44 protein-coding genes are annotated in these 42,130 nt (G+C 68.3%); 34 read left to right on the top strand and 10 right to left on the bottom strand.

From position 1 onward, the window contains the following. The 6 genes from infB to A5694_RS09450 form a co-directional block, all read left to right on the top strand. Positions 1 to 1,909, top strand: a 1,909-nt coding sequence (gene infB, locus A5694_RS09475; protein WP_234787907.1) for a translation initiation factor IF-2, incomplete at its 5' end; no start/stop codon positions are given. Continuing rightward, a complete protein-coding gene (gene rbfA / locus A5694_RS09470) occupies positions 1,909 to 2,388 on the top strand; it encodes a 30S ribosome-binding factor RbfA (protein WP_064921582.1) in 480 nt (159 codons plus the stop codon). The genes infB and rbfA, both read left to right, overlap by 1 nt. Beyond that, positions 2,369 to 3,373 (top strand): DHH family phosphoesterase, encoded by a 1,005-nt coding sequence (locus A5694_RS09465; protein ID WP_109535650.1) that lies wholly within the window; start codon positions 2,369 to 2,371, stop codon positions 3,371 to 3,373. Before rbfA ends, A5694_RS09465 begins: the two co-directional genes overlap by 20 nt. Further along, on the top strand, positions 3,366 to 4,685 hold the full coding sequence (locus A5694_RS09460) for an MATE family efflux transporter (protein ID WP_064921580.1): 1,320 nt from the start codon (positions 3,366 to 3,368) through the stop codon (positions 4,683 to 4,685). Before A5694_RS09465 ends, A5694_RS09460 begins: the two co-directional genes overlap by 8 nt. An 11-nt stretch (positions 4,686 to 4,696) precedes the next feature. Then, positions 4,697 to 5,257 carry a sugar O-acetyltransferase gene (locus A5694_RS09455; protein ID WP_109535649.1) on the top strand — a complete coding sequence of 187 codons (561 nt, stop codon included), beginning with the start codon at positions 4,697 to 4,699 and terminating at the stop codon, positions 5,255 to 5,257. 197 nt (positions 5,258 to 5,454) lie between these two features. Further along, positions 5,455 to 7,191, top strand: a complete 1,737-nt coding sequence (locus A5694_RS09450; RefSeq protein ID WP_064921578.1) for a hypothetical protein — start codon at positions 5,455 to 5,457, stop codon at positions 7,189 to 7,191. A gap of 61 nt (positions 7,192 to 7,252) precedes the next feature. On the opposite strand, the gene A5694_RS09445 is transcribed toward A5694_RS09450, so the two are convergent. Next, complete coding sequence (locus A5694_RS09445; protein ID WP_064921577.1) at positions 7,253 to 8,008, bottom strand: enoyl-CoA hydratase; 756 nt, start codon at positions 8,006 to 8,008, stop codon at positions 7,253 to 7,255. A gap of 37 nt (positions 8,009 to 8,045) precedes the next feature. Next, positions 8,046 to 8,273 (bottom strand): hypothetical protein, encoded by a 228-nt coding sequence (locus tag A5694_RS09440; RefSeq protein ID WP_419179752.1) that lies wholly within the window; start codon positions 8,271 to 8,273, stop codon positions 8,046 to 8,048. 434 nt (positions 8,274 to 8,707) lie between these two features. Here A5694_RS09440 and A5694_RS23650 point away from each other — a divergent pair, with 434 nt between their 5' ends. Both A5694_RS23650 and A5694_RS09435 read left to right on the top strand, forming a co-directional pair. Then, positions 8,708 to 9,013, top strand: coding sequence for a hypothetical protein (locus tag A5694_RS23650; RefSeq protein ID WP_125225636.1), 306 nt, complete (start codon positions 8,708 to 8,710; stop codon positions 9,011 to 9,013). Next, the gene (locus tag A5694_RS09435; RefSeq protein WP_234787906.1) at positions 9,010 to 9,765 is read left to right on the top strand and encodes a DUF5642 family protein; all 756 of its coding nucleotides are present in this window, start codon (positions 9,010 to 9,012) and stop codon (positions 9,763 to 9,765) included. Before A5694_RS23650 ends, A5694_RS09435 begins: the two co-directional genes overlap by 4 nt. On the opposite strand, the gene A5694_RS09430 is transcribed toward A5694_RS09435, so the two are convergent. Together A5694_RS09430 and A5694_RS09425 are read right to left on the bottom strand one after the other, a co-directional pair. Beyond that, positions 9,718 to 11,367, bottom strand: a complete 1,650-nt coding sequence (locus A5694_RS09430; RefSeq protein WP_064921586.1) for a CocE/NonD family hydrolase — start codon at positions 11,365 to 11,367, stop codon at positions 9,718 to 9,720. The two genes, A5694_RS09435 and A5694_RS09430, sit on opposite strands and share 48 nt — an antisense overlap. Positions 11,368 to 11,374: 7 nt before the next feature. Further along, entirely contained in the window at positions 11,375 to 11,965 is a 591-nt protein-coding gene (locus A5694_RS09425) for a DUF3558 family protein (RefSeq protein ID WP_064921576.1), read from the bottom strand. A gap of 135 nt (positions 11,966 to 12,100) precedes the next feature. On the opposite strand from A5694_RS09425, the gene A5694_RS09420 reads away from it, so the two are divergent. Genes A5694_RS09420 through truB form a run of 3 tightly spaced genes read left to right on the top strand, consistent with a single transcriptional unit; the run spans position 12,101 to position 14,597 of the window. After that, positions 12,101 to 13,066, top strand: a complete 966-nt coding sequence (locus A5694_RS09420) for a metallophosphoesterase family protein (RefSeq protein ID WP_064921575.1) — start codon at positions 12,101 to 12,103, stop codon at positions 13,064 to 13,066. After that, positions 13,063 to 13,716: a 4'-phosphopantetheinyl transferase PptT gene (gene pptT / locus A5694_RS09415; protein ID WP_064921574.1), complete on the top strand. Its 654-nt coding sequence runs from the start codon at positions 13,063 to 13,065 to the stop codon at positions 13,714 to 13,716. Before A5694_RS09420 ends, pptT begins: the two co-directional genes overlap by 4 nt. Further along, positions 13,713 to 14,597 (top strand): tRNA pseudouridine(55) synthase TruB, encoded by an 885-nt coding sequence (gene truB, locus A5694_RS09410; protein WP_064921573.1) that lies wholly within the window; start codon positions 13,713 to 13,715, stop codon positions 14,595 to 14,597. The genes pptT and truB overlap by 4 nt, the downstream gene beginning before the upstream one ends. Here truB and A5694_RS09405 read toward each other — a convergent pair. Continuing rightward, positions 14,594 to 15,475: an alpha/beta hydrolase gene (locus A5694_RS09405; RefSeq protein ID WP_165604359.1), complete on the bottom strand. Its 882-nt coding sequence runs from the start codon at positions 15,473 to 15,475 to the stop codon at positions 14,594 to 14,596. The genes truB and A5694_RS09405 overlap by 4 nt on opposite strands. Before the next feature lie 76 nt (positions 15,476 to 15,551). On the opposite strand from A5694_RS09405, the gene A5694_RS09400 reads away from it, so the two are divergent. The 10 genes from A5694_RS09400 (at position 15,552) to A5694_RS09355 (ending at position 26,522) form a co-directional block, all read left to right on the top strand. After that, positions 15,552 to 16,856: an ATP-grasp domain-containing protein gene (locus tag A5694_RS09400; protein ID WP_064921571.1), complete on the top strand. Its 1,305-nt coding sequence runs from the start codon at positions 15,552 to 15,554 to the stop codon at positions 16,854 to 16,856. Positions 16,857 to 16,871: 15 nt separating this feature from the next. Then, positions 16,872 to 18,911 (top strand): CocE/NonD family hydrolase, encoded by a 2,040-nt coding sequence (locus A5694_RS09395; RefSeq protein WP_064921570.1) that lies wholly within the window; start codon positions 16,872 to 16,874, stop codon positions 18,909 to 18,911. 147 nt (positions 18,912 to 19,058) lie between these two features. Then, on the top strand, positions 19,059 to 19,694 hold the full coding sequence (locus A5694_RS09390; protein ID WP_064921569.1) for a TetR/AcrR family transcriptional regulator: 636 nt from the start codon (positions 19,059 to 19,061) through the stop codon (positions 19,692 to 19,694). Positions 19,695 to 19,805: 111 nt separating this feature from the next. Next, positions 19,806 to 21,011 carry a lipid-transfer protein gene (locus A5694_RS09385; protein ID WP_064921568.1) on the top strand — a complete coding sequence of 402 codons (1,206 nt, stop codon included), beginning with the start codon at positions 19,806 to 19,808 and terminating at the stop codon, positions 21,009 to 21,011. A 27-nt stretch (positions 21,012 to 21,038) separates the two neighbouring features. Further along, complete coding sequence (locus A5694_RS09380) at positions 21,039 to 21,488, top strand: type II toxin-antitoxin system Rv0910 family toxin (RefSeq protein WP_064921567.1); 450 nt, start codon at positions 21,039 to 21,041, stop codon at positions 21,486 to 21,488. 1 nt (position 21,489) lies between these two features. Continuing rightward, complete coding sequence (locus A5694_RS09375) at positions 21,490 to 22,356, top strand: MaoC/PaaZ C-terminal domain-containing protein (RefSeq protein ID WP_064921566.1); 867 nt, start codon at positions 21,490 to 21,492, stop codon at positions 22,354 to 22,356. 20 nt (positions 22,357 to 22,376) lie between these two features. After that, positions 22,377 to 23,246, top strand: coding sequence for an SDR family oxidoreductase (locus A5694_RS09370; protein ID WP_064921565.1), 870 nt, complete (start codon positions 22,377 to 22,379; stop codon positions 23,244 to 23,246). A 16-nt stretch (positions 23,247 to 23,262) separates the two neighbouring features. After that, a complete protein-coding gene (locus tag A5694_RS09365; protein WP_064921564.1) occupies positions 23,263 to 24,513 on the top strand; it encodes an acyl-CoA dehydrogenase family protein in 1,251 nt (416 codons plus the stop codon). A 19-nt stretch (positions 24,514 to 24,532) separates the two neighbouring features. After that, a complete protein-coding gene (locus tag A5694_RS09360; protein ID WP_065019347.1) occupies positions 24,533 to 25,609 on the top strand; it encodes an AraC family transcriptional regulator in 1,077 nt (358 codons plus the stop codon). 28 nt (positions 25,610 to 25,637) lie between these two features. Beyond that, entirely contained in the window at positions 25,638 to 26,522 is an 885-nt protein-coding gene (locus A5694_RS09355; protein WP_064921563.1) for a metal-dependent hydrolase, read from the top strand. A 3-nt stretch (positions 26,523 to 26,525) separates the two neighbouring features. On the opposite strand, the gene mntR is transcribed toward A5694_RS09355, so the two are convergent. Next, positions 26,526 to 27,224 (bottom strand): manganese-binding transcriptional regulator MntR, encoded by a 699-nt coding sequence (gene mntR, locus A5694_RS09350; RefSeq protein ID WP_064921562.1) that lies wholly within the window; start codon positions 27,222 to 27,224, stop codon positions 26,526 to 26,528. A 24-nt stretch (positions 27,225 to 27,248) separates the two neighbouring features. Between mntR and A5694_RS09345 the strand changes: the two genes are divergently transcribed. The 5 genes from A5694_RS09345 (at position 27,249) to A5694_RS09325 (ending at position 33,504) form a co-directional block, all read left to right on the top strand. Next, complete coding sequence (locus A5694_RS09345; protein WP_064921561.1) at positions 27,249 to 28,232, top strand: bifunctional riboflavin kinase/FAD synthetase; 984 nt, start codon at positions 27,249 to 27,251, stop codon at positions 28,230 to 28,232. Positions 28,233 to 28,351: 119 nt separating this feature from the next. Next, positions 28,352 to 28,621: a 30S ribosomal protein S15 gene (gene rpsO, locus A5694_RS09340; protein WP_064921560.1), complete on the top strand. Its 270-nt coding sequence runs from the start codon at positions 28,352 to 28,354 to the stop codon at positions 28,619 to 28,621. A gap of 289 nt (positions 28,622 to 28,910) precedes the next feature. Continuing rightward, entirely contained in the window at positions 28,911 to 31,172 is a 2,262-nt protein-coding gene (locus A5694_RS09335; RefSeq protein ID WP_064921559.1) for a polyribonucleotide nucleotidyltransferase, read from the top strand. After that, positions 31,150 to 32,463, top strand: a complete 1,314-nt coding sequence (locus A5694_RS09330; protein WP_064921558.1) for a M16 family metallopeptidase — start codon at positions 31,150 to 31,152, stop codon at positions 32,461 to 32,463. Before A5694_RS09335 ends, A5694_RS09330 begins: the two co-directional genes overlap by 23 nt. 15 nt (positions 32,464 to 32,478) lie before the next feature. Next, on the top strand, positions 32,479 to 33,504 hold the full coding sequence (locus A5694_RS09325; protein WP_064921557.1) for a nitronate monooxygenase: 1,026 nt from the start codon (positions 32,479 to 32,481) through the stop codon (positions 33,502 to 33,504). A 5-nt stretch (positions 33,505 to 33,509) separates the two neighbouring features. Here A5694_RS09325 and A5694_RS25060 read toward each other — a convergent pair whose 3' ends face one another. Together A5694_RS25060 and A5694_RS09315 are read right to left on the bottom strand one after the other, a co-directional pair. Beyond that, on the bottom strand, positions 33,510 to 34,721 hold the full coding sequence (locus A5694_RS25060; RefSeq protein WP_065019346.1) for a PPE family protein: 1,212 nt from the start codon (positions 34,719 to 34,721) through the stop codon (positions 33,510 to 33,512). A 16-nt stretch (positions 34,722 to 34,737) separates the two neighbouring features. Further along, positions 34,738 to 35,037, bottom strand: coding sequence for a PE family protein (locus A5694_RS09315; RefSeq protein ID WP_064921555.1), 300 nt, complete (start codon positions 35,035 to 35,037; stop codon positions 34,738 to 34,740). Positions 35,038 to 35,354: 317 nt separating this feature from the next. Between A5694_RS09315 and A5694_RS09310 the strand changes: the two genes are divergently transcribed. The 7 genes from A5694_RS09310 to A5694_RS09280 all read left to right on the top strand — a co-directional run bounded on the left by A5694_RS09310 (position 35,355) and on the right by A5694_RS09280 (position 41,096). After that, positions 35,355 to 36,263 carry a metal-dependent hydrolase gene (locus A5694_RS09310; RefSeq protein WP_064921554.1) on the top strand — a complete coding sequence of 303 codons (909 nt, stop codon included), beginning with the start codon at positions 35,355 to 35,357 and terminating at the stop codon, positions 36,261 to 36,263. 20 nt (positions 36,264 to 36,283) lie between these two features. Continuing rightward, positions 36,284 to 37,198 carry an alpha/beta fold hydrolase gene (locus tag A5694_RS09305; protein ID WP_064921553.1) on the top strand — a complete coding sequence of 305 codons (915 nt, stop codon included), beginning with the start codon at positions 36,284 to 36,286 and terminating at the stop codon, positions 37,196 to 37,198. A gap of 1 nt (position 37,199) precedes the next feature. Next, positions 37,200 to 38,273 carry a PDR/VanB family oxidoreductase gene (locus A5694_RS09300; protein ID WP_064921552.1) on the top strand — a complete coding sequence of 358 codons (1,074 nt, stop codon included), beginning with the start codon at positions 37,200 to 37,202 and terminating at the stop codon, positions 38,271 to 38,273. A gap of 74 nt (positions 38,274 to 38,347) precedes the next feature. Next, on the top strand, positions 38,348 to 39,364 hold the full coding sequence (locus A5694_RS09295) for an alpha/beta hydrolase (RefSeq protein WP_064921551.1): 1,017 nt from the start codon (positions 38,348 to 38,350) through the stop codon (positions 39,362 to 39,364). A gap of 76 nt (positions 39,365 to 39,440) precedes the next feature. Continuing rightward, complete coding sequence (gene dapB, locus A5694_RS09290; protein WP_064921550.1) at positions 39,441 to 40,178, top strand: 4-hydroxy-tetrahydrodipicolinate reductase; 738 nt, start codon at positions 39,441 to 39,443, stop codon at positions 40,176 to 40,178. A 10-nt stretch (positions 40,179 to 40,188) separates the two neighbouring features. Continuing rightward, entirely contained in the window at positions 40,189 to 40,644 is a 456-nt protein-coding gene (locus A5694_RS09285; protein WP_064921549.1) for a hypothetical protein, read from the top strand. Beyond that, positions 40,641 to 41,096: a flavodoxin family protein gene (locus A5694_RS09280; RefSeq protein WP_064921548.1), complete on the top strand. Its 456-nt coding sequence runs from the start codon at positions 40,641 to 40,643 to the stop codon at positions 41,094 to 41,096. The genes A5694_RS09285 and A5694_RS09280 overlap by 4 nt, the downstream gene beginning before the upstream one ends. Before the next feature lie 6 nt (positions 41,097 to 41,102). Here the strand turns inward: A5694_RS09280 and A5694_RS09275 are convergent, their stop codons facing one another. Beyond that, the gene (locus A5694_RS09275) at positions 41,103 to 41,411 is read right to left on the bottom strand and encodes a CDGP domain-containing protein (protein WP_064921547.1); all 309 of its coding nucleotides are present in this window, start codon (positions 41,409 to 41,411) and stop codon (positions 41,103 to 41,105) included. A gap of 125 nt (positions 41,412 to 41,536) precedes the next feature. On the opposite strand from A5694_RS09275, the gene A5694_RS09270 reads away from it, so the two are divergent. Continuing rightward, positions 41,537 to 41,746: a hypothetical protein gene (locus A5694_RS09270; protein ID WP_234786516.1), complete on the top strand. Its 210-nt coding sequence runs from the start codon at positions 41,537 to 41,539 to the stop codon at positions 41,744 to 41,746. 15 nt (positions 41,747 to 41,761) lie between these two features. On the opposite strand, the gene A5694_RS24280 is transcribed toward A5694_RS09270, so the two are convergent. After that, positions 41,762 to 42,130 (bottom strand): HNH endonuclease signature motif containing protein (locus A5694_RS24280; protein ID WP_131809553.1); only part of this gene is annotated, 369 nt, incomplete at its 5' end.

The raw sequence follows: 42,130 nt of genomic DNA, 5'->3' as shown, positions 1-42,130 counted from the left end.
GGGCCCGCCGATGTCGGGCAGGTGGTCGGTGCGGGTGCGCTCCGGCTTGCCGGGCGGATGCAGCGAATACGAGAACATGCAGGCACCGGTCGTCGGTGGCGTGCGGTTGCCGCACGGCAACGGCGAGACCATCCGGCTGGCGCGCGGCGCGTCGCTGAGTGACTTCGCCGAGAAGATCGACGCCAACCCGGCAGCGCTGGTGCAGGCGCTGTTCAACCTCGGTGAGATGGTCACCGCCACCCAGTCGGTCGGTGACGAGACGCTGGAGCTGCTCGGCAGCGAGATGAACTTCGTCGTGCAGGTGGTCTCGCCCGAGGACGAGGACCGCGAGCTGCTGGAGTCCTTCGACCTGTCTTACGGCGAAGACGCCGGCGACGAGGCCGACCTGCAGAGCCGCCCGCCGGTGGTGACGGTGATGGGTCACGTCGACCACGGCAAGACCCGCCTGCTGGACACCATCCGCAAGGCCAACGTGCGCGAGGGCGAAGCCGGCGGCATCACCCAGCACATCGGCGCCTACCAGGTGGCCGTCGACTTCGACGGCTCGCAGCGGCTGATCACCTTCATCGACACCCCCGGTCACGAGGCGTTCACCGCCATGCGTGCCCGCGGCGCCAAGGCCACCGACATCGCAATCCTGGTGGTCGCCGCCGACGACGGCGTGATGCCGCAGACGGTGGAGGCGATCAACCACGCCCAGGCCGCCGACGTGCCGATCGTGGTGGCGGTCAACAAGATTGACAAGGAAGGCGCTGACCCGCAGAAGATTCGCGGTCAGCTCACCGAATACGGCTTGGTGCCTGAGGAATTCGGTGGCGACACCATGTTCGTCGACATCTCGGCCAAGCAGGGCACCAACATCGCGGCCCTGGAGGAGGCGGTGCTGCTGACCGCCGACGCCGCCCTGGACCTGCGGGCCAACCCCGACATGGAGGCCCAGGGTGTGGCGATCGAGGCGCACCTGGACCGCGGCCGCGGCCCGGTGGCCACCGTGCTGATCCAGCGCGGCACGCTGCGGGTCGGCGACTCGATCGTCGCCGGCGACGCCTACGGGCGGGTGCGGCGCATGGTCGACGAGCACGGCGACGACGTCGAAGAGGCGCTGCCGTCGCGGCCGGTGCAGGTCATCGGCTTCACCTCGGTGCCCGGCGCCGGCGACAACCTGCTCGTCGTCGACGAGGACCGGATCGCCCGCCAGATCGCCGACCGGCGCAACGCGCGCAAACGCAACGCCCTGGCGGCGCGCTCGCGCAAGCGGATCTCGCTGGAGGACCTGGACTCGGCGCTGAAGGAAACCAGCCAGCTGAACCTGATCCTCAAGGGCGACAACGCCGGTACCGTCGAGGCGCTGGAAGAGGCCCTGATGGGCATCCAGGTCGACGACGAGGTGGCGCTGCGGGTGATCGACCGCGGAGTCGGTGGTATCACCGAGACCAACGTCAACCTGGCATCGGCCTCGGATGCGATCATCATCGGCTTCAACGTGCGCGCCGAGGGCAAGGCCACCGAGCTGGCCAACCGCGACGGGGTGGAGATCCGCTACTACTCGGTGATCTACCAGGCCATCGATGAGATCGAGAGCGCGCTCAAGGGCATGCTCAAACCGATCTTCGAGGAGAAGGAGCTGGGCCGGGCAGAGATCCGGGCCATCTTCCGGTCTTCGAAGGTGGGCAACATCGCCGGCTGCCTGGTCACCTCCGGCGTCATGCGCCGCAACGCCAAGGCGCGGCTGCTGCGCGATTCGGTGGTGGTCGCCGACAACCTCACCGTCTCCTCGCTGCGGCGGGAGAAGGACGACGTCACCGAGGTCCGCGACGGCTACGAATGCGGTCTGACGCTGACCTACAGTGACATCAAGGAAGGCGACGTCATCGAGACCTACGAGCTCGTCGAGAAGGCGCGGACGTAGTGGCGGATCCGGCTCGGGCGCGGCGGCTGGCCAAGCGGATCTCGACGATCGTCGCCTCGGCAATCGAGTACGAGATCAAGGATCCGCGGCTGGCCGGGGTGACGATCACCGACGCCAAGGTGACCGCCGACCTGCACGACGCGACCCTGTACTACACGGTGCTGGGCCGTTCCCTGGACGACGACCCCGACTATGGCGGTGCTGCCGCCGCCTTGGATGGGGCCAAAGGAGTGTTGCGGTCCAAGGTCGGCGCCGGAACCGGGGTGCGGTTCACCCCGACCCTGACGTTCGTGCGGGACACCGTGCCCGACACCGCCCACCGCATGTCGGAACTGCTGGCGGCCGCACAGGCGGCCGACGCCGACCTGGCCCGCATCCGGGAGGGTAAACAGCCGGTCGGGGACCCCAACCCGTACCGGGAGGCCCCGGGACGGGCGGGTGCCGAAGACAGCGGTGACGGTGAGCGATCGGGCGGGTGACCCGCTGCTTCCGGGCCGGCGCGTCGACGCCGCCGGAGCCGTGGAGCTGCTGGCGGGCGCAGGCACGCTGGCAGTGATCTGCCATGTGCATCCCGATGCCGACACCATCGGTGCCGGGCTGGCGCTTGCCCTGGTCCTGCGCCGGTGCGGCAAGTCGGTCGGTGTCAGTTTCGCCCGCCCGGCCTGTCCCGCCGAGCTGCCGCAGTCCCTGCGGTCGCTGCCGGGCGGCGAATTGCTGGTCAGGCCCGAGGCGCTAAGCCGCGACGCCGATCTGGTGGTCACGGTCGATGTCTCGAGCGCTGATCGGCTCGGGGCGCTGCAGGAGCTGGCGGGCGCCGGTACTGAGTTGCTGGTGATCGATCACCATGCGTCTAATCAGCTGTTCGGGACGGCGAATTTCGTTGATCCGTCCGCGGATTCGACGACGATGATGGTGGCGGAGCTGATCGACGCGTGGGGGCAATCGATCGACGCGGACGTGGCGCACTGCCTGTATGCCGGGCTGGCCACGGATACCGGGTCGTTTCGGTGGGCCAGTGCCCGCGCCTACCGGCTGGCGGCGCGGCTGGTCGGCGCCGGCGTGGACAGCGCGGCGATCACCCGCACCGTGATGGACACCCATCCGTTCGGCTGGCTGACGATGCTCTCCCGGGTGCTGGCTGCAGCACAGTTGCTGCCCGACGCGGTGCACGGGCGCGGGCTGGTCTATGCCGTGGTCGATCACGCCGAGTGGACCGCCGCGCGGCCCGAAGAGGTGGAGAGCATCGTCGACATCGTGCGCACCACCGAGCAGGCCGAGGTGGCGGCGGTGTTCAAGGAGGTCGAGCCGGGCTGCTGGGCGGTGTCGATGCGGGCCAAGTCGTCGGTGGATCTGAGCGCAGTCGCGGTGTCGTTCGGCGGTGGGGGACACCGGCTGGCCGCCGGTTACACGGTCAGCGGCGGAGCGCACGACGTCGTCGCCGGCCTGGTCGCCGCCCTTGGCTGAGGAGTCCGGCGCCGCTACCGGCAGAAGGATTGCGGCGCTGGCGCTTCCGGCGCTGGTGGTGCTGGCCGCCGAACCGCTGTACCTGCTGTTCGACACCGCCGTCGTCGGCCGGCTCGGGGCGCTGGGCCTGGCCGGCCTGGCGATCGGCGGGCTGGTGCTGGGGTTGGTCGGCTCGCAGGCCACGTTCCTGTCCTACGGAACGACGGCGCGTTCGGCGCGCCACTTCGGTGCCGGCGACCGCGCCGCCGCGGTCGCCGAGGGGGTGCAGGCGACCTGGCTGGCGCTGGGCCTGGGCGCGCTGATCGTCATCGCGGTGCAGGCGGTGGGGGCGCCGCTGGTGTCGGCGGTCGCCGGTCGTGACGACATCGCGCAGGCCGGGTGGGCGTGGCTGCGGATCGCGATCCTCGGCGCTCCGGCGATCCTGGTGTCTTTGGCCGGCAACGGCTGGCTGCGCGGCGTGCAGGACACGGCTCGCCCACCGCGGTATGTGGTTGCCGGCTTTGCGGTTTCGGCGTTGCTGTGCCCGGTGCTGGTGTTCGGAGCGCTGGGTATGCCGCGCTGGGGCCTGCCGGGCTCGGCGGTGGCCAACTGCGTAGGTCAGTGGCTTGCCGCGCTGTTGTTCGTGCGCGCACTGCACTGCGAGCGGGTCCCGCTGCGGCTCGACGGCGCGGTGCTGCGGGCGCAACTGGTGATGGGCCGTGACCTGATCGTGCGCTCGCTGGCCTTTCAGGCCTGCTTCGCCTCGGCGGCCGCGGTCGCAGCGCGATTCGGGGCCGCGGCGCTGGGTGCCCACCAGATCGTGCTGCAGCTGTGGACATTTTTTGCGTTGGTGCTCGATTCGCTGGCTATCGCCGCGCAGGCCCTGGTCGGAGCGGCCCTGGGCGCCGGCGACGCCGGCCACGCCAAGGCGGTGGCCATCCGGGTCACGGTGTTCTCGGCGGCCGCTGCCGCGGTACTGGCCGCATTGCTCGCGGCCGGTTCGCCGGTGTTACCGGGACTGTTCACCGGTGATGCCGCGGTGCTGGCGGCGATCGGGGTGCCGTGGTGGTTCCTCGTCGCCCAATTACCGTCTGCCGGAATCGTTTTCGCCCTCGACGGCGTCCTGCTGGGAGCCGGCGATGCCGCGTTCATGCGCACCGCCACCATGCTGAGCGCCCTGGTCGGCTTCCTGCCGCTGACCTGGCTGTCGCTGATGCTGGACTGGGGGCTGGCCGGCCTCTGGTCGGGGCTGACCACCTTCATCGTGCTGAGGTTGGTGTTCGTCGGGTGGCGGGCGCTCTCCGGGCGGTGGGCGCAGGGCGGACGCCCGTAGGATCGGCTGCCGTGGCGACTCACCGCGATCGGATGCTCAGCGGGGCGCTGTATCGCCCCGAGGACCCCGATCTGGTGGCCGACCGGCAGGCGTGTCAGCGCCTGCTGGCCGCGTTCAACGACAGCCACCCCGATGATGAGGACCGCCGCCGCAGCGTGTTGGCCGACCTGCTCGGGGGCTTCGGGGCCAATTCGGTGGTCATGCCCCGATTCTGCTGCGACTACGGTAAATACATCAGCATCGGCGCCGAGTGCTTCATCAACTACGACGCGATCATGCTCGACTGCGCGCCCATCACCATTGCCGATAAGGTCTCGATCGGCCCGCGCGTCCAGCTGTTGACGGCGCTGCACCCGATCGACGACATCGATGCCCGGCGCGACGGGTGGGAGTCGGCGGCGCCGATCACCATCGGCGACAACGTCTGGCTGGCGGCCGGCGTGATCGTCTGTCCGGGGGTGTCGATCGGAGCCGACAGCGTCGTCGGCGCCGGCAGCGTGGTAACGCGGGATATCCCGGCCGGCGTTGTCGCGGTCGGGAATCCCTGCCGGGTCATCCGGCGGATCCGCTGAGCCGGCGGCGTCACCCGCCGGCGTGCATTACCGCAACGCTGCGTTCGTCAAAAAGATGAAAAAAACCTGCATGGTCTATCTATACATTTAGGTTACCCGTGGGTAGTATTCGTCCCGTTGTTACCGGTGGCACACCGGCTGACCGCAGCGGTGTAAGTCACTGACCGTGGAGAACGCAGGGGATAGGAAGCACACGAATGATGCATTATCGGTTGATAGCCGCAGGTCTGACCGTCGGCGGCGGGTTGCTGACGGCGGCGTTTCTGCAGGCGGCGGTCGCGGTCCGCGGCCCGGATGCGGACCCGGTGGGTCCCAGCGCCACCGGCGCCGACGCCTTCACGATCGGTGGCTACACCTTCGATCCGTTCAGCAACGTCACCGGAACGGACGTGGAGGGTTTCTCCCTGGTGCACCCGCTCACCAGCGGCCCGCCGCTGTTGACCCTCGGCGGCGGTAACCCCGCCGGCCTGCTGCCCATCGCCCCCCAGAACTTCGAGGTGTACGGTGCTGACGGCACCAGCCTGGGCAGCATCAACTCCAGCGTTGTCGTGACGAACCTGGCGGGTTTCACCAACACTCAGTTCACGGTCACCGAAGCCGATGCCGCAGCGGGCGGGTCCGCGGCGGACCTGCCGACAGTCGGCTCGGTGTACGACGTGTTCAACTTCGGCGGCGGCTTCGCCAACATCTACACCGCCGTCCCGGGAGCCGACGGTGCCGACGCCACCATCACCGACACCTTCGTGACGCCGTTCGGGAGCATGGACCTGAGTTCGTTGTTCGCCGGTATCGACGCCTCGGCGCTGCTACAGCCGGGCGAGGCCTTCGCCGCGCTGCACGCGGGGGCCTCCGGCGGCGGTGACGACGCCTTCGCGATCGGCGGTTACACGCTCGACCCGTTCACCGGCACCGGTGACTCGACGACGGAGGGCTTCGCCGGAGTCCCCGCGCTGGGCGGCGCGGCACCGTTCTTGGCCATCGGCGGCGCATCGTTGGGCGACCCGGCTCATCTCGGGAACGCGCTGGCCACCCAGAGCTTCGACGTCTACAGCGGTTCCGGGGATGAGGCCACGCAGATCGGCACCATCTCGACCGGCGTCGACGTGACCAACCTGTTGGGCATGACCAACACTCAACTGGTCGTGACCGGCGGCGACGGCGACGGCGTGCCGGCGGTGGGAACGGTCTATGACGCCTTCAACTTCGGCGGCGGATTCGCCAACGTCTACGTCGCCACCCCGGGCGAAAACGGCACCATCACCGACGTTTTCGTGACCCCGTTCGGCAGCATGGATCTGAGCTCTCTGTTCGCCGGCATCGATGCGTCCGCGCCGCTGGACCCGGGTGCTGCGTTCACCGGTCTGCAGGCGGGCACCGCCGCAGGTGGAGAGCAGGCCTTCGCGATCGGCGGTACCACCTTCGACCCATTCACCGGATCGGGGGATGACGCAACCGAGGGCTTTGCGCCCGTCTACCAGACCGTCGGAGCTCCGCCGTTGCTGAACATCGGCGGCGGGACGCCCGGGCTCAACCTCGGTGGCACCTGGTTGCCGCTGCCGTTGACGTCGCAGGACTTCAACATCTACGACGGCACCGGTGCCGACGCCGAGCTGCTGGGCAGCGTGCACGGCCAGGAGACGGTGACGCAGCTGTTGGGCATGACCACCACGTCGTTCGTCGTCGACGATGTCACCGCCGGTGATGGCGACGCCGCGGACCTGCCGGCGGTCGGTTCGGTCTACAGCGTTCTCAACATCGGTGGCGGGTTCGCCAACGTCTACTCCGCTATCCCGGGGCTGGACGGTGCCGACGGCACCGTCACCGACATCTTCGTGACCCCGTTCGGGAACATCGACCTGAGTTCGCTGTTCGGCGGCTTCGACGCCTCCGCGTTGCTGGACCCGGGCGACGCGTTCCTGGGGCTCGACATCTAACGAGCGGGTCGCAAGTAGCCACGTCCCAGGCGGTGCGCATGCACCGCCTGGGACGTCGCTTTTATTGCAGCTGAGCGCGACCACGTTTCAGCACGGCCTCCCGGTTGGCGGCGACGTCAGCGCCGCTCACCCGGTTCAGCCATTGTTTGGCTGCCATCGCCTCCATCCACAGGCCGGTGGCGGTCTGCGACTCGTCGATGCGGTGATAGGAGGCCAGCAGTGCCCGCACGGCGGCCTGGTTGTTGCCGACGATCGACGCCGCCACCGTACGCGCGGCGCCCAGCAGCTCGCTGTGCGGCACCACCTCGGTGACCAGGCCGGCCCGCAGTGCGTCGGCCGCCGACAGGTAGTCGCCGGTCAGGCTCATCCGGCGGGCCAAGCCCACCCCCACACGTTGTGGCAGCCGCACGCTCAGGCCCCAGCTGGGCATCAGCCCGACCCGGGCATGGGTGTCGGCGAACCGGGCCTGCTCCGAGGCGATCAGGATGTCGCAGTACAGCGCCAACTCCAGGCCGCCGGTCACCGCCGCACCGTTGATCGCACCGATCACCGGTTTGGTCAGCGGCGGCCACTGCGGTGAGATGTCCGGCAGCACAGCCGAATCGCCGAATTCCTTGAGATCCAGGCCGGCGCAGAACACCGGGTCGGCGCCGGTGAGGATCACCACGTCGACATCGTCGTCGGCGTCGGCGTCCGCCAGTGCGGTGAAGGTGGCGTCACGCAACGCACGCGACAGGGCGTTGCGGGCTTGTGGGCGGTTGAGAGTCAGCGTGCGGATCCGGTCTTCGGTCTGCACCAGCAGGATGTCAGCAGTCACCGCCTCACCGTAGCCGTGCCGGAGATCGCCAGGGCGCTCAGCGCCGGGACCGGAGGGTCCGGATGATCTGTGCCGACAGATCCGGGTCGCGCAGCAGTTGGTCGATCAGGGCCGTCATGACCTCTTGCCCGGTGATGCGGGCGCAGCCCACCCGGTCGGCGGCGTCGCGCTGCCAACGATCAAGCGCGCGGTGCTGCTCCGGCGACAAGTCGACGGTCCGGCGGGTGCGGGTCTGCCGGAGCGGGATCGGTTCGGTGGGCTTCATGCCGGGCTCACGCGCGGGGGGCCAGTCGGCTGTTCGCTGGGCGCTCATCGTGTGACCTTCGGTTGCGGTGGTGGCCTCACTACTGCCGCCCAGGGTAGCCGGTACCTGCGCCGGTGCCGGAGCCAGGATCAGACCGGCGTTACCCATTTGACGCGAACAACCGCCTTCAGCGGCCCTATCGGACTCATTCGTATTCCGTGCCGCAAGACATATCTACAGCGTCGGCGGCGTCATATTTTCATTAAATACGGAAACCCGTAAATCAGTGATTCAGTAGATCAGTAGATGGGGTCCTACCTGCGATAATTCGGGAAGAACACCGAATTAACCGACCATATACGCCGCTGTCTTGCGAGGCGGAAAAACATTCGCCATCGCCATTGTTGGCGTCCGGTTGCGGTGCTAGCATCCGAATATCGAACAAGGAGGGTCTGATGTCGATTTCAAAGAATTCATGCCGCCGCGTGGCGACGGGAGCGATCAGCGCCGGCGTGCTCGCCGGTGCGCTGGTGACAGGTGCTGCGGGGACGGCGCAGGCCGCCCCGGCGGGGTTCTCGGCATCACCGCCGGCCACGGTGCAGGTAACCGGTGCTCCGCTGGTGCTCGGCGGCCAGCCGCCGGCTGCGGGCCCGGGCGCGCTGGCCACCGGCGGGCACGCCGGGCCGATGCCTCAGTGGTGGGGCCACCATTGGTGGCGCCATCATCACCACTTCTGGCACCACTGGTGGTGGTGGTGGTGACCGCGGTGGCGGGCCAGCCGAATCCTGACCGCGGTCGGCGAGCCGGCGCCCGCCACGGGCTGATGATGGTGGCTGCACTCGGTGTGGGGGCGACCCTCGCCGGATGCGGTCAGAGCGCCGAGCCGGCCCCGGCCGGTTCGGCGGCGCCACGGCCGGCCGGTGCAGCAGCGCAGGACGCCGCACCGTATGACATCTCGCGGGTCGACGCCGTCAAAGACGACTTCCCCGAGGGCTTCACCGCGCAGACGCACCCGGCCAAGACGCTGGGCGAGCAGGACATCGCCGGGTCGGGGGTCGCGGCGTTCACCGACGCCCGGGTCGATCCGCCGCAGTGCCGTGCGGCGGTCATCCCGCGGTATGCCGATCCGACGGTAGGCACCCAAGCCGCCGGGGTGATCGCGCAGGGCGATCAGGGCAACATGTACGTCGTCGCCCTGCGATCACCGAATCCGGTTGCGGCCGAGGATCTTCCGGCAGGCTGCGACCGGATCTCGTTGTCCGGGTCCCCGCAGGCGACCGGGACCGTCGAGCGCATACCCGCCCCGGGCATCGCCGGCGCCACCACGACCGGGGCCAAGCTCACCGTCGAGGATCCCCAGGAGGATCCCGACTACCTGTACACGGCCGCCCTCGACGACCGAACGTCGGTCGTGGTGATGGGCAGCGCGGACGCTGCGTTGGATCCGCAGCGACTGATGTCAGACCTACTGGTCAAGGCCGTCGCCGCGGTCCGTGGGCAGCAGCAGCCGTGACCGGCCGAACCGCACGGTGTGCACCGCCGGCTGCACCCGGGTTGCGGTGATCGGCGGTTCACCGGTGCCCGGGTTCGCCGCGTAGCGGGGGTGGTTGCCGCCGCCGATCAGCACCCGAATCCGGGTGCCGGCGGCGAACCGGCGGGCGATGGCATCCAGCTCGATGCGCACGCCTCCGGTGTGCCGCCGCAGCCGCCGGTAGCCGTCGCTGACGTTGACGGAGCGACCGCGCGCGTCGACCTCGCTGATCCGGACGAACAGGTCGACGTCGCCGATGTCGCTGCTGTGGTCCAACTCCAGCACCGGGACGCCGCAGACGTCGAGGTCCTCGGTCAACGCGGCGCCGGTGAAGCTGAGCATGTCGGCGCGACGGTGCAGCCGGCTGTCGTTGCGGTAGCCGCCGGCCGCCGACAGCAACCGCCCGCCGATCGTGGGCGGCGGGTCGGTGGGGTCGAACCGGAAGGTGACCGGCGCGGCTGCCGGGTCGGGCGACGCCGGCCCGAGCATCCCACCGGGCTGCAGATACCACGCCTGCGCGGCCTCGGCCGGCGCCCAATCCGACCGGTCGCACCAGCCTTGCCCGGCCCGGAAGATCCGGACCCGGCTCGGCCGCGGGTTGCGGACCGAGCCGCGCAAGTGGGTGTCCAGCCACTGCAGCGACTCGGCGGTGACCCGGCCCAGCCCGCTGGTGAGCATCTGGGTGTGGGTCCAGGGCCCGATGGTCATCGCGACCTCGACGCCGCGGTCGCGCAACGCCCGATACTGGGCCAACGTCTGATCCAGGAACAGGTCCTGCCAGCCGCCCAACAGCAGCACCGGAACCCGGGAGCGCTCCAGCGCCGCTGGGTGGCGCAGCGCATCCCAGAACGGCTCGTCGGCGTCGGGGTGTTCAATCCAGCGCTCGTACCAGGTCGAGGCGTTGCCCAACAGCTTGCGGCCGGCCGCGCCCAACGGCCGCCCGGCCGCGGCGCGCTTCACCTTGCGCCCCGCGGTCAACTGGTGAATGCCGGCCCGGATCCGGGGGCGGTCCTCCTGGTGGGCCATCAAATGACTCCAGCCCAGAAAGTCGTTGACGGCGAACGCTCCGGTACCCCAGGTCGACCGGTACAGATCGTGCGGCCCGACGGTGACTACGGCGGCGGCCAGCTCCGGTGGTGGGTCGGCCAGCAACGCCCACTGGGTAAATCCGAGATAGGAGATGCCGATGGTGCCGAAGGTGCCGGTGAACCACGGCTGGGTGCGCAGCCACGCCACGGTGTCGGCGCCGTCGGCGGCCTCGTGGACCATCGGCTCGAACACACCGGCTGAGCCGAACGTGCCGCGGACACTCTGCAGGATCACCCGATAGCCGCGGGCGGCGTACATCCGGCCGAACACCAGCGCGAACGGGAAACCCCGGCCGTAGGGGCAGCGGACCAGCAGGGTGCCGTCCACCTCACCGGTCGGCTGGTAGTGGTCGGCCAGCAAGGTGACGCCATCGCGCATCGGGATGCGTTCGCGGCGCACCGTGTAACCGGTGGTGGGCGCGGGCAGCTGCCGCAGCGCCCGGTTCAGCACGACATCACCTAGGCGCCGGCCGGCGGGCCGCGGAGCGGTGCTCACCACGGGATCAGTACTTGTAGTGCGGCGCCAGCTGGTGGGCGCGCATCAGGTTCTCGGCTTGGCAGTCCATGTCCGGGTTGGAGTACACCGGCGAGTAATACAGCGACTGCTGGATCAGCCCGTAGCTGGTCTTGAACGCGACCATGCAGGAGAACCACCACCGGTTGTTCCACTCGGTGGGCTTCATCACCCAGTACTGCGCCGCGCGGTGCCCGCCGATGTCCATCTCGATCGCGTCGGGGGGCAGGGTCTCGTCATAGCTGCGCCACACGAAGGTTTCGACGGCCATCTGGTAGTTGCCGGCGTCGAACTCGCAGCGCACGCCCTCCACCGGCTTGGGCGGGGTGAAGGCCAGGCCGAGCTGGGCGATGACGTCGAAGGGGATGTCCTCGCAGGCGTCGAACGGGCGCGGATTGGTCAGGTTGACCGGCTTGCTCGAGGTGGGCGGCGGGGCCAGCGGGGCGGCGGTGGAGCGCAGCTGCACCCCGTGTGCCCCGGCGGTGGCCGAGCTGCGGCCAGGCGGTGTCTGCTGCCAGACCATCACGACGGCCACCACCAGCGCGCTGAACGCCGTGGCCAGACGCAGTTTGGTGAGCATGCCACTCCTCGCTTCCCGCCCGGACTTTCCCCGGGAGTGTACAAGTTGTGGCGCCGGCCACTGCAGCAACGGCGAGAACACGTTCCAATTCGCCCGCTGCCGCGGTGCGCACGTGCGCCGCTAGTCTTGAGGATCGTGACCATCCACGAGCCGACGGCCTCGCACGGCCCGACCCTGTGGGCGATCTCCGACCTGCACACCGGCCACATGGGCAACAAGCCGGTCACCGAGTCGCTGCATCCGGCGACCCCCGACGACTGGCTGATCGTCGCCGGTGACGTTGCCGAACGCACCGACGAGATCCGTTGGTCGCTGGACCTGTTGCGGAAACGGTTCGCCAAGGTGATCTGGGTGCCCGGCAACCACGAGCTGTGGACCACCACCAAGGACCCGATGCAGGTGTTCGGGCGCTCGCGCTACGACTATCTGGTCGACATGTGCGACCAGATGGGCGTCATCACCCCGGAGCACCCGTACCCGCTGTGGACCGAGGAGGGCGGCCCGGCCACCATCGTGCCGATGTTCCTGCTCTACGACTACACGTTCCTGCCGGCCGGCGCGACCACCAAAGCCGAAGGGCTGGCCATCGCGCGGGAGAAGAACGTGGTGGCCACCGATGAGTTCCTGCTGTCTCCCGAGCCCTACGGCACCCGCGACGCGTGGTGCCGTGACCGGGTGGCCGTCACCCGCAAGCGCCTCGAAGATCTGGACTGGATGACGCCGACCGTGCTGGTCAACCATTTCCCGATGGTGCGCGAGCCCTGCGACGCGCTGTACTACCCGGAGTTCTCGCTGTGGTGCGGCACCGTCGAAACCGCCGACTGGCACACCCGCTACAACGCGACCTGCTCGGTCTACGGTCACCTGCACATCCCCCGCACCACCTTCTACGACGGGGTGCGCTTCGAAGAGGTCTCAGTCGGCTACCCGCGGGAGTGGCAGCGCCGCAAGCCGCATCGCTGGCTGCGCCAGGTGCTGCCCGACCCGCAATACCCGCCCGGTTACCTCAACGAGTTCGGCGGCCACTTCACCATCACCGACGAGATGCGCGCGGCGAGTGCGAAATTCGCCGAACGGCTGCGGCAACGGCAGTCCCGATGAGCAAACTTCTCGACACGGTGCTGGCCCCTGCGCGGTCGCTGGCGTGGGCCGAACGCTACGACGACCCGCCCGGTTTGGCCCCGCTGCCGGAGGAGGAGCCGCTGGTGGCGCGGTCGGTTGCCAAGCGGCGCAACGAATTCGTCACGGCGCGCTACTGCGCCCGATTGGCGCTCGAGGAGCTCGGTCAGCCGCCGGTGCCGATCCTCAAAGGGGAGAAGGGCGAACCGTGCTGGCCAGCCGGCATCGTCGGCAGCCTGACGCACTGCGCGGGTTTCCGCGGCGCGGTGGTAGGCCGCGATACCGACGTGCGGTCGGTGGGCATCGACGCCGAACCGCACGACGTGCTGCCCAACGGTGTGCTCGACGCGGTCAGCCTGCCCGCCGAACGCGTCGAACTGGCCGACCTGCCGAGTGAGCTGCACTGGGACCGGATTCTGTTCTGCGCCAAGGAAGCCACCTACAAGGCATGGTTTCCGCTGACCAAGCGCTGGCTGGGCTTCGAAGATGCCCACATCAGCTTCGATTCCGACGGTGGTTTCGTCTCCCGCATCCTCATCGACCCTGCGGCGCTGACGGGCCCGCCGCTGACCGAGCTGCGCGGGCGGTGGTCGGTCAGCGACGGGCTGGTGCTGACCGCGATCGTGCTGTGAACGCCCAACCGGGCCTGGTGATCGTCGACAAGCCGGCCGGAATCACCAGCCACGATGTGGTGTCCCGGTGCCGCCGATTCTTCTCCACCCGCAAGGTCGGCCATGCCGGCACCCTGGACCCGATGGCCACCGGGGTGCTGGTGATCGGCATCGAACGGGCCACCAAGATTCTGGGCCTGCTCACCACGTCGGCGAAGGCCTATGCCGCCACTATCCGGCTGGGTCAGACCACCTCCACCGAGGACGCCGAAGGCGAAGCGCTACAGACGGTTTCAGCCGTCCACCTCACCGACTCCCAGATTGCCGACGCAGTCTCGGGCCTGCGCGGCGATATCGCGCAGGTGCCCTCGGCGGTCAGCGCCATCAAGGTCGCCGGCAAGCGGTCCTACCAGTTGGCCCGGGAAGGGCACGCCGTCGAGCTGCCCGCCCGGCCGGTGCGCATCGATCGCTTCGAGGTGCTCGATGTCAGACGGGTGGGTGACTTCGTGGATCTCGACGTCGAGGTGGACTGTTCGGCGGGCACCTACATCCGGGCGCTGGCCCGCGACCTCGGTAACGTGCTGGGCGTCGGCGGGCACTTGACCGCCCTGCGGCGCACCCGGGCCGGGCGTTTCGGGCTGGATCAGGCGCGCACCCTCGAAGAGCTCGGCGACGCCCCGCAGCTGAGCTACAGCCTGGATGAGGCCTGCCTGCAGAGCTTTCCGCGCCGCGACCTGACCCCCGACGAGGAGCTGGACGTCAGCCACGGCCGCCCACTGGTGTCCGCCGGCATCGACGGCGTCTACGCGGCGACCGCCCCGGATGGCCGGGTGATCGCGCTGTTGCAGGATTCCGGCCAGCGCACCAGATCCGTGGTCGTCATCCGGCCGGCCACGCTTTAAACCGTCTCGAAGACCTCTTCGAAGAACCGGCCCACCTGTGCCCGGGCCCGGGCGCCCTCGGGAATGGGCTGCATCAGCCAGTTGTGAAACATCCCGTCGTACTCGTGAAAGTCGACCCGTACACCGCTGGCGGTGGCCGCGTCACACAGCCGGCGGGCGTCGGGATTGAGAATGTCGCGGGTTCCGGTGAACATCACCATCGGTGGGAAGCCGGTGAAATCGGCGTGCACCGGGCTGATTCCCGGATCCTCGAGGGATTCCCCGGCGGCATACCACCGGCCGGCCTGGCGCAGGCCTTCGATTCCCAACTCCGGGTCGTGCGGTTCAATCCGCGCTGAACGCGGGTCGGCCACCGCCAGATCCAGCCAGGGGGAGATCAGTCCCAGGCCCGTCGGCAACCGCCCCCGCTCCCGGCGCAGCGTCTCGACCAGGTCGGTGGTGAGCGCGCCGCCCGCCGAGTCCCCGAACACATAGCGGGCCCCGCCGTGGTCCGCGAGGTACCGGTCGTATACCGCGCGCACGCAGGCGCGGATCCGCCGATGGCCGGCCGAGGGGCACAGCGGGTAGATGGGAAACACGACGGTGGCGTCGGCGTGCTCGACCAGCCACCGCAGAAACCGCCAATGGTGCGGCTCGGGTTCTTCGACGAACCCACCGCCGTGCAGGTGCAGCACCCGCCGGCTGCCAGCGCCGGAACGGGGCTCGAGCACATAGCAGCGGGTCTGGCCGACGTGGCTTTCGGCGACCCGGACCCGCCGGCGCACCGAGCGGATCGGCTCGGTCTTGTGCGGACTCTGGTGTTTGGGCAGGCGTGCCCGCATCACCGCCGGGTCGGCGTAGAAGCGTTTACTGCGCTGGGCGCGCAGGGAGATCGTCACCAGGTGGGAACGTAGCGAGACCATGGCTGACGGGTTACCCGGTTTGCCTGGCGCTACAACGGGCATCCCAGACCATATGCCCAAAAACGTGTTCGTGCTGGGACTCAGCGAGCAGCAGCGCGGTGAGCTGCACACCGTACGTGGCGCCGACGAACTGCGCTTTCATGGTCTGCTCGACTACGACGTGCTGGTCGGCGCCGAGCACTACGAACTCGGCGCCCTCCTGGATGAGGCCCGCGCGCAGCTCGCCGGGTTCGACGGCACCGTAGACGCGATCATCGCGCATTGGGACTTTCCCACCAGCGTGCTGGGCCCGGTGCTGGCTGCCGAGCACGACATCCCGGCTCCGAGTCTGCGCAGCATCCTGACGTGCGAGCACAAGTACTGGTCGCGGCTGACCCAACGCGAATCGGTTCCCGAATGCGTGCCGGCCTTCGCGGCGTTCGACCCGTTCGACGACGACGCCCTGGATGCCCTGGACGCCGGGGATGTCGCATTTCCGTTCTGGGTCAAGCCGGTCAAGTCACATTCATCGCAACTTGGGTTCGAAATCCACACCCGGGCACAGTTCGCCGAGGCGCTCGACGAGATCCGGGCGAGCATCCGCCGATACGGGGACGCGTTCGACGAGGCGCTGGGGATGGTCGATCTCCCCGAGCGCGTCGAGGGGGTGACCGGCACGGCGTGCATTGCCGAAAGCATCGTTTCGGGGGTCCAGGCCGCCCCCGAGGGGTCGATGTACCGCGGGGATTTCCTGGTGCACGGCGTGTTCGACATGCACCGGGCCGCCGACGGGCACAGCTTCGACCGCCTCGACTATCCGGCTTCGTCGATCAGTTCTGCGTTGCAGCAGCGCATGATCGATGTCACCGAGCGCTACATGCGGCACGTCGGATTCGACAACGGGTGCTTCAACGCCGAGTTCATGTGGGACGCCGACACCGACAAGCTCTGGTTGATCGAGGTCAATACCCGAATCTCGCAGTCGCACAGTGACTTGTTCGCGAAGGTGGACGGGGTGTCGAACCACGAATTCGCCATCGACGTCGCGCTGGGCCGGCGTCCGCGGCCGCACGCCCGCGCCGGGAAGTTCGCCACGGCCGCGAAATGCCTGATGGGCCACGAGACCGACGGCGTGGTCGAGGCCGTGCCCAGTGCGTCGGATATCGAACGGGTCCGCGAACGCTTTCCCGACACTTTGGTGGAGATCACCGTAGCGGTGGGGGACCGGCTCTCGGAGCTGCCCAACCAGAATCCCTACCGCTACGAGTTGGCCACCTTGTACATGGGCGCCCAGAGCACCGATGCGCTTGCCGAGGACTTCGCCAGCGCCCAGCAGCTGCTGCCGTTCACCATCAGGGAGTCCGCCGCCGCCCGTTGACCGCAAGGAGAAGCGTTGGAGACGATCACGTCCTTTCCCCATCACGTCCGCACGATCGAGAACACCTTCATCACCATGGCAGACGGCGCCCGGCTGGCCGCACGCATCTGGCTGCCGGTGGACGCCGAGCAGACACCGGTGCCGGCTGTGCTGGAGTACCTGCCGTACCGCAAGCGTGATGACACCCGCTACCGGGATGCGTTGAACCATCCCTATATCGCCGGTCATGGGTATGCCTGTGTGCGGGTGGATCTGCGCGGCAGTGGCGACTCCGACGGGGTACTGGCCGATGAGTACCTGCCCGCCGAACAAGACGATGCCTGCACGGTGATCGCATGGCTGGCCGAACAGCCTTGGTGCGACGGCAATGTCGGGATGATGGGGATCTCCTGGGGCGGCTTCAACAGCCTGCACATCGCGGCCCGCCGCCCGCCCGCCCTCAAAGCGATCATCAGTGCCTCGGCCACTGACGACCTCTATGTGGACAACATGCACTACATGGGCGGCTGCCTGCTGTCGGACAACCTGTCGGAGGCCACGGTGATGTTCGCCTACAACAGTCTGCCGCCGGATCCGGCGATCGTCGGGGACCGCTGGCGCCAGATGTGGCGGCAGCGTCTGGAGGGCAGCGGCCTGTGGGTGGAAAAGTGGCTGGAACACCAGCACCGTGACCACTACTGGAAACGGGCCTCGGTCAACGAGGACTACGGCGCCGTGACGTGCCCGGTGTTCGCGGTGGGCGGTTGGGCCGACGGCTACACCAACGCCATCTTCCGGTTGCTGGAGAATTTCGACGTTCCCCGCAAGGGCCTGATCGGCCCGTGGGGCCACAAATATCCCCACCTCGGGGTGCCGGGGCCGGCGATCGGCTTCCTGCAGGAGACGGTGCGCTGGTTCGACCACTGGCTCAAGGGAATCGACAACGGGATCATGGACGAGCCGATGCTGCGGGCCTGGATGCAGGACAGTGTTCCGCCCAACCCGGCCTATGAACAGCGCCCGGGAAGGTGGGTGGGCGAGCCGAGCTGGCCCAGCCCGCACACCGTGGACTATTGCTACACGCTCACCCGCCACGGCCTGGCAGCACAGCGCGATGATGCGGCAGCTGAACAGCTCTCGGTGTGCTCGCCGCTCAGCGCAGGGCTGTCGGCGGGGAAGTGGGCCTCCTACGCGGCGACACCGGACCTGCCCACCGACCAACGCGACGGGGACGGCGGCGCGCTGGTGTTCGACACCGAACCGCTCGCCGAGCCGGTCGAGGTGCTCGGGCTGCCCCGACTTGACCTGGAGATCGCCGCCGACAAGCCGGTCGCGATGGTTGCCGCCCGGCTGTCCGACGTGGCACCCAACGGCGAGGCGACTCGGGTGACCTACGGCCTGCTGAACCTCACCCACCGCGACGGCAGTGCCGACCCCCAGCCGCTGACGCCGGGGCAGCGCTACCGGGTGCGGGTCAAGCTCAACGGGATGGCGCAGGTGTTCCCGGCGGGGCACCGGCTGCGGTTGTCGCTGTCCAGCTCCTATTTCCCGCTGGTGTGGCCCGCTCCGGAACCGGTCATGCTGACCGTGTCCACCGGGCGCAGCACGCTGTCGCTGCCGGTGCGGCCGCGACGTGACGACGAGGACGCACAGCTGCCGCCGTTCGGCCCGGCCCAGTCGGCACCGCCGCTGGCCACCACGCAGGTACGGCCCGGCGACCATTACTGGCGTATCGCCCGGGACCTGGCCACCGGTATCACCGCCCTGCACATCGGCAACGATCAGGGTGAGGAGATCATCGACGAAACCGCAACGGCGGTGCGGCGCAACACCGCCGAGTCGTTCAGCTTTCAAGGCAACGACCCGACCTCGGCGTGCGGCGAGACCCGCACGCTCAACGGCTTCCGGCGCGACGATTGGAACGTCGAGATCACCACCTCGACCGTGCTGTCCTCGACCGCCGAAAGCTTCATCGTGACCGCGCAACTAGACGCCTACGAGTTCGATGAGCTGCACGGCCGCCGCCGGGTCTACGCCCAGGACTGGAGCCGGGAGATCCCGCGGCAGTTGGTCTAGGCGGGCGGACCCGGGGCGAGCCGATCCCATGCTGTGGGAGCGTCGCCGGAGAGTTACATGCCAGCGTGAACGTATGTAAACGTGCCCCCCTGACGTTATGCTGACGCGCGAGTTGGGAGTCGGACGCCGAATCGTGGAGGTGCTGGGATGGCTGCGAGCGGGAGTGCACCGGCGGCGCGCCGCACCCAGGCGGAGCGCAGCGCCGCGATGCGGACTCGACTGCTCGATGCCACCATCGACTGCCTGGTGAGCTACGGCTACTCCGGCACCACCACGCCGCGTATCGCCGAACTGGCCGGCGTCACCCGGGGCGCCCAGATCCACCACTTCCGGTCGAAAGAAGATCTCGTCGTCGCCGCCGTCGAACACCTGGCCCAGCAGCGCACCCAGGCCGCCATCCGCGAACTCGGCCAGGTCCGGTCCATCCCGGACCCGGTGGCAACAGCCCTGGACTTCCTGTGGGAAGCCCACCAGGGGCCGATGTTCATTGCGACCGTGGAACTCTGGGTCGCCGCCCGCACCGACCGGGTCCTCGCACAGCACATCGAGCGGGTGGAAGCCGTCGTCAACGGGACCCTGGTCGCCGCGATCGCCCAGCTGATGCCCGGACACCCCGCCCAAAAAGAGATCCGCAACGTCGTCTACACCGCGATGGACGCACTGCGCGGCATCCTGGTGTCGAACTTCGTCGACGACGACCCGCAGCGCGCCCGGCGGCGCTGGGATCGGGCGTGCGTACACCTGCGTCAGGTCGCCACCGGCGTCTTGCCGTACCCCCACTGATATCGCTGGGCCGGCGGCGTGGCCCGCCGGGCGTGGCCCGCTGCGCGCCCTTGTAAAGATGCAATCACGTCTGTATGTTTTTAGCCACCTGGCGGGATGTGGAGGAGAACCATGGCGAACAGGGTGTATGTGATCGGCGTCGGGATGACGAAGTTCGAGAAGCCGGGCCGGCGTCACAACGACGACGGGTCGGCGTGGGACTACCCGGACATGGCCCGCGAATCCGGCACCAAGGCGCTGACCGACGCCGGGATCGACTACCGCGAGGTGGAGCAGGGCTACGTCGGTTACGTCTACGGTGAGTCCACCTCCGGGCAGCGGGCGCTGTACGAGCTGGGGCTGACCGGGATCCCGGTGGTCAACGTCAACAACAACTGTTCGACCGGTTCGACCGCGCTCTACCTTGCCGCCCAGGCGATCCGCGGCGGGCTGGCCGACTGCACCATCGCGCTGGGCTTCGAGAAGATGAAGCCCGGCTCGCTGGAGTCCACCTATGACGACCGTGCCCAGCCGATGGAAAAGCATGTGCTGGCGCTGGCCGAGATCTCCGAGGTGCTGTTCCCGGTGGCGCCGTGGATGTTCGGCGCCGCGGGCCGCGAGCACATCAAGCAATACGGTTCCACCGCCGAGCATTTCGCCAAGATCGGCTACAAGAACCACAAGCATTCGGTGAACAACCCCTACGCCCAGTTCCAGGACGAATACACCCTCGAGGACATCCTGGGCTCCCGGATGATCTATGACCCGCTGACCAAGCTGCAGTGCTCGCCGACCTCGGATGGCTCGGGGGCGGCGATCCTGGCCAGCGAGGGGTTCGTCGACAAGCACGGCCTGGCCGGGCGGGCCGTGGAGATCGTCGGGCAGGCGATGACCACCGACTTCGCCTCCACCTTCGACGGCACCGCCAAGAACCTGATCGGCTACGACATGAATGTGCAAGCTGCACAACGGGTCTACCGGCAGTCGGGCCTCGGACCGGAGGACTTCCAGGTGATCGAGCTGCACGACTGCTTCTCGGCGAACGAGCTGCTGCTCTACGAAGCGCTGGGGCTCTGCGCCGAAGGGGAGGCGCCCAAGTTGATCGACGACGGCGACACCACCTACGGCGGACGCTGGGTGGTCAACCCCTCGGGCGGCTTGATCTCCAAGGGGCATCCGCTGGGGGCCACCGGGCTGGCGCAGTGCTCGGAGTTGACCTGGCAGCTGCGGGGGGAGGCCGACCAGCGCCAGGTGCCGGGCGTCACCGCCGCCCTGCAACACAACATCGGCCTCGGTGGCGCCGCCGTGGTCACCGCCTACCAGCGCGCCGAGCGCTAGCCCACCGAGAGCCGAGGAGAACACCCCATGGGACACATCGAAGCCACCAAGAACCTGGCCGTCAGCCCGAACGCGTTGTGGGACACCATCAGCGATCTGTCCAGCTGGGACAAGTGGTTCACCATCCACGAGAAGTGGCTCACCGAGCCACCGGCTGCGCTGGAGCCGGGTTCGACGCTGACCGCCAAGATCGTCATGCTCGGGATGGCGAACAAGATCGAGTGGACGGTCGAGAAGGTCTCCGAAAAGGGGAGTGCCGGAAGCAGCCTGACGTTGTCGGGCACCGGCATGGCGGGGGTGAAGTGCCGGTTCGACTTCACGGTCAGCCCCGACGGCGACGGCTCGGTGTTCAGCGTGGCCGGCGACTTCGAGGGTGCGTTGATCAAGGGCGCGCTGGGGAAGGCGGTGGAGAAAGACGGCGCCAAGCAACTCGACAAGACGCTCGCGCAGCTTGAGGCGCTGGCAGCAGCGGCCTGAGATGGCCGACGAGCTGGAATTCGACGACGCCGGGCTGAACAAGTGGACCGACGAGGACCGCTTCGAGGTCACCCGGGAGCGGATCGTCTGTTATGCCGAGGCGACCAATGATCCGATCCCGGCGCACCGCAACGGCGATCTGGCGCCCCCGGTATTCGCGATCGTCCCGGTGTTCGAGTCGTTGCTGACGCCGACCGTCGAGGTCGCCCCGGTCGAACTGATCCCACGAGTGGTGCACGGCGAGCAGGACTTCCACTTCCACCGGCCGATTCGCCCCGGTGATCGGCTGGTCTCGCGCGGCAAGATGATCGGCTACGAGGGCCTGGAGAAGGGCACCCGCGCCGCCGTCTACCTCGAATGCCGCACTGAGGCCGGCGAATTGGTCAACGAACAGTATGTGACCTGTTTCTTCCGCGGCCACAATGTGGGCCGACGGGTGGGGGACCTCAGCCCCGGCCACAAGTTCGATGACGCGCTGCGGGAGCAGGCGCCGGTGGCCAAGGTCGTCCAACATATCGACCACGACCAGACGTTCCGTTATGGGCCGGCCGCGGGTGATCCGATGCCGATTCACCTGGACGAGGAAGTCGCCCGCGACGCCGGACTGCCGGGGATCATCGCGCACGGTCTGTGCACCATGGCGTTCACCTCCTGGGCGGTGCTCACCGAGGTGGCCGGCTCGGATGTCAACCGGCTGCGGCGCCTCGCGGTGCGGTTCTCCAAGATGGTGCTGCCCGGCGACGACCTTCAGACCCGGATCTGGACCAGTGGTCGCGGCGACGGCGCCACGACCTACGCATTCGAGACCGCGCGGGTAGGCACCGGCGAAATGGCCATCACCGACGGCTTGGCCGTCATCGCCGACTAGAGAACAGCAAGGAGCCATACATGGGTGTGTTGGAAGGCCGGGTCGCGGTGATCACCGGTGCCGGACGCGGGATCGGGCGCGAGCACGCCCTGCTCTTTGCCGCCGAAGGCGCCGCCGTGGTGGTCAACGACCTGGGCGGAAGTAATGCCGGCGAGGGTGCCGACGCTGCCACCGCGGCGCAGGTGGTCGACGAGATTGTGGCAGCCGGCGGCCGGGCGGTGGCCAACACCGACAACATCGCCGACTGGTCGTGCGCGAAAGGCCTTGTCCAGCAGGCCATCGACGAGTTCGGCCGGCTGGATGTGCTGGTCAACAACGCCGGAATCCTGCGGGATTCGTTCATCCCCGGAATGCAGGAGTCGCAGTGGGATGCCGTGATCGCCGTGCACCTCAAGGGGCATTTCGCGATGCTGCATCACGCCGCGGCCTACTGGAAGGCCCAATCCAAGGCCGGCGACCAGCCCAACGCCGCGGTGATCAACACCGCCTCGGGATCGGGGGTCACGCTGCCCAACGCCGGTCAGGCGAATTACGGTGCGGCCAAGGCGGGAATCGCCGCCCTGACTCTGATCGCTGCCGAGGAGTTGGATCGCTACGGGGTGCGGGTCAACGCCATCGCCCCGATCGCCCGCACGCGTCTCACCCTGGCCACGCCCGGGATGGGGGCGCTGATGGCCGAGCCGGAGGACGGCGAGCTGGACTTGTTCAGCCCGGCCAACATCTCGCCGTTGGTGGCCTATCTGGCCACCGACAAGTGTCCGATCACCGGCACGGTGTACGCGGTGCAAGGTGGGGCGATCTCGAAACTGTCCGGGTGGCATGACACCGAGACCATCGAGACCGACGGCATCTGGCAGATCGACGACATCGCGGCGCGGCTGCCGCACTGACGCCGGGAGAACCCCTATGTTCGAGTGGTCTGAGACCGACCTCATCATGCGCGACACCGTTCGCGGCTTCATCGACAAAGAGATCCGGCCGCAGCTGGACGCGCTGGAAAGCGGTGCGCTGGCGCCTTATCCGATCGCGCGCAAGCTGTTCAGCGAGTTCGGTTTGGACGTGATGGCCGGTGAGGCCGTCAAGAACATGCTGGACAAGCAACGCGCCAACGCCGCGTCGCCTGCGGCCGACCGCGCGTCCCCGGGCGCAAGGGGCGATCTCGGCGGTCAGCTCTCGATGGCCGCGATCATGGTCTCTGAGCTGTCCGGGGTCAGCATCGGGCTGCTGTCCACCGTCGGGGTCAGCCTCGGCCTGGGTGCGGCCACGATCATGAGCCGCGGCACGCTGGCGCAGAAGGAGCGCTGGCTACCCGACCTGATGACGCTGGACAAGATCGCCTGTTGGGCCATCACCGAACCGGACGCCGGCTCGGACGCATTCGGCGGGATGAAGACCTATGTGCGGCGTGCCGCCGATGGCACCGGCGACTACATCCTCAACGGGCAGAAGACCTTCATCACCAACGGTCCCTACGCCGACGTGCTGATCGTCTACGCCAAGTTGGACGACGGCTCGGGCGTTGATCGGCGCGACCGGCCGGTGTTGACCTTCGTCCTCGACGCCGGGATGCCCGGGCTGACCCAGGGCAAGCCGTTCAAGAAAATGGGCATGATGTCCTCGCCGACCGGTGAGTTGTTTTTCGACAACGTGCGGCTCACGCCGGACCGGTTGCTCGGCGAGACCGAACAGCACACTGGTGGTGACGGGCGAGAAAGCGCCCGGGCCAATTTCGTCGCCGAACGCGCGGGGGTCGCGCTGATGTCACTGGGCATCATCAACGAATGCCACCGGCTGTGTGTCGACTACGCCAAGACCCGCACGCTGTGGGGCCAGAACATCGGGCAGTTCCAGCTGATCCAACTCAAGCTGGCCAAGATGGAGGTGGCCCGGATCAACGTGCAGAACATGGTGTTTCAGACGCTGGAAAAGGTGCGGGCGGGAAAGATGCCGTCACTGGCCGAGGCGTCGGCGATGAAGCTGTACTCATCGGAGGCGGCCACCGAGGTGGCGATGGAGGCGGTGCAGCTGTTCGGCGGCAACGGCTACATGGCCGAATACCGGGTGGAACAACTGGCCCGCGACGCCAAATCGCTGATGATCTACGCCGGCAGCAATGAGGTGCAGGTCACCCATATCGCCAAAGGCTTGCTGAGCTAGATTTGATACATTCGGACATGTGGCGATAGGCGGTGCCGCGCAGGCGGATTGGGATATTCCGCGACCCTCGGCGACTTGCAGGCATCTGCTAGAGGCCGCCCGGCTGCACGGCATCGACGTGGCGGCTTGCCTGGCCGGAACCGGCCTGAGCGTGGCGGACATCGAGGACAGTGCAACGGAAGTACAGGCCGGCCAGGAGCTGGGTATCGTGCGCAACGTCCTCGCGTGCGTCGATGATCCGCATGAATTCGCCTGCGATGTCGGACTCCAGTACAACTTCGCGAATATGGGGGTGTTCGGGTACGCCTTGCTGGCGAGTCCGACGTTGGGTGATGCGGTGAACATCGCCTGCCGCTACGCGACCCTGTCATCGACGTTTCTCCGGCTGAGCCGGCATGACACCGCCGACGGGGTGGTCATCGAATTCGACGACAGCGCGGTCCCGGCCGACGTCCGGAGCTTCCTGCTGGCACGTGACCTGTTCGCACTGACCACCATGGTGCCGCTGCTGCTCAGTCAGCTCGAATCCGACATCGAGGTCAAGGTCGAACTTCCTGGTATCGAATTTCCCACGGAACGAATCGATCTCCCCAGGGTGACGGTCGAGTTCGATACGTCGTCGGCGCGCAGCGCATTGAGGATCCCGGCCGATGTGCTGGCCCTGGCGATGCCGGCAGCCGACCCTGCCACCGCCGAGGCGTGTGCACAGCAGTGTGAGGAGTTGCTGCAGACCCGCCGTCAGCGTCGGGGGATCGCCGCCCGGGTCCGGGGCAGGTTGGTTCGCGATCCCGGAGCCTTGCCGTCGATGGCCACGATCGCCGCCGAGTTGGGCATCACCGAACGCACCCTGCATCGCCGGCTGGCCGCCGAACACACCAGTTACCGAGCCTTGGTAGACGAGGTCCGCGCGACCCTTGCGGCGACGCTGCTCGGATCGGGTCTCACCGTCGAGGAGACCGCGCGGCAACTGGGGTACTCCGAAGCCGCCGCGTTCACCCGCGCGTTCCTTCGGTGGAGTGGCGGTACGCCGCCCAGCCGGCATCGCGGCCGGATGTCCGAATCGATCAAATCCGTGTCCGGTTCGCTCATTCACTAGTCACGCCCACCGGCTTAGCGTTGCCGGCATGGCGAATGTGATGACGGTCCCGACGGTGCGGCGGATGAAGTTCGGTTTCGCTGCTCACCCCGATGCGAACAGGTATTTCGCGGATGGCAGCATCGTGTTCAGCCACCTGGTGGCGATCCTGTCCGCGATCTTCCCGCCGGGCGAGGACATCTTCGTGCGTTCGGTGCGCCGCTACGTCGATGTCATCGACGACCCCGACCTGAAGAAGCGGGTGACCGGCTTCATCGGACAGGAGAAGACGCACGGGTTGCAGCACCGCGAGCTCAACGAACAACTGGCGGCGATGGGATATCCGACCGCATGGTTCAAGTACCTGCTGGGCAGCACCGAGCGCATGGAGAAGTTCCTCGACAAGCAGTATCCCAGCCCGGACCGGCTGCGGCGACTTCGCCACTTCTTCCTCGGGTTCACAGTGGCCGCAGAACATTTCACCGCGGTGTGGGCAGAGAACATCCTCAAACGCCCCGAGGTCCAGGCGATGATGTACGACCCCGAGATCCGCAATCTGCTGAACTGGCATGCGCTGGAAGAGCTCGAACACAAGTCGGTCGTTTTCGACGTCTACCGGGCCATCGGCGTTCCCGAGTCGACCCGCATCCGGTGGATGCGCTTCGCGCAGAACTGCGGAATCCCGATCCTGGTGCTGTTCACCTGGCTCTCGATCGCCACCACCGACGTCGAGGGCCGCCGTCAACCGTTCCGGATCCTCAAGGAGACGGTGCAGATGCTGCGCAATCCGATGTGGAAGGGCTTCTACTCCGACATGCGGCCGTTCAACAAGCGGGACTTTCACCCCGACCAGATCGACACCACCGAACTCGTCGCGCGCTGGCAGCAAGAACTCTTCGGAACCGCAGGTCAGCTCGCCGGCCACGTGAGGTGACGGTCATACCACCCAAATTGCCTGCGCGGCAGGGCTTCCCAGGTCAATCGTGGCCTGCTCGCCGTCGGCCCCCGCGGGGGAATCCAGCACCACCGAGATGATCCCGGCGAAGTCGCGGCGAGTCAGCACCCGCACCCGGGCATCGAGGCTGATACCCACCTGGGCGAAGTAGCGCAGCATCTCCGGGTCGTTGTCGGAGATACGGGCCACCGTGCCGGTGTCGCCGTCGGCGCACGCCCACAGTTGGCGGGCCGGCGGTGTGGGCACCTGCCCGTCGGCCGCCGGGATCGGGTCGCCGTGCGGGTCGCGCTGCGGGAACCCCAGCTTGGCGTCGATGCGGTTCACCAGGGCATCGGAGACCGCGTGTTCGAGCACCTCGGCCTCGTCGTGCACCTCGTCCCAGCTGTAGCCCAGTTCGCGCACCAGGAACGTCTCGATCAACCGGTGCCGGCGCACCATCCCGAGCGCAGCACGGCGTCCCTCATCGGTGAGCGTCACCGCGCCGTACTTCTCGTGGTCGACCAGGCCGGCTTCGGCGAGTTTGCGGATCGACTCCGAGGCGGTACTGGCCGACACGCCGATCTTCTCCGCCAGCATCTTGGTGCTGACCCTGTCGGGCGACCATTCCTGCGCGGTCCAGATGACCTTCAGATAGTCCTGGGCGACGCTAGTCAGCCCGTCCGACTGCTCCCAAGGGCTCACACACGACAGTTTAGGCTTGCGGTTGTGCAGCGGTGGCGGGGGCAGGACGAGATCCCCACAGACTGGGGCAGGTGCGTGCTCACCATCGGCGTGTTCGACGGTGTCCACCGCGGCCATGCCGAACTGATCGCACATGCGGTGAAAGCGGGTAAAGCCCGCGGCGTGCCGACGGTGCTGATGACCTTCGACCCGCACCCGATGGAGGTGGTCTACCCCGGCAGCCACCCCGCGCAGCTGACCACGTTGGCGCGCCGCGCCGAGCTCGTGGAAGAGGCCGGGGTGGACGTGTTCCTGGTGATCCCGTTCACCTCCGATTTCATGAAGCTCACCCCCGACCGCTACATCCACGAACTTCTGGTCGAGCACCTGCACGTGGTGGAAGTGGTGGTGGGGGAGAACTTCACCTTCGGCCGCAAGGCGACGGGCAACGTCGAGACGCTGCGCCGCGCCGGCGAGCAGTTCGGTTTCGCGGTCACGTCGGTGTCGCTGGTGGCTGAACACGCCGACTCGGACCCGGCCCAGTCGGTCACCTTCTCCTCGACCTACATCCGGTCGTGCGTGGACGCCGGCGACGTCGTGGCCGCCGCCGAGGCCCTGGGCCGGCCACACCGGGTGGAGGGCCTGGTGGTGCGCGGCGACGGCCGCGGGAAGAACCTGGGCTTTCCGACCGCCAACGTGGCGCCGTCGGCCTACGCGGCGATCCCGGCCGACGGGGTGTATGCCGCGTGGTTCACCGTGCTGGGACACGGCCCGGTGCCCGGCACCGTCGTCGCCGGTCAACGCTGCCGGGCCGCGGTGTCGGTCGGCACCAATCCGACCTTCTCCGGGCGGGCCCGCACCGTCGAGGCGTTCATCCTCGATCAAACCGCCGACCTGTACGGTCAGCGGGTCGCCGTCGACTTCGTCAGCCGGATCCGCGGTCAGGAGAAGTTCGACTCGGTGGCGGACCTGGTGGCGGTGATGAACACCGACGTCGAGAAGACCCGCACTCTGCTCGCCGAAGACTGACCGGCAGCTCGATTGGGTTCGTCCGCCACAGCGCTGCTAGACTTCCCGCTCGGCGTGCTGCAGTCCGCGGCGGCCGCCGTAATCACCTTTCGCGGGACGACATTGATGGAGATGTTTTCGTGGCGCTGACCGCCGAGCAGAAAAAAGAGATCCTGGGCAACTACGGTCTGCACGAGACCGACACCGGATCGCCCGAGGCGCAGGTCGCGCTGCTGACCAAGCGGATCGTCGACCTCACCGAACACCTCAAGACCCACAAGCACGACCACCACTCCCGGCGCGGCCTGCTGCTGCTGGTCGGCCGGCGGCGTCGCCTGCTCAAGTACCTCGCCCAGATCGATGTGGCGCGTTACCGCTCGCTCATCGAGCGCCTGGGCCTGCGTCGCTGACAACCGGCGATAACCGTCGCCGTGTAGAGTGAGACCGTTCCGGGCCTTGCGCCCGGACACCGGTGTGGCGTACGCAGTCCGCGCGCGCCACTCCGGCACGTCACGACGGGACATGTTCCCACGATCGGCCAGACCTGAGTCGGGCGGTCTTCGGTAGTGGCAGCCGGGTCTGCGATTTCAAGGATCCGGCCGCTTCGATCGACGACCGTAGCCGCATCCAGGTTCTTCGCTGGTCCACGTCTGGCGTTGCGAAACAGCTGAAACGAACCAGGAAGGCCGCACGGCGTCCATGTCTGCCATTGAAATTGAAGAAGGCGTTTTCGAGTCCACCGCCACCATCGACAACGGGAGCTTCGGCACCCGCACCATCCGCTTCGAGACCGGCCGGTTGGCCCAGCAGGCGGCCGGCAGTGTCGTGGCCTACCTCGACGACGAGACCATGCTGCTGTCGGCGACCACCGCCAGCAAGGCTCCCAAGGAGCACTTCGACTTCTTCCCGCTCACCGTCGACGTCGAGGAGCGGATGTATGCCGCCGGGCGCATCCCGGGCTCCTTCTTCCGTCGCGAGGGCCGGCCGTCCACCGACGCGATCCTGACCTGCCGGCTCACCGACCGCCCGCTGCGCCCGTCGTTCGTCGACGGCCTGCGCAACGAGATCCAGGTCGTGGTGACCGTGCTGAGCCTGGACCCCCGGGACCTCTACGACGTGGTGGCGATCAACGCCGCCTCGGCGTCCACGCAGCTGGCCGGGCTGCCGTTCTCCGGCCCGGTCGGGGCGGCGCGGGTGGCGCTGATCGACGGCAGCTGGGTGGCGTTCCCCACCGTCGAGCAGCTCGAGCGCGCGGTGTTCGACATGGTGCTGGCCGGCCGTGTCCTCGATGACGGTGACGTGGCGATCATGATGGTCGAGGCCGAGGCCACCGAGAACGTCATCGAGCTGATCGAAGCCGGTGCGCAGGCGCCGACCGAGGCCGTGGTGGCCGAGGGCATGGAGGCGGCCAAGCCGTTCATCGCGGCGCTGTGCAAAGCCCAGCAGGAGCTGGCCGACGCGGCCGGGAAGCCGACCAGCGACTACCCGCTGTTCCCCGCCTACGGCGAGGACGTCTACTACGCGGTGGCCTCCGTCGCCACCGACGAGCTGGCCAAGGCGCTGACCATCGCCGGCAAGGCCGAGCGCGACGAGCGGACCGAGGAGATCAAGGCCGAGGTGCTGACGCGCCTGGCCGAGACCTACGAGGGCCGCGAGAAGGAGATCAGTGCGGCCTACCGCAGCCTGACCAAAAAGCTGGTGCGCCAGCGCATCCTGACCGACCACTTCCGCATCGACGGCCGCGGTATCACCGACATCCGGGCCCTCTCCGCCGAGGTGGCGGTGGTGCCCCGGGCGCACGGCAGCGCACTGTTCGAGCGTGGCGAGACCCAGATCCTCGGGGTGACCACGCTGGACATGATGAAGATGGCGCAGCAGATCGACTCGCTGGGGCCGGAGACCTCCAAGCGCTACATGCACCACTACAACTTCCCGCCGTACTCCACCGGTGAGACCGGCCGGGTCGGTTCGCCCAAGCGCCGCGAGATCGGCCACGGCGCCTTGGCCGAGCGGGCCCTGGTTCCGGTGCTGCCCAGCGTCGAGGAGTTCCCCTACGCCATCCGGCAGGTGTCCGAAGCCCTGGGCTCCAACGGATCCACCTCGATGGGATCGGTCTGCGCGTCCACGCTGGCACTGCTCAACGCCGGTGTGCCGCTGAAGGCTCCGGTCGCCGGTATCGCGATGGGCCTGGTCTCCGACGATGTCGAGGTGGACGGCAAGACCGAGCGCCGCTTCGTCGCGCTCACCGACATCCTCGGTGCCGAGGACGCGTTCGGCGACATGGACTTCAAGGTCGCCGGCACCAAGGACTTCGTCACCGCGCTGCAGCTGGACACCAAGCTCGACGGCATCCCGTCCAAGGTGCTCGCCGGTGCGCTGAGCCAGGCCAAGGACGCGCGGCTGACCATCCTGGAGGTGATGGCCGAGGCCATCGACGCCCCCGACGAGATGAGCCCGTACGCGCCGCGGGTCACCACGATCAAGGTTCCGGTGGACAAGATCGGTGAGGTGATCGGCCCCAAGGGCAAGATGATCAACTCGATCACCGAGGAGACCGGCGCCCAGATCTCCATCGAGGACGACGGCACCGTGTTCGTCGGCGCCACCGACGGCCCCTCGGCGCAGGCCGCGATCGACAAGATCAACGCGATCGCCAACCCGCAGCTGCCCAAGATCGGCGAGCGATTCCTGGGCACCGTGGTCAAGACCACCGACTTCGGCGCATTCATCTCGCTGCTGCCGGGCCGCGACGGGCTGGTGCACATCTCCAAGCTCGGCAAGGGCAAGCGCGTGGCGAAGGTCGAGGACGTCGTCAAGGTCGGCGACAAGCTGCGGGTGGAGATCGCCGACATCGACAACCGCGGCAAGATCTCGCTGGTGCCCGTCGAGGATGCAGCGGACGCCGCGACCCAAGAAGCGGGGTCGACTGAGCCTGCCGATGCCGCAGCCACCGAGAGCTGACATCGCGCGCGCCACACTGCGACGCACCACGCTGCCGGGCGGACTGCGGGTGGTCACCGAGTACCTCCCAGGGGTCCGTTCGGCATCGGTGGGCGTCTGGGTCGGCGTCGGATCACGCGACGAGGGCGCCACGGTGGCCGGGGCGGCGCACTTCCTGGAGCACCTGCTGTTCAAGGCCACCCCGACTCGCACGGCGGCCGGCATAGCGCAGGCCATGGACGCCGTCGGCGGTGAGCTCAACGCCTTCACCGGCAAGGAGCACACCTGCTACTACGCCCATGTGCTCGACACCGATCTGGAGCTGGCCGTCGCGCTGGTCAGCGATGTGGTGCTCAACGGGTCCTGCGCGGCCGCCGATGTCGACCTCGAACGCGACGTGGTGCTCGAGGAACTCGCGATGCGCGACGACGATCCCGAGGACGCGCTGGGTGATGTGTTCTTGTCGACGCTGTTCGGCGAGCATCCGATCGGACGGCCGGTGATCGGCAACGTCGAATCGGTGACGGCGATGACCCGCGCCCAGCTGCGCTCGTTTCACCAGCGTCGCTACACCCCGGAGCGCATGGTGGTGGCGGTGGCCGGCAATGTCGATCACGACACCGTAGTGGCGCTGGTGCGAGAACACTTCGGGCATCGCCTGATTCGAGGCGAGAAGCCTGCCCCGCCGCGGCGCGGCACCGCCCGGGTGCCGGGCACTCCCGGGCTGACCGTGGTCAACCGTGACGCCGACCAGACCCACATGTCGCTGGGGGTGCGCGCCCCGGGGCGGCACTGGCCGCACCGTCAGGCCCTGGCGGTGCTGAACACGGCTCTCGGTGGGGGATTGAGTTCGCGGTTGTTCCAACAGGTTCGGGAGTCCCGCGGGTTGGCGTACTCGATCTACTCTTCGGTGGACACCTTCGCCGATGCGGGCGCCCTGTCGGTCTACACCGCCTGCCAGCCGGAGCGATTCGCCGAAGTGGCGGCGGTGACCGTCGAAGTCCTCGACTCGGTTGCGCGTGACGGCATCAGTGCTGAAGAGTGCCGGATCGCGAAAGGTTCGTTACGCGGCGGATTGCTTCTGGGCCTGGAGGATTCGGGTTCGCGGATGCACCGGTTGGGTCGTACCGAATTGAACTACGGACGCTACCGTCCCATCTCCCGCACGCTGCGGGAGCTGAACGCAGTCACCGTCGAAGAGGTCAACGCGGTGGCGCACCGACTGTTGCGCGGACCCTACGGGGTGGCGGTACTGGGCCCCTACCGGTCGAAAGGGGCGCTGCCCCGCCGGCTGCGGGCGCTGGCCGGTTGATGGCAGGGTAGGGGAATGGCTTTCAGCTTCTCCGAACTCGCGGTCCCCCTGGTCGGTGCGCCGATGGCCGGCGGTCCCAGCACACCGGCGCTGGCGGCCGCGGTGTCGCAGGCGGGCGGGCTGGGATTCGTCGCGGGCGGCTACCGTACCCCGCAACAACTGGCCGACGACATCGCCGCCGCCCGCAGCGCCACCGCCGGCCCGATCGGGGCCAATCTGTTTGTGCCGCAACCCAGCGACGCCGATCTGGTGCTGCTCGACGAGTATGCCGACCTGCTGGAACCACTGGCCGAGCACTACGGCGTCGAATTGGGCCGGCCCCGCTTCGGCGACGACGACTGCTGGCCGGAGAAGTTCGACGTGATCGCCGACCTGCGGCCCACCGTGGTGTCGTTCACGTTCGGGACGCCGGCGCCGGAGGACCTGGCGAAGCTGCGTGCGCTACGCATCCTGACCGTAGTCACGGTGACCTCGGCTTATGAGGCCGGCGTCGCGGTGGCGCACGGCGCCGATGCCCTGGTGGTGCAGGGCCCCCGCGCCGGCGGTCATCGCGGTACTTTCGCGCCCGATGTGCGCCCCGGCAGCGAACCTCTCGAGGAGCTGCTGGCCGAGATCAGCCATGCCCACCGCGACGTCCCGCTGGTAGCGGCCGGTGGCCTGGGCACCGCCGCCGACGTCGCCGGCGTGCTGGGACGGGGTGCGGTGGCCGCGCAGGTCGGTACCGCACTGCTGCTCTCGGATGAGGCGGGCACCAATCCGACGCACCGTGCGGCGCTGACGAATCCGGAATTCAGCAACACCACGGTGACGTGTGCGTTCTCCGGCCGCTACGCGCGCGGACTGGAAAACGACTTCACCCGGACCCTCGACAACGTGGCGCCGGTGGGATACCCCGAGATCAACCACATGACCACACCGATCCGGGCGGCGGCGGTGGCGGTGGACGACCCGCACGGCACCAGCCTGTGGGCCGGGACCGCCTACCGGACCGCCCGCCCGGGCCCGGCCGCCGACATCGTCGCGGCGCTGGCGTCGGGTTGATCCGCTCACCACATGGTGGACCGTCGGCCCTTGACTGCCTTCCGCTTTGCGTCCTCTTCGGATGCCTTGTGATTTCGTGAGCCGGCGCCGCCGCGCCCATCCATCGCCATCAGCGGAGCACCGCCGAACAGCGGCATGCCGCTCAACATCCCGCCGGCGCGTTCGGTCGCGACCACGTTGGCCATCGGGAACTCAGCGGCGGCGAGCCGCATCTCCGGGGCTGCGGTGGCCCAGGCCCTGGGAACCGACAGGCCGCTGACCGAGGCCGCGTTGCCGATCGCCGCCGAGGCCGCCGATGTTGCCGATGTCAGGCCCGCAGGGGCCAGCGTCGGCGTCAGGCCCAACGGCAGGCCGGCCGCGATGGCGGCCGGGGCTGCTTCCGCCAGGCCGAAGGGCGACGGGAGATCGGCGGCGGCGATCAGGTATTCGGGGATGAACGCGGCGATGATGGCGCTGCTCATCATGGTCGAGACCGGGGCGGCGCCCAGCGTCGACAGGTCGCTGAAAATGGGTGGAAGCGCCAGGCCGTCTGCTGCCAGCGCTTCCGCTGGGGACGGCAGCGTGCTCGGCAAGCCCTGCATCGTCTGCGGGAGGGACGAGGAGGCCTGGCCGGCCGCGTCCCCAGCCACGTCGGTGGCCGCCTCCCCGAGCGCATCGGTGGCCGAAACGCCTTCCGCGGCCACGCCGCCCGCGTCGGCCGTCTGGGGCGGGGTGCTGAACGGTGTCATCTGCGATGCGGCCTCGGCGGCAGCGCCGTAGCTGTACATCGCGGACGCGTCTTGGGCCCACATCTCGCCGTAGAGGGCCTCGGTGGCGGCGATCGCCGGGGCGTTCTGGCCGAAGAAGTTCGTTGCGACCAGCGTCGCCAACTGCATGCGGTTGGCGGCGATCACCGCCGGCGGAACAGTCATCGCGAACGCGCTCGCATGCGCCGCGGCCGCGGCCTTCGCCTGGGCGCTGGTCTGCTCGGCTTGCTCAGCGGTGGCGCTGAGCCAGGTGGCATACGGTGCGGCCGCGGCGGCCATCTTCGTCGATGCCGGTCCCAGCCAGGGGCCACTGGTCAACTCCGTGACCACCGACCGGTAGCTTGCCGCCGCGGTGTGCAGTTCGGCGGCCAACTCATCCCAGGCCGCCGAGGCGGCCAGCAGCGACCCTGAACCAGGGCCGGCGTACATGCGACCGGAGTTGACTTCCGGCGGGAGCGCTGCGAAATCCACTGCTGTGTCTCCTGCCTTATCCGGCCGCGATCGCGTTGGCGGCCTCGGCGGTGGCGTAGGCGTTCGCGCCGCCGTTGAGGGTGGCCACAAACGTCTCGTGAATAGCTGCGGCTTGCGCGCTGATCTGGTGGTACTGCTGCGCTTGGACGGCGAATCGCGCGGCGAGCATCGCCGAGACCTCGTCGGCGGCCGGCGGCACCACTGCGGTTGTCGGGACCGCCGCCGCCGCGTTTTGGGCCGCGAGCGCGACTCCGGTGCTCGACAAACAATTGGCGGCGGTTGCCATCGCCTCAGGATGTGCGGTTACGAACGACAACAGGGCTCTCCTCAAATACGGCAGCAGACATGGAAAAGGGCCAGCTTCTTGGTGGAGTCGGCCCTTATGGGAGCCACGTTTCCCGACAGCCGCCCCGACTTCCAAGCTGGTTAACGAAGTCTTAACGGCCGCAACGAGACGTTTACAAAAAAGTTAATGATCGCTCATGTTGACGTGATGGCCGGTTTGAGGTATTGACGCTGGCGCAAATTCGGCGAGGATGTCGATCTAGCCGGTACCGGTGGTATCGTTGTACCCTGGCGAATTATCTGTCCACGACAAAGACAAAAGCTGGCTCTTTGTAAATGGGGGTTGACATGCTCAAGGTTGACGACAGCGCGGCCGGCCCACACGACGGAGCGCTGGACCACGAGCGGATCGTCCTGCAGGCCCGGGACGTCGACTTCGACTGGTCGGACCTTCCGGTGCACTACGTACCCGGGGAACCCTTCGCCACCCACTTCTGCAACGTGCTGCACCTGCTACTGCCCGCCGGCGAGGAGTTCTTCGTCGAGGTGTTCAAGCAGGCGCTGCCGCTGATCAAGGACGACCAACTGCGCCTCGACGTGCAGGGATTCATCGGGCAGGAGGCCACCCACTCCCAGGCGCACGCCGGCGTCGTCGACCACCTGGCCGCGCGCGGCGTCGACATGTCGCCGTTCACCGGCCAGATCAAGTGGTTGTTCGCTCGCCTGCTCGGGGACCGGCCGCACTGGAGCAAGCGCCGCCAGCAGCGCTGGCTGCTGGAACGGGTGGCGCTGGTGGCCGCCGTCGAGCACTACACGGCGATTCTGGGGGAGTGGGTGCTCGACAGCCCGGCGCTGGATGCGGTCGGGGCGCATCCAGCGATGCTGGACATGCTGCGCTGGCACGGCGCCGAAGAGGTCGAGCACAAGGCCGTGGCCTTCGACGTGATGAAGCACCTGCGGGCCGGATATCTCCGGCAGGTTCGCACCCAGCTGGCCGTCACCCCGCTGATGCTGTTGCTGTGGGTGCGCGGGCTGCGGTTCATGTACAAGGTGGACCCGCAGCTGCCACCGGGAACCAAGCCGCGCTGGCGGGACTGGTTCGCGGTGGCGCGTCGCGGCCTGGTGCCCGCCCCGTTTGAATTCCTGCCCGCCATCGCCTCCTACTACCGGCCGGGCTTTCACCCGGCGCAACTGGGCGGGGTGGAGAAGGCGGTCAACTACCTCGCAGTTTCCCCCGCCGCCCGCGCCACGCATTGACCACCGGAAGAAGAGGCCCCATGACCACTCTGACCGCATCCGACGGTGTCACACTGGCGGTGCATACCTACACCGACGTGGACCCGCAGCGGCCGACGATCCTGGCGATCCACGGCTATCCGGACAATCACCACGTCTGGGACGGCGTGGCCGAGGCGCTCGCCGACACCGGCCGCTACAACGTCGTCGCCTACGACGTGCGCGGCGCGGGTGCGTCTGCGGCACCGGCGGACAGGTCCGGTTACCGGCTTCCTCAGCTGACCGCCGACGTCGGCGCGGTGATCGCCCACCTCGGCGTGGAGCAGGTTCACCTGCTGGGCCACGACTGGGGATCGATCCAGGGCTGGGCGGCGGTCACCGACCCGTGTGTCGCCTCCAAAATCGCTTCCTACACCTCGATTTCCGGGCCCCACCTGGATTACGCCGGCCGGTTCCTGCGGTCACCGCGCAACCTGCGGGCGGTCGTGGATGTGATTCGACAGTTGCTGGAGTCGTCCTACATCTGGCTGTTTTTGACCCCCCGATTGCCCGAGGCGCTGTTCCGGTCCGGATTCGGCGGCAAACTCATCGACACCCTGGAGCGCATCGGCCGCTCCGGCGGTCAGCGGTGGGCCACGCACCGCGGCGAGAACGACTACGTCAACGGACTCAACCTCTACCGGGCCAACATGCCGCGACCGTTTTTGAAGCCGTCCGCGCCGCTTCCGGTCACCGAGGTCGCTGTGCAGGTGCTTGCACCGCGGCTGGACCTGTTCGTCAGCCCCGCCTTGCAGCGGTTCACCGGCTCGATCCCGCGCCGGCACCGGGTGCTGGACATCGACGGTGGGCACTGGGTGGTGACCGACCGGCCCGAGATGATCGCCCGGCACACCGCCGACTGGGTGGAGCGGGCTGTGGCCGACAATGCCGGCGCACCCGAGTCTCGGCAAAGCTGATATGCCGCAAAGGATCTGGAGTTCCCGGCCCGCCGACCTCTACGGCCGGCGCAAACACGATCGCTTCTACAACATGCTGTGGATGGCGGTCACGCTGTTCGGCGGGGTCTCGGGGCTGTCGCGCTGGAAGCCGTCGCGGGTCGCCCCGGTCTCACGGACCATCACCGCGGTCGTCACCAAGCGCGAGATGCTCACCGACGACGTGGTGGCCCTGACGATCGCAGACCCTCGTGGGCTGCTGCCGTCCTGGACCCCGGGCGGTCACATCGATGTCCAGCTGCCGTCGGGGCGTCGCCGACAGTACTCGCTGTGCGGTGTGCCGGGGCGGCGCACCGAGTACCGCATCGCGGTGCGGCGGCTCGACGACGGCGGCGGCGGCTCGGTGGAGATGCACGAGTCCTACGCGGTGGGCGACACCTTGGTGTTCGAGGGCCCGCGTAACGCGTTCTATCTCGGCACCGGTGAGAGCGACGTGCTGTTCGTCATCGGCGGCATCGGGGTGACCCCGATGCTGCCGATGCTGCGCGAGGCGGCGCAACGCGGAATCGATTGGCGCGCGGTCTATGCCGGCCGCAGTCGGGCCGACATGCCGCTGCTCGACGAGGTACTGGGAGTCGATCCCGAGCGGGTCACGGTGTGGGCCGACGACGAGCACGGGCGGTTCGCCGGCACCGACGAACTGCTGGCCGGCGCCGGTCCGCAGACCGCGGTCTATGTGTGCGGGCCGCCCGCCATGCTCGAAGCGGTGCGCACCACCCGTGACCAACATGCCGATGCGCCGCTGCACTACGAGCGGTTCAGCCCGCCGCCGGTGGTGGACGGCCTGCCCTTCGAGCTGGAGCTCGCCCGGTCGCGGCGGCTGCTGCAGGTCCCGGCGGACCGTTCGGCCCTGGATGTGATGCTCGACGCCGACCCGACGACGGCATGCTCGTGCCGGCAGGGGTTCTGCGGTACCTGCAAAGTCAAGGTGGTCTCCGGTGATGTCGACCGGCGCGGGCGCACCGCGGAGGGCGACGACGAGATGCTCGTCTGCGTCTCCCGGGCCAACGGCGGCCGGATCGTCATCGACGCGTGAGCGAATTGGCGTTAACTTCCAGTCGATTTCGACGAATCACGGCGCCCGCTCAGCTGTCCCCCTAGACTTCCCGGATGCCCGGAGCCGGTTCGATACATCCTGCAAGTCTTCCCGCCAAGCTGATCTACGCGGTCGCCCATGCCATCACCCCGCGCCTGGTGCGGCGCCTGGTGCTGCACGCCGGCACCGGAACCGTCGCCGGCCGGATGACGACGATGGGCCGTCGGATCAACACCCTGGCCAAGCTGCAGCGGGTGCGGCCGTTCCTGGGGGTGAGCTTCACCCGCGGTGAGGCCGCCGCCGTCCCGGTCGAGGTCGTGCGGGCGGCTGATCGCGGCCGGCCCCTCGGCGAGGCGTTCCGCGACGGCGTCATCCTGTATTTCCACGGCGGCGGCTTCGTCACCGGCGGCCTGGACACCCATCTGCATGTGGTGGCCAAGCTCGCCCGCCGCACCCGGCTGCCGGTCGTCCACGTCGATTACCGGCAGTATCCGCAGGTGACGGTGGACGGTTCGGTGGACGATTGTGTCGGCGCCTACCGGTGGCTGCTCGGTCTTGGCGCCGACCCGGCCAAAACGGTGCTGGTGGGTGACTCCGCCGGTGGGTTCCTGGCGTTCGCGACCGCGCTGACCGGTCAACAACGGGGCCTGCCCGCTCCGGCCGGGGTGATCGGGATCTCGGCGCTGCTGGAGCTCGACGGTGTCGCGCGCAGCACCCACTCGAACCGGACCGCCGACGCCTTCGGCATTCCGGCGGTGCTGCCCGACATCGTTGATCTGGTGTGCCCGTCGCCGAGCATGCGCCACGCGCTGTCGCCGATCAACGGCCGGTTGGACACGATGCCACCGGCGCTGCTGCTCGCTGCCGAGTCGGAGATCCTGCGCTGCGATGCAGAACGCCTGCACGCCGCGCTGGCGCAACTGGGCCGGCCCAGCCGCCTTGAGGTGTGGGCGCGTGAACTGCACGCCTTCCCGGCGCTCTTCCCGTTCCTGCCGGACAGCCGGGCGGCGTTCGATCAGATGTGCCGCTTCGTGACCGAACGCCTGGTCGAGGCCGACCGGCCCGGCGAGGCCCGCCGGGAGGTGTCCTGAGGGGCGCTGCCGTGTTGACAGCGGCGACCCCGCGCCCGGCTTCGTCGCGCTCGCCGTCCCCGCTAGGGTTGCAGCCATGCGGGTAGCAGTGCTGGGCGCCAAGGGCAAAGTCGGCGCCACGATGGTTGCGGCGGTGCGCGCCGCCGAGGATCTGACCCTGTCCGCCGAGATCGACGCCGGTGACGAGCTGAGCCTGCTGACCGACGGCGGCACCGAGGTCGTGATTGACTTCACCCACCCCGACGTCGTGATGGGCAATCTGAAGTTCTTGATCGACAACGGAATTCACGCCGTGGTCGGCACCACGGGGTTCACGCAGGAGCGGCTCGAGCAGGTCCGCTCCTGGTTGGCGGCCAAACCCGGGGCGTCGGTGCTGATCGCACCCAACTTCGCCATCGGGGCGGTGCTGTCGATGCACTTCGCGGTCCAGGCCGCCAAGTACTTCGAATCGGTAGAGGTCATCGAGCTGCACCACCCGCAGAAGGCCGATGCGCCTTCGGGCACCGCGGCCCGCACCGCCGCGCTGATCGCCGAGGCCCGAAAAGGACTGCCGCCCAACCCCGATGCCACCAGCACCGGCCTGCCCGGAGCGCGGGGCGCCGACGTCGACGGTGTTCCGGTGCACTCGGTACGGCTGGCCGGGCTGGTCGCCCACCAGGAGGTGCTGTTCGGGACCATGGGCGAAACGCTCACCATTCGCCACGACAGCATCGACCGGACGTCGTTCGTTCCCGGGGTGCTGCTGGCGGTACGTCGCGTCGCCGAATTCCCCGGGCTGACGATCGGCATCGAGCCTCTCCTCGACCTGAAATAAGGTAGTCGAAGTGTCGGCGGCCACCCGGATTAAGGCGCTCATCGCCTTCATGTGCCTGGCGCTGCTGATGTATCTGGTGTTCTTGGGCCGGATCGCGGTGCTGCTGATCACCTCCGGCTCGTTACCGGCGATCGGGATGGGCCTGGCGCTGCTGATCATGCCGTTCATCGGGCTGTGGGCGATGATCGCCACCCTGCGCGACGGCCTCGCCCACCAGCGGCTGTCCCGGTTGATCGCCGTCGACGGGATGGAACTGGACGCCAGTGCGTTGCCGCGACGGCCGTCGGGTCGTATCGAACGCGACGCCGCCGATGCCCTGTTCCACACGGTGCGCGCCGAACTCGACGCCGACCCGGACAACTGGCGGCGCTGGTACCGGCTGGCCCGCGCCTATGAGTACGCCGGGGACCGTCGCCGGGCGCGGGAGGCGATGAAAACCGCGGTCCGGCTGCAGGAGAGCCGATGAGCAAGACGCTGCTGGTGGTTCACCACACGCCCTCGCCGTACTGCCAGGCCATGTTCGAGGCGGTGGTCTCCGGGGCCGGTACCCCGGAGATCGAGGGAGTCGAGGTGGTGCGTCGCGCGGCGCTGGCGGTGTCGCCGACCGACATGCTCTCGGCCGACGGCTACCTGTTGGGCAGCCCGGCCAACCTGGGCTATCTCAGCGGCGCCCTCAAGCACGCCTTCGACGTGTGCTACTACCCGATCCTGGACTCGACCCGCGGTCGGCCCTTCGGGCTGTATCTGCACGGCAACGAAGGCACCGAGGGCGCCGAACGTGCGGTCGACGCCATCACGACCGGCCTGGGGTGGGTGAAGGCCGCTGACTATGTGGTGGTCTCCGGCAAGCCCGGCAAGGCCGAATTGGAAGCGTGCTGGGAACTCGGTGCGACGGTGGCCGCCCAGTTGATGGACTGAGCACCGCTACGGACCGATGTGCGTCTCCGGCTGGTAGAACGAGTGGAACGGATACTGTCGGCCCAGCGGGCCCATCTGGTGACAGTCCTGCTGCGACGGTGGCGATTTCGGCGGCTCGTAGTAGTAGATCACGCAGCGCTGCCAGCTACCGTCGGGCTGAACCGGGCCGTCGCACTTCTGGGCGGTGGAGAAGAACAGCAGCGGGTTGTCCTGACAACCGGCATGGGCCACCGGCGCCGAGGCGACCAGCCACCCGGTCATCAGCCCGGCGGCAGCCAGCGTGGCGGCCAAGCCCCCGGTGAGATAGCGCTTCACGGCCGTCTCCTTCCCGCCCCGTCGTGTTGTCGAGAGACTACGCCGGATGTCGCAGGTGTTTGCCAGGTTGAGCGCTCCGCGGTTTTCAGACTCTCGCCGGGGGCGAAGCGATAGGCTCCCATACCGTGACCCAAGCAAACGACACCGTGTCCACCACGGACCTGCTTGCGCGCACGCTGGAATCCGTGCGCGCGGCCTACCAGAACATCGCGGAGCTGGCCGAGCACCAGGACGGCATCTATGCCGTGGCGCAGACCGCTAGGGGCACCGCGCTCATCCACGACCTGCGCAAGTCGCTCGACCAGCTCAATAAGATCCTGCCCTTCAAGAGCTAGTTGCCCGCCCGCTCGTCAGGTTGGGGTTTTGTTGAGGGCGCGTTCGGAGTTGATGTGGTGGGCGCGGTCTTGGGTTCGGGTGCGTGTGCGGGTGGGCATCATTAGGCCGCGGTCGGTGTTTGGTGTGGGTGGTGGCGGTGGTGGCGGTGGTGTGCCGGTGGGTGTGCATAGGGTGGGGAACAGCAGTGTGCTGCCGGGTCGGGTGGTGTAGGTGTGGCCGGTGGGGCTGGTCCAGTTTATTGTGCCGTCGGGGTGTTGGGTGTCGTGCCAGCCTGTGGGGCCGGTCCAGAAGGTTTTGAGTAGGTGGTGTTTTCGGCAGAGGCAGCGCAGGTTGGCGGGGTGGGTCGGCCCGATCGGGTAGGCGATGGCGTGGTCGATGTCGCA

The sequence above is a fragment of the Mycolicibacter sinensis genome (assembly GCF_001667945.1).
GTDB classification, from domain to species: domain Bacteria; phylum Actinomycetota; class Actinomycetes; order Mycobacteriales; family Mycobacteriaceae; genus Mycobacterium; species Mycobacterium sinense_B.
The sequence above is the reverse complement of the archived record's forward strand: the minus strand, read 5'-3'. Positions and strand labels throughout refer to the sequence as shown.

What these genes read in the sequence shown, in the direction of transcription:
- A5694_RS09450 (WP_064921578.1), top strand. Translation starts at nt 5,455, where the DNA reads ATGATGCATTATCGGTTGATAGCCGCAGGTCTGACCGTCGGCGGCGGG.
- A5694_RS09440 (WP_419179752.1), bottom strand. Translation starts at nt 8,273, where the DNA reads ATGAAGCCCACCGAACCGATCCCGCTCCGGCAGACCCGCACCCGCCGG.
- A5694_RS23650 (WP_125225636.1), top strand. Translation starts at nt 8,708, where the DNA reads ATGTCGATTTCAAAGAATTCATGCCGCCGCGTGGCGACGGGAGCGATC.
- A5694_RS09425 (WP_064921576.1), bottom strand. Translation starts at nt 11,965, where the DNA reads ATGCTCACCAAACTGCGTCTGGCCACGGCGTTCAGCGCGCTGGTGGTG.
- pptT (WP_064921574.1), top strand. Translation starts at nt 13,063, where the DNA reads ATGAGCAAACTTCTCGACACGGTGCTGGCCCCTGCGCGGTCGCTGGCG.
- A5694_RS09400 (WP_064921571.1), top strand. Translation starts at nt 15,552, where the DNA reads ATGCCCAAAAACGTGTTCGTGCTGGGACTCAGCGAGCAGCAGCGCGGT.
- A5694_RS09390 (WP_064921569.1), top strand. Translation starts at nt 19,059, where the DNA reads ATGGCTGCGAGCGGGAGTGCACCGGCGGCGCGCCGCACCCAGGCGGAG.
- A5694_RS09385 (WP_064921568.1), top strand. Translation starts at nt 19,806, where the DNA reads ATGGCGAACAGGGTGTATGTGATCGGCGTCGGGATGACGAAGTTCGAG.
- A5694_RS09380 (WP_064921567.1), top strand. Translation starts at nt 21,039, where the DNA reads ATGGGACACATCGAAGCCACCAAGAACCTGGCCGTCAGCCCGAACGCG.
- A5694_RS09375 (WP_064921566.1), top strand. Translation starts at nt 21,490, where the DNA reads ATGGCCGACGAGCTGGAATTCGACGACGCCGGGCTGAACAAGTGGACC.
- A5694_RS09370 (WP_064921565.1), top strand. Translation starts at nt 22,377, where the DNA reads ATGGGTGTGTTGGAAGGCCGGGTCGCGGTGATCACCGGTGCCGGACGC.
- A5694_RS09365 (WP_064921564.1), top strand. Translation starts at nt 23,263, where the DNA reads ATGTTCGAGTGGTCTGAGACCGACCTCATCATGCGCGACACCGTTCGC.
- A5694_RS09355 (WP_064921563.1), top strand. Translation starts at nt 25,638, where the DNA reads ATGGCGAATGTGATGACGGTCCCGACGGTGCGGCGGATGAAGTTCGGT.
- A5694_RS09335 (WP_064921559.1), top strand. Translation starts at nt 28,911, where the DNA reads ATGTCTGCCATTGAAATTGAAGAAGGCGTTTTCGAGTCCACCGCCACC.
- A5694_RS09330 (WP_064921558.1), top strand. Translation starts at nt 31,150, where the DNA reads ATGCCGCAGCCACCGAGAGCTGACATCGCGCGCGCCACACTGCGACGC.
- A5694_RS09325 (WP_064921557.1), top strand. Translation starts at nt 32,479, where the DNA reads ATGGCTTTCAGCTTCTCCGAACTCGCGGTCCCCCTGGTCGGTGCGCCG.
- A5694_RS09310 (WP_064921554.1), top strand. Translation starts at nt 35,355, where the DNA reads ATGCTCAAGGTTGACGACAGCGCGGCCGGCCCACACGACGGAGCGCTG.
- A5694_RS09305 (WP_064921553.1), top strand. Translation starts at nt 36,284, where the DNA reads ATGACCACTCTGACCGCATCCGACGGTGTCACACTGGCGGTGCATACC.
- A5694_RS09300 (WP_064921552.1), top strand. Translation starts at nt 37,200, where the DNA reads ATGCCGCAAAGGATCTGGAGTTCCCGGCCCGCCGACCTCTACGGCCGG.
- A5694_RS09295 (WP_064921551.1), top strand. Translation starts at nt 38,348, where the DNA reads ATGCCCGGAGCCGGTTCGATACATCCTGCAAGTCTTCCCGCCAAGCTG.
- dapB (WP_064921550.1), top strand. Translation starts at nt 39,441, where the DNA reads ATGCGGGTAGCAGTGCTGGGCGCCAAGGGCAAAGTCGGCGCCACGATG.
- A5694_RS09280 (WP_064921548.1), top strand. Translation starts at nt 40,641, where the DNA reads ATGAGCAAGACGCTGCTGGTGGTTCACCACACGCCCTCGCCGTACTGC.